This is a genomic window from Nissabacter archeti (assembly GCF_018257325.1).
GTDB lineage: Bacteria > Pseudomonadota > Gammaproteobacteria > Enterobacterales > Enterobacteriaceae > Chimaeribacter > Chimaeribacter arupi.
The window spans coordinates 56,707-113,314 of the sequence record NZ_JAERKB010000005.1 but is presented as its reverse complement, the minus strand read 5'-3'; the positions used below and the strand labels follow the sequence as shown (position 1 = coordinate 113,314).

The following is a 56,608-nucleotide window of genomic DNA, read 5'->3' as shown; positions in this document are numbered from 1 at the left end:
TGCCGCTGATTTGCGACTGGCCGAACCGGCCGAAGCAGAAAGTCTGCTTTGAAACCGGCAAAACCGCGCAGACGCTCTATCAGGTCTTGTCACGGGATGAGGACGGCACCAGCCGCGTGCGGCTGACCCCGGTCACCGGCCGTTCGCACCAGTTACGGGTGCATATGCTGGCGCTCGGCCACCCGATTCTCGGCGATAATTTTTACGCGCCGCCGGAAGCCCGGGCGATGGCCAACCGCCTGCAACTGCACGCTGAAACCCTGACGCTGGCCCACCCGCACTACCACACTTCCATGACCTTCCGCGCCCCGGCGGATTTCTGACTGCCCTGCCTCCCTCTGGGGCAGGCGTGCCGCGTGTGAGCTGACGCACCTTTTTTCCACCGCGCATGACATAGCGTTAAGCGCGGCTGCCCTTTGCCTGTTTTCCGGCGGCCGCTCTCTTTTACTGTTTATCACCGCCATGCGGGTAACGGTCACGGAGAGGCATTATGCTTAAAAAACATGCTGTCAGCATGGGCACTTCCCCCTTTTCCGCCCGCCCGGTTGGGTGCGGCTCTCAGGAGAATGTTGGATGAAAAGATATGCATTGGTCGGCACCGGCGGCCGCGCCGGGCTTTACCTTGAGGCAATTGCCGCCACCTACCGCGAAAGCGCGCAGTGGGTGGCGTTCTGCGACACCAACCAGACGCGGATGGACTACGCCAACCATCTGCTGGCCAAGGCCGGGGCAGCACCGGTGTCCACCTGGCGGGCCGGGCAGTTTGAGGCGATGATCGCCGAAACCCGGCCGGATACCGTGATTGTTACCAGCATCGACCGTACCCACGACGACTATATTGTGCGGGCGCTGCACGCCGGGTGTGATGTGATCACCGAAAAGCCGATGACCATCGACGCGGCGCGCGCCCTGCGTATTGCAGAGGCGATTGAGGAGACCGGCCGCCAGGTGCGCGTGGCGTTCAACTACCGTTATGCGCCGCACCACAGCAAAGTGCGTGAACTGCTGATGAACGACACCATTGGTGAGGTGTTTTCAGTGCATTTTGAGTGGCTGCTGAATACCGAGCACGGCGCGGACTACTTCCGCCGCTGGCACCGCGACAAGCGCAACAGCGGCGGGTTGCTGGTGCACAAATCGACCCACCATTTAGACCTGATGAACTTCTGGCTCAACAGCTCGCCGGAACAGGTGTTTGCACTGGGCGACCTGCGCTTTTACGGCCGGGAGAATGCGGAAAAACGCGGCGAAACCCGGTTCTACAGCCGGGCGCACGGCGCGCCGCAGGCCGCGGATGACCCGTTCGCCCTGCATATGGACGAGAACCCGCAACTGCGCGCGCTCTACCTGGAGGCGGAGCATGAAGACAGCTACTACCGTGACCAGAGCGTCTTCAGCGACGGCATCACCATTGAGGATACGCTGTCAGTGCTGGTGAAGTACCGCAACCGCACGCAGCTCACCTATTCCCTCAACGCGTACCTGCCGAAAGAGGGGCTGAATGTGGTGTTCAACGGCAGCAAGGGGCGGCTGGAGATGAACGTGGAGGAGAACTCCTACGTCAACGGCGGCGGCCTGCGTGAGGAGGAAGGCAACCTCGACGCCTGCCGCATCACCGTGTACCCGATGTTCGGCACCCCGTGGGAAGCGGACTTTACCGCCGGTGAAGGCGGGCACGGCGGCGGCGATCAGGCGATGCTGGCGGACCTGTTCGGCAACCCGCCCGCTGACCCGCTGCACCGCGCCGCCGACCACCGCGCCGGCACCCTGTCTATCCTGACCGGTGTCGCCGGTAACCTCTCCATGCAGCGCGGCACCCCGGTGTTCTTCGACGAGTTCGAGGTGGTACGTAAGCTGCGCGGGCGCTGAGAACCGGTACACACGACCTTACCTCCACTGACTTGTCAGGGAGGCCACCAGTGTGTATCGTGTGTATAATCACTTCATCAGTGAACGACAGGGAGGATGTTTGAAAAGTTCGGAGCTGATGAAGTTGTTAGAGGAAAACGGATGGACGCTGATAAGGGTAAAAGGAAGCCACCATCATTTCAGCCACCCAGATTTCCCTATCATTGTAACGGTTCCACACCCACGGAAAGATCTGAAGACAGGGACGCTTCAACAAATCCTGAAGGATGCGAAACTAAAATAATCAAGGCGCGCCTGAACAGGCGCTCCTTTTTAACGCCGGAGTGTTAAGCATGTTATATCCCGCCTATATCCATCAGGACGAAGACGGCTCTGCCAGCGGCACCTTCCCCGATGTGCCGGGCTGCCTGTTTGCAGGCGATACGCTGGAAGAGACGGTGGCTGATGCGAAAAGCGCGCTGGAAGCACACTTTGAGATGCTCGCCGAACTGGGAAGAGAGATTCCCCAGGCATCAGGCATGATGAGCCGGACAGGGATACCGGATAAAAATTATTCGCAGGGGTTCTGGTACGGCGTGATGGTCGATTTAACCAAGTTTATGGGGAAAGCGGAACGCATCAATATCACGTTGCCCCAGAGGTTAATTGAGAAAATCGACACCACCGTAAACAAGAACCCCCGTTACAGCAGCCGCAGCCATTTTCTGGCGGAAGCCGCAAGAAAAGAGCTGGCACAGTACTGACCCTCTTTTCCCCGGCGCTGAAACCATAAAAAAGCCGCCCCAGGGGCGGCTTTCGCGGTGACACGGCACGCAACGGGCTTAGCGGAAACCTTTCTCGCGTTTGATCAGGTCATAGGCGGCCTGAATCGACTGCGCTTTCTGCTTCGCCATCTCCATCATTTCCGGCGGCAACCCTTTGGCCACCAGCTTATCAGGGTGGTGCTCACTCATCAGCTTGCGGTACGCACGCTTGATGGTGGTGGCATCGTCCTCTTCTTTCACGCCCAGCACTTTGCAGGCATCGGCCAGCGTCGGCCCCTGCGGCTGTTGGAAACCGCCGTGGGAGTAACCGCCCTGCTGCTGCCCGCCGAACTGCTGGCCGCCTTCCATCATGCGCAGGAACTGCTCAAACTGGCCGCGCGAAATGCCCAGCTCCTCGGCAATCACATACAGCACCTGGCGCTCGTTCGGGTGCAGCTCGCCGTCATTGAACGCCACCTGCAACTGGATCTCCAGAAACATGCGGATCAGGTCAAAGCGGCCGAAGCAGACGCTGCGCAGTTCACGCAGTTTCTCACGCAGCGGGAAGTTGCCCTCTTTACCCTCACGGAAAGCCTGCTGCGCCATAGTGCGCTGCTCGCCATGCAGGTTCAGGCGTTGCATAAACAGGTTGGCGGTCTGGATATCCGTTTCCGTCACGCGTCCCTTCGATTTCGACAGGTGCCCCATGACCTGGAAGGTGGTGCGGAAAAATATGGTCTGTCTTGTCTGCTGGTCGGCAAAATAGCCGCGGCTGCGGGCGGCCCGCGCCTTGTCAACCATATGGCCGATCAACAACCCTAGTACTACGCCCCAAAAGCCTGCGCCGGACATCAAGCCCAGTACAACGCCGAGCACCTTTCCCCAATACTGCATATACTCCTCAATTCACATGCCGTTGCGTCAGATTTGCTTTATCATACCCGGCATTTATCCGGATGCCTAACGACGACAGACCCACGGCTGGATTTAACACTAGCGCAACGCTGATGAGTGATATAGTCTCTGACCGTTTGCCGGCATGACGCCTCTGATGACGGAACACCGAATACCGCGTATGAAAAAATGTCTCCCAACACTGCTGGCCACCATGATTGGCTCGGCACTCTACAGCCAGGGTGCGCTGGCCGACCTCGCTGAACAATGCATGATCGGCGTTCCCACCTATAATAAGCCGCTGGTTAATGGCGACCCCAACACGCTGCCGGTGCATATCCAGGCCGACAAAAGTGAGGCCAATTACCCGGACAATGCGGTCTTCTCCGGGAACGTCAATATCCAGCAGGGCAACAGTACGCTGACGGCTGACCAGGTCGAGCTGAACCAGACGCAGGTGGAAAACCAGCCGGAGCCGACGCGCACCGTGACGGCCACCGGTAACGTCCATTACGACGATAACCAGATCAAGCTGAAAGGCCCGCGCGCCTTCTCCAACCTGAACACCAAAGATACCGATATGGATCAGGGCGACTACCAGATGGTAGGACGCCAGGGCCGGGGTAACGCCGACAAGATGAAGATGCGTGACAGCAACCGCTACACCATCCTCGACAACGGCACCTTTACCTCCTGCCTGCCCGGTGACAACAGCTGGAGCGTGGTCGGTTCCGAGGTTATCCACGATCGCCAGGAAGAAGTCGCCGAGATCTGGAATGCGCGCTTTAAAATCGGCCCGGTGCCGGTATTCTACAGCCCGTACCTGCAACTGCCGGTGGGCGACCGCCGCCGTTCCGGGTTCCTGATCCCGAATGCCAAATTCGGCAGCAACAACGGCTTCGAGTTCATGTTGCCGTACTACTGGAACATCGCGCCCAACTTTGACGCCACGCTGACGCCGCACTACATCAGCAAGCGTGGGATGCAGTTCCAGAATGAGTTCCGCTACCTGACCGCCCCAGGCGCCGGTGTGGTGGAATTTGACTGGTTGCCGAGCGACAAAGAGTACGAAAAAGATTACCCGGAAGATGACAACAACACCCGTTGGCTCTTCTACTGGCGCCACGGCGGGGTAATGGATCAGGTGTGGCGTTTTGACATCGACTACCTGAAAGTCAGTGACTCCAAATACTTCACTGACCTCGACTCCACGTACGGGTCCACCACCGATGGCTACGCCACGCAGAAATTCAGCATCGGCTATGCGGACACCCACTGGGATGTGAAACTGGCGTCGAAACAGTTCCAGGTCTTTGCCGATTCGGGCAACGCCAACGCCTACCGTGCGCAGCCGCAGCTCGACATCAACTACTACCAGAATGATGTCGGCCCGTTTGATTTCAACATCTATGGGCAGGCGGTGAAATTCACCAGCGTCAACCCGGACAACCCGGAAGCGACGCGCCTGCACATTGAGCCGACCCTGAGCCTGCCGCTGGCCAACAGCTGGGGCAGCCTGGACACCGAAGCCAAATTGCTGGCCACGCACTACCAGCAGGATGTGCCGGACGAATTCAATACCAATAACAACCTGGCGCTGCAGGACAACGTCAACCGCACCATGCCGGAGTTCAAGACCGACGGCAAAATGGTGTTTGACCGCAGCATGACCTGGGCCGAGGGCTACACCCAGACGCTCGAGCCGCGCGCGCAGTACCTTTACATCCCGTACCGCAACCAGAGCGACATCTACACCTACGACTCCACCCTGCTGCAATCGGACTATACCGGCCTGTTCCGTGACCGCAGTTACAGCGGCCTGGATCGCATCGCGTCAGCCAACCAGCTGGCCGCCGGGGTGACCTCGCGGATTTATGATGATGCGTTGGTTGAACGTTTTAATGTTTCTGCGGGTCAAATCTACTACTTCACCCAGCCGCGCACCGGTGACCCGAACTCCTCGCTGGATGAAAGCGACGATACCGGCAGCCTGGTGTGGGCCGGGGATACCTACTGGCGGATCGACAACAACTGGGGCCTGCGTGGTGGGTTGCAGTATGACACCCGTCTCGACGCCGTGGCCCTGGGCGATGCGGTGGTGGAGTACCGGAAAGACGCAGAGCGGATGGTTCAGCTGAATTACCGTTACGCCAGCCCGGAATACATCCAGGCCACGCTGCCGAGTGTGCAGAACCCCGGTTACCAGCAGGGTATTTCCCAGGTAGGGATGACAGCGAGCTGGCCTCTGGCCGACCGCTGGGCTGTGGTGGCCGCTTACTACTACGATATTGAGGCGAAACAGCCGGCCGATCAGCTGATCGGGGTGCAGTACAGCACCTGCTGCTGGGCCATCAACCTCGGGTATGAGCGCAAAATCACTGACTGGGACAACACGACCCAATCAAGCCAGTACGATAACAGGGTGTCATTTAATATTGAGTTGCGCGGCCTGAGCAGTAACCATTCGCTCGGGACGGATGAGATGCTGAAGCAGGGTATCCTGCCGTATCAGCGTGCATTCTGATTATGTGCAACTGCAAGATGTGTAAACTTTAACCCGCTATGCGGATGACAAAAATGGAAAAGGTATGAAGAACTGGAGAACGCTGATTCTCGGCTTGGCTATCTGTGCCAATACCGCGTTCGCAGCACCGCAGGAAGTTGACCGGGTCGCCGCCGTGGTGGATAACGGCGTCGTGCTGGAGAGTGATGTGGATGGCCTGATGCAGTCAGTGAAGATGAATGCAAAAGACGCCCGCCAGCAACTGCCGGATGACAACACGCTGCGCCACCAGATTCTGGAGCGTCTGATCATGGACAACATCCAGTTGCAGATGGCGCAGAAAATGGGCATTACCCTGACCGACGCGGACGTCGATAAAGCGATTGCCAACATTGCCGCCCAGAACCGCATGAGCGTGGATCAGCTGCGCAGCCGCCTGGCCTATGACGGCCTGAACTACGGCACCTACCGCGCGCAGATCCGTAAAGAGATGCTGATCTCTGAAGTGCGTAACAACGAAGTGCGCCGCCGCGTGACCATCCTGCCGCAGGAAGTGGAATCACTGTCGAAGCAGATCGCCGCCCAGAACGGCAGCGGTGCGGAATTCAACCTGAGCCACATCCTGATCCCGCTGCCGGAAAACCCGACCCAGGATCAGGTCGATCAGGCAGAAGATCTGGCGAAAAAACTGGTGGGTGAGATCAACAGCGGGGCCGATTTCGGCAAACTGGCGATCACCTACTCCGCTGACCCGCAGGCGCTGAAAGGCGGCCAGATGGGCTGGGGCAAGCTGGAAGAGCTGCCGACGCTGTTTGCTGAACGCCTGCAAACCGCGCAGAAAGGCCAGGTGGTCGGGCCGATCCGCTCCGGCGTGGGCTTCCACATCCTGCGCGTGAACGACATCCGCGGCAACAACCAGACAGTGTCGGTTACCGAAGTGCACGCCCGCCACATCCTGCTGAAGCCGTCCGTGGTGCTGACTGACGACCAGGCGCGCGCCAAATTGCAGGACGCGATCGCGCAGATCAAGAGCGGCAAAGCGGACTTCGCCACCCTGGCGAAACAGCTTTCCCAGGATCCGGGCTCTGCCATGCAGGGCGGCGATCTGGGCTGGGCATCCCCGGATATGTATGATCCGGCCTTCCGTGACGCCTTGCTGAAATTGCAGAAAGGGGAACTCAGCCAGCCGGTTCACTCCGCCTTTGGCTGGCACCTGATCCAGCTGATGGACACCCGCCAGGTGGATAAAACCGATGCGGCCCAGAAAGACCGGGCATACCGGCTGCTGTTCAACCGCAAATTTGCTGAAGAGGCACAGACCTGGATGCAGGAACAACGCGCCAGTGCCTACGTAAAAATCCTGGATGGCAATGCTCAACAACCCTAAACCTGTGGTCATTACGCCCGGCGAACCCGCCGGGATTGGGCCGGATTTGGTGATTGCCCTGGCTCAGCAGGCGTGGCCTGTTGAGCTGGTGGTGTGCGCCGATCCGGCTTTGTTGTCTCAGCGCGCCGCCCAGCTTGGGCTGCCGCTTTGCCTGCGTCCCTACCAGCCGGGGCAGGCGTTTACCCCGCAGGCCGGGCAACTCACCGTGCTGCCGGTGGCGCTGGCGGAACCGGCCGTGGCCGGTACGCTGAACGTCGCCAACAGCGCCTACGTGGTGGAAACCCTGGCGCGCGCCTGTGACGGTTGCCTGAACGGCGAGTTTTCCGCGCTTATCACCGGCCCGGTACACAAAGGGGTGATCAACGACGCGGGCGTGGTGTTCAGCGGCCATACCGAGTTCTTTGCTGACCGCAGCGGCTGCGAACGTGTGGTGATGATGCTGGCGACCGAAGAGCTGCGCGTGGCACTGGCCACCACGCACCTGCCGCTGAAAGCGGTAGCGGATGCCATTACCCCGCAGAGCCTGCATGAAGTGATCACCATTCTGGATAGCGACCTGCGCACCAAATTTGGTCTTGCCCGCCCGCATATCTATGTGTGCGGCCTGAACCCCCATGCCGGTGAAGGCGGCCACATGGGGCGTGAAGAGATTGATACCATTATCCCGGCGCTGAACGCACTGCGTGAGTCCGGGATCCAACTGACCGGCCCGTTGCCGGCGGACACCCTGTTCCAGCCCAAATATCTGCAACATGCGGATGCGGTGCTGGCAATGTACCACGATCAGGGGCTGCCGGTGCTAAAATATCAGGGGTTCGGCCGCGCGGTGAACATCACCCTCGGCCTGCCCTTTATCAGGACCTCAGTTGACCACGGTACCGCTTTAGAGCTGGCCGGCAGCGGCACCGCCGACGCAGGCAGCTTCAAAACGGCCTTAAACCTTGCCATTAAAATGATAACCAACAGTAATGAATAATCGAGTCCACCAAGGGCATTTTGCCCGCAAACGTTTTGGACAAAACTTCTTAAACGATCAGTTTGTCATCGACAGCATTGTGTCTGCCATTCACCCGCAACCCGGCGAAGCCGTGGTAGAGATTGGCCCCGGCCTCGGCGCGCTGACTGAACCCGTCGGCGCACGCATGGACAAAATGACCGTTATCGAGCTGGACCGCGACCTGGCGGCCCGCCTTGAAGTGCACCCCACGCTGAAAGACAAGCTGACCATCCACCAGCAGGACGCCATGACGGTGAACTTCGCTGAGCTGGCGGAAGAAGCCGGGCAGCCGCTGCGCGTATTCGGCAACCTGCCGTACAACATCTCCACCCCGTTGATGTTCCATCTTTTCAGCTATACTCAGGCGATCCGCGACATGCACTTTATGTTGCAGAAAGAGGTGGTCAACCGCCTGGTTGCCGGGCCGAACAGCAAAGCCTATGGCCGCCTGACGGTGATGGCGCAGTATTACTGCAACGTGATCCCGGTGCTGGAAGTGCCGCCGACGGCCTTTACCCCGCCGCCGAAAGTGGATTCCGCCGTGGTGCGCCTGGTACCACACCGTGAGCTGCCGTACCCGGTCGGCGATGTGCGCATGTTGAGCCGCATCACCACCCAGGCGTTTAACCAGCGCCGTAAAACGATCCGCAACAGCCTCGGCCACCTCTTTACGCCGGAGCAGTTGACCGAACTGGGGGTTGACCCCAGCCTGCGTGCGGAGAACATCTCAGTGGCGCAGTATTGCGCACTGGCGAACTGGCTCTCCGCCAACCCGCCTTTGCAGCAGGAACCACAGGAGTCGCTGTAATGATTGAGTCGCCCCGCGTCTGCGTTCAGGTACAGAGTGTTTACATTGAGTCCCACTCCTTCCCGGAAGAGGATCGCTATGTGTTTGCCTATACCATCACGATCCGCAACCTGGGGCGCCATCCGGTGCAGTTACTGCGCCGGTACTGGCTCATCACCAACAGCAACGGCGGCAAAATGGAAGTTCAGGGCGAAGGAGTGGTCGGCGAGCAACCGCTGATCGCGCCGGGCAGTGAATTCCAGTACACCAGCGGCGCCGTGCTGGAGACCCCGCTCGGCACCATGCAAGGGCACTACGAGATGGTTGACCAGAACGGCGACGCCTTCCGTGTCGCTATACCGGCGTTCCGTCTCGCCATTCCAACCATGATTAACTGATCTATGTCGACATACCTGATAGGCGATATCCACGGCTGTTACAACGAGCTGCGCGCGCTGCTGGCGCAGGTGGCGTTTGACCCGGCCCATGACACCCTGTGGCTCACCGGTGACCTGGTCGCCCGTGGCCCCGCGTCGCTGGAGGTGCTGCGTTATGTGCGCTCACTCGGCTCCGCGGTGCGGATGGTGCTGGGCAACCATGACCTGCACCTGCTGGCGGTGTACGCCGGGATCAGCCGTAACAAGCCGAAAGATCGCATCACGCCGCTGCTGGATGCCCCGGACGCGGATGACCTGATCAACTGGCTGCGCCGCCAGCCGGTGCTGCAGGTGGATGAGGAAAAACGCCTGGTGATGGCGCACGCCGGCATCACACCGCAGTGGGATTTAGAGACGGCGAAAATGTGTGCGCGTGAGGTGGAAGCGGTGCTGGGCAGTGACAGCTACCCGCTGTTCCTGGATGCCATGTACGGTGATATGCCGAACAACTGGCTGCCGGAACTCACCGGCCTGGCGCGCCTGCGTTTCGGCACCAACGCGCTGACGCGGATGCGTTACTGCTTCCCGAACGGCCAGCTCGACATGATCTGCAAAGACACGCCGGATCGCGCGCCGCCCCCGCTGAAGCCGTGGTTTGCGCTGCCGAACCAGGTTGCCGAACAAGGTTACGCAATTATCTTTGGTCACTGGGCCTCGCTGGAAGGGCGCGGCACGCCGGAGGGGATCTACGCCCTCGACACCGGCTGCTGCTGGGGCGGTGATTTAACGCTGCTGCGCTGGGAAGATAAAACCTATTTCCACCAGCCCTCGCTGCGCCAGCCGGACCTCGACGACGCCACGCCGAAAGCGTCCTGATTTTCTGCCGGGTGTTCTGAGGCCTGATGAGATGTAAAAAGCCGCCGGGTGAGTGCCCGGCGGCTTTTTTATGCGCGCGGTTCAGGCGTTACGTTACGCGCCGATGATGCCGCCATCCTCACGGGTGATCATCAGTACCGACGAACGCGGGCGCGGGCTGTTATTCGGGAAGTGGGAATCGCCCTCTTCACCGGGGTGCTGGATGTTGACGAACAGCGTGCGGTAGTCCGGGGTGAAGGCCACGCCGGTCAGCTCACAGGATTTTGGCCCCACCAGGAAACGGCGGATCTCACCGCTTTTCGGGTCACCGACCAGCATCTGGTTATTGCCCTGCCCCTGGTAGTCATCCTTATTGGTGTACTTGCCGTCAGTCAGGATCCATAAGCGGCCGTCACGGTCAAAGCCCAGGCCATCCGGGCTGTTGAAGGTGTTTTCCGCCGTGATGTTCGGGGTGCCGCGGTTCACGCCCTGCGGGTGGGCAATCGGGTTGCCGCACAGCGCGTACATGTCCCAGCGGAAGTTTTCTGCGGTGGCGTCGCCGCCCTCATCCCAGCGGATGATCTGGCCGTAGATATTGTCCGGGCGCGGGTTCGCCGCGTTCAGGGGCATTCCCTCGCCGCCACGCTTGCTGTTGTTGGTCAGGGTGCAGTAAGCGCGTCCGTCATGCGGGTTCACCGCGATCCATTCCGGGCGGTCCATGCGGGTCGCGCCCACTTTGGCCGCCGCTTTACGGGCGAAGATCACCACCTGCGCCGCATCCTGGAAGCCGTTCTCCGGCGTCAGGCCGTTCTCACCGAAACGCAATGCCAGCCATTTGCCGGTGCCTTTCAGCGGGGTGCCGTTCTCATCGCCGTTGAACTGTGCGACGTAGAGCGTGCCTTCATCCAGCAGGGTGCGGTTGTTGGCCGGGTTGGCGGTGTCCACTTTGCCGTTGGAGACATATTTGTAGATGAACTCGCCGCGCTCGTCGTCGCCCATATACACCACCACACGCCCATCTTTCGCCACGGTCACGGCGGCATTTTCATGCTTGAAACGGCCGAGGGCCGTGCGTTTGATCGGCGTGGAGGTTGGGTCCATCGGATCGATTTCCACGATCCAACCGAAGCGGTTAAATTCATTCGGGTTTTTCGCCACGTCGAAACGCGGGTCGAAATCGGGCCAGTTGCGCTCCGGCTCATCCGGCTTCAGGGTGTAGCGTTTCTGATCGGCCGTGGTGACAAACCCTGCTTGTTTGGTGCCGAAATAGGTGTCGAAGTTCTCTTCGCAGGTGAGGTAGGTGCCCCACGGGGTTTTGCCGTTGGCGCAGTTGCCGAAGGTGCCGAGCACCTTGGTGCCGCTTGGGTCTGCCTCGGTTTTCAGCAGCGCATTGCCGGCTGCCGGGCCGCTGAAGGTCATCGGCGTGGCGGCGGTGATGCGGCGGTTGTAGCGCGAATCGATCACTTTTTCCCAGCGCGGGGAGTTGGCGATGCGGCGCACTTCCACCACCGAGACGCCATGCGCCGCCTGGGATTTACGCACATCTTCCAGGCTGGTGGCTTTGCTGCCGCCGTGGGCGAACAGGTACTGTTCGTTGACGTATTCGTTGTTGATCGCCATGACGCCGCGGTTTTCATCCAGCGGGAAGAAGCTCATGCCGTCATTGTTGTCGCCGAACTGCTTCTCCTGATCGGCTGCGCTGTTGCCGCCGTTCGGGTCAAAAGCCGGGGCATCCGGGTGCAGCGGGTCACCCCAGGAGATCAGCACATCCGCACGGTAGCCTTCTGCCAGTACCACCTTGTCTTCCGTGGAGGCGGCGATGCCTTTGAAGCCCAGCAGCGGGCTGCCGGTGACACCTGCGGCCGTACCGGCGGCCCAGCTTTTGCCGGGGAACGCGCTGATGCCGCCCAGGAAACCCGCCAGCCCCACCGCCCCGGCGCTGCCGAGCAGCAACTTACGGCGGGTGGGGTTGATCAGGCGATCGTCGTTCAGTTCAATTTTGTCACTCATGCGGAATTCCCTATGCTTTATTTGACGCAGCAAGGCTGCCGGCTGCAATGATGCGGGCCAGTGTAAACAGGGAAAGTGACAGGATTGTTACAAAAAACAAGAATTGTTACAGCGGGAAAACAGGGGAAACAGGCGCGTGAAGCTCACGCGCCGGGGTCAGTCAGGCGTTAACGGCGGTCGAGGATTTCGAAGCAGTAGCTGTGGGAGTTATTGTCATCTGCATCGTGGAACTCGCTGAAGGTGCTCTCCCATTCGTCCGGCTCGTAGTCCGGGAAATGGGTGTCGCCCTCGACTTCCGCATCGATGTGCGTCAGGTAGAGGCGGTCAGCGCGCGGCAGGAACTGGGTGTACACCCGCCCGCCGCCAATCACCATCACTTCAGCGGCCTCACCGGCGGCGCCGATCGCGTCGTCAACCGAGGTCACCCAGGTGACGCCGTCGTGGTCGCCCGGATGGCTGCTGATAACAATATTGTGGCGTCCCGGTAACGGGCGTCCAATAGACTCAAACGTCTTGCGTCCCATAATTACCGGTTTGTTGAGCGTGTTACGTTTAAACCACGCCAAGTCAGCCGGTAAATGCCATGGCATGGCGTTTTCCATACCAATAACGCGATCCACCGCCAGTGCAGCGATCAGGCTGATAATCATTGTTGAACCTTGTGTGTCGGAAAGTGTTGTCGTCGGAAAAAAATGTGTCACCGAAAAGTGCTGCCACTATACGGAAAGGGAGTAAAGCCGTCGATAGCGTTCGCCCCTCCGCAAGAATTTATAAGACAGCTCTTAGCGAAGCCGTCATTTTACCGTTTATTTCGCCACAAATAGTGACTTATTCACGTGTTTCATCGTATCTAAAGGCACACCCGGCAGAATAAGATCGCCCGGACTGCCCAAAAAGGGTCAGACGCCCGGCCGCGTGCGGTAGAGCCACAGCCCCGGCAGCGACAGGCCAACCGACAGCGCGCCGACGATAAACCCGGCCCGCAGGAAATGGGTCACCATGCGTGCCATCAGCACCTCGCTGTAACCCACACGGGCAATCTCCACCACCGCGATCATCGCCGTATAGGCTGAGATGCCGGGGAACATTGGGATCACCGCCGCCACGGTAAACACTTTCGGGTGCGCCAGCAGCCAGCGTGACCAGTTAATGCCGATCACCCCAATCAGCACCGCCGCCAGCAGTGACGCCCACTCAACCGGCAGCCCGGCGTGCATCATCAGCAGCCGGGCGCCATGCCCGGCGGCCCCCAGCGCGGCGCAGTAGGGCAGCGCCCGCTGCGGCACATTAAACACCAGGGCAAACCCCAGCGCCGGAATGGCCGCCAGCGCCATATCTTCCAGCAACAGCAGCAACAGGTTCATGACCACCCCGGCAGATCAAACAGCGCCATCGCCATCACCATGCCGATGCAGGTCGCCAGCGTCAGCAGGCTGGCCATCGCCCAACGCGCCAGCCCGGTATTCACATGCCCTTTGAACATGTCCGCCACCGCGTTAATCAGCGGGAAGCCCGGCACCAGCAGCAGCACGCTGGCGGCCATCGCCACGCCTGACGCCGTATGCAGCACCTCCAGCCGCAACAGCAAACCGGCAATCGCCGTCGCCACAAACGCCGTCAGGCAGAAGTTGATCAGCGGGTTCATCTGCCGCGCGGTCAGCCACTGGCGCACCGCCATCGCGGCACCGCTCGCCACAAAGGTCACCGCCGCCGCGCTCCAGCCGCCGCCGTTCAGCCGGCAGAAACAGGCACAAGAGCAGGCGACCATCAGCACTACCAGCCAGCGCGGGTAACGCAGCGGCCGGATGTTCGCCAGCCGTTTTGCCACGTCGTCACTCTGTAACAGCTTGTGCTCCGCCAGGATCACGCAGTGCTGCACCTCAGTGACCACATGCATATTGATGTCGCGGTCGCTGTTGCGGCGGGTGGTGGTCAGGCAGTGGCCGTTGCTCAGGGTGGTCAGCACCACCGCATTGGCGGAGATGGCGCTCTCGACGGCGTCCATGCCGAGCGCGATGCCGAGCCGCGCGGCGAGCTGCTCCACCAGCATACTTTCCGCGCCGTGCTGGAGCAGCATCAGCGCGCATTGAATGCAGAGCCGGGTAATCTCCCGCTGTTGCGGGTGGGCGGTCGCCGGAGGCGGCGACAAGGAAACTGCCTGCATAACGGCCCCTTTATCCTTACAAAGAAAAGGGAATTGTTAACATAACGGCAGCGGATAACCAATAAGCGTGATGCGAAATTTTGCCGGGGAGGCTATCATTCCCGTTTTCCGCTCCCGGTTTTGTCAATAATGTTAGAAACGTCTCTGTTTGTCGCGACCATCGCCGCCCTGGGTATGCTCTCCCCCGGCCCCGATTTCTTCCTGGTGATTAAAAACGCCGCCCGCTACCCGCGCTCCGCCGCCATGATCACCGCGCTCGGTGTGACCTGCGGTGTCGCCACCCATATGACCTACTGTGTCGCCGGGCTGGCGGTGGTGATCACCACCACGCCGTGGCTGTTCAACGTGCTGAAATATGCCGGTGCCGCGTACCTGATCTGGGTCGGCATCCAGGCGCTGCGTGCCAAAGGCGACAGCAAAATGAACCTCAGCCAGTTCAGCGCCCAATCCGTGAGCCTGAAAACCGCCTTTGTCCAGGGCTACCTCTGTAACCTGCTGAACCCAAAGGCCACGTTGTTCTTCCTGGCGGTGTTTACCCAGGTGTTGCAGGTTAACTCCAGCGTCGGGGAAAAACTCTGGTACGCCGGGATTATCCTCGGCCTCTCCGCCGTCTGGTGGCCGCTGCTGGTGGTGTTGATCCAGAGCGAACCGGTGCGCCGCGGGCTGGCCAAAGCGCAGAAGATTATCGATCGCCTGCTGGGCGGGGTGCTGATCGCGCTCGGCATCAAAGTGGCGCTGAGCTGATCGCCCCTTTGGGGTGACAGGCGGGCTGCGGCCCGCCTTTTTATTGCCCGCCGGTTACATTCTGTTATTCCCACGGAAACCTCTTTCCCCCCGAACCGTCAATACGGCTTAACATTCACCGCCGTAAAAGTTGCCCTCCGCCCCACTTTTCTTTGTCGCCTGCTGAAACGCCGCTTTTGTTGATCTCGCCCGGCCTTTTTCGCCAGTTCGCTGTTTTATGGTGCTTTTCCGGCCATTCTGCCGCATCGCACCATTCACTTCACCGCAATTGAGAGGGATATTCATGGAACCTGAGCAGCGTGACGCACGCCTGGGCTGGGCGGCCTACCCGGCGTTTTTTATTACGATCATTTTCTTTTCCGGCCTGTTTTCCACCAGCACCGGCTGGTGGCGGGTGTTTGATTTCACCGTGCTGAACGGCGCGTTCGGCACCGTGAACGAGGCGGGGCAAACGGCGGTCTCCTTTCGCGGCACCGGCGGCACCGGGGCCAAAGAGGGCTTCCTGTTTGCGCTGGAGCTGGCGCCGTCGGTGATCCTTTCGCTCGGCATCATTGCCGTGACCGAAGGGCTGGGCGGCCTGCGCGCCGCGCAACAGCTGATGACGCCGATCCTGCGCCCACTGCTGGGCGTCCCCGGCATCTGTTCCCTGGCACTGATCGCCAACCTGCAAAACACCGACGCCGCCGCCGGCATGACCAAAGACCTGGCCGAAGCGGGGCTGATTACGCAGGAAGAGAAAGCGGTTTTCGCTGCCTTCCAGACCAGCGGCAGTGCGCTTATCACCAATTACTTCTCCTCCGGCGCGGCGCTGTTCACGGTGATTACCGTGCCGGTGATCACCCCGCTGGCGGTGATCCTGATGTTCAAATTTATCGGCGCCAACCTGCTGCGGGCCTGGATCCACGGCCTGGAGCGCCGTCGGGCGCAGGAGCAATAAGATGACGACGCAGGCACGTAAAAACGTCATGGAGATGTTTATTGACGGCGCACGGCGCGGCTTCACCATCGCCACCACCAACCTGCTGCCGAATGTGGTGATGGCGTTTGTGATCATCCAGGCGCTGAAAGTCACCGGGCTGCTGGAGATGGTCGGCAACCTCTGCCGCCCGGTGATGGCGATCTGGGGCTTGCCGGGGGAAGCGGCGGCCGTGTTGCTGACCTCGCTGATGAGCATGGGCGGCGCGGTCGGCGTCTGTGCCAGCCTGGTGGTGGCCGGGGCGCTGACCGGGCATGATGCCACGGTGCTGCTGCCCGCCATCTACCTGATGGGCAACCCGGTGCAAAACGTCGGGCGTTGCCTCGGCACTGCCGCCGTGGAACCCAGATATTACCCGCACATTATCGCGGTCTGTGTGATTAACGCGCTGCTCTCCCTGTGGGTGATGCAGGCGCTGGTATAGGAGCGACCGATGGATCTTTCTTTGGCAGGTATCACGTTATTACGCGGCGCGGAGGTCTACAGCCCGGACGCGCTGGGGCAACAGGATCTGCTGCTCAGCGGCGGGCAGATTATCGCTGTCGCGCCGCATATCGCAGACGACGCCCTACCCGGTTGTGCGGTGGTGGATCTGCACGGTTACGCCCTCTGCCCCGGCCTGATTGACCAGCATGTGCACCTGATTGGCGGCGGCGGTGAGGCCGGCCCGCACAGCCGCACGCCGGAAATTGCCCTGTCGCGGCTGGTGGAGGCGGGCATCACCACCGTGGTCGGGCTGCTGGGCACGGACGGCATCACCCGCCACCCGGAATCGCTGCTGGCAAAAACCCGCGCACTGGAGCATGAGGGGATCACCGCCTTTATGCTGACCGGTGCCTATGCGCTGCCCTCCCCCACGCTTACCGGCAGCATCGCCCGCGATCTGACGCTGATTGATAAGGTGATTGGGGTGAAATGCGCCATTGCCGATCACCGCTCTTCAGCGCCGTCGGCGGCGTTGCTGGCGGAGATGGCGGCACAGGCGCGGGTCGGTGGCTTGCTCGGCGGCAAGGCGGGCGTCAGCGTATTCCATATGGGCAACAGCCCACGCCTGCTGGCCCCCCTTTATGACATCCTGCGTGACAGCGATGTGCCGATAGGCAAACTGCTGCCGACCCACCTCAACCGCAGCGAGCCGCTGTTTACCGCCGCGCTGGCGTTTGCGCGCGACGGCGGCTTTATCGATTTCACCAGCGGCATTGAGCAGCCGATCGACGCTGCCGCTGCGGTGGCGCGGGCAGTGGCGGCCGCGGTGCCGCTGGCGCAGATCACCGTGAGTTCAGACGGCAACGGCAGCCAGCCGGTGTTTGACGCCCAGGGCAACCTTACCGGCATCGGCGTCGGCGGCGTGGACAGCCTGCCGCGCGCCCTGCGCACGCTGGTGCAGCAACATCAGTTCCCGCTGGCAGAGGCGCTCCGGCCGTTCACCTGCAATGTGGCGGCGTTTCTCGGGCTGTCAGGCAAAGGCGCACTGCGGCCGGGGAGTGATGCAGATTTGCTGGTGCTGACGCCGGAACTCGCGATTCATCAGGTCTGGGCGAAGGGGAAACGGGTGGTGGATCAGGGCAAGGCCACGGTCAGAGGGACGTTTGAATAGCGCGTCGCTGAAAACAGGCAGTAAAAAGGCGGGCATCATGCCCGCCTTTTTTTCGTGCGCCCTTATGCCGGGCGCGGGGTGTCGTCCTCGACCGGGAGCTCCGCGTCTTCCGGGCGGCCCTGCCAGCCGGTGCGCTGCTCCTGCGCCAGACGGGTGTGGTCCATCGCCATCGCGTCCGTCAGCATCGCTTTCGCACGCTGCATACTGGCGATGCGGAACTCGGTGTCCTCGTAGTTCGGCAGCGTCTCTTCCAGCACCTTCAGGTTGTACTCACGGAAGATGTCCGCTTTCTCCCGCGCCTCATACGCGCCGAAGCCAATCGCCTCCAGCGTGTGCCGGGCAGTACGCAACGACCCTTCAAACAGCTCACGCTCCGGGGCCTCCACGCCGCGCAGCCGCAACTGGTAGTAGTGATCGACATCGCGCGCACGGGCGATGATCTTCAGGTGCGGGAAGTGTTCACGCGCCAGATCGGTGAGTTGCAGGTTGGCGTCCACGTCATCAATGGCGTTGATCAGCACTTTCGCCTGCGCCGCCCCGGCGGATTCCAGCAGCTCCACCCGCGTGGCATCGCCGTAGAACACCTTGGTGCCGAACTTGCGCAGCGTCTCGACGTGATCCGGATCGTGATCCAGAACCACCGCGTTAATGCCGTTGGAGAGCAGCATACGGCCGGTGATCTGCCCGAAGCGGCCAAACCCGGCGATGATGACACTCGCATGTTCATCAATGGTGTCGGCCGGGCGGGTGTTCACCGGCGTGCTTTTTTGCAGGCGTTTTGCCAGCACCAGCAGCACCGGCGTCACCGCCATTGAGAGCGCCACTGCCAGCGTCAGCGCTTTTGCCCAGTCTACCGGTAACACCCCGGCGGTCTGGGCGGTGCTGAACACCACGAAGGCGAACTCACTGCCCTGCCCGATCAGGATGGCAAACAGCGCCCGTTGCGCGCGCGGCACATTCAGTACCGGGGCGATAAGCCACAGCAGCGCGCCTTTCAGCAGCATAAAGCCGCCGAGCAGCGTAAGGATCAGCAGCGGATGGTGGATAAGCGTGCCGAAGTCGATCGACATCCCGACGCCGATAAAGAACAGCCCCAGCAGCAGCCCTTTGAACGGCTGGATATCGCTCTCCAGCGCATGACGGTATTCCGAACTGGCCAGCAGCACCCCGGCGAGGAATGCGCCCATCGCCATCGACAGCCCGGCCATCTCCAGCAGCACGCCAAAGCCGAATACCAGGAACAGTGCCACGGCGCTGAAGACTTCACGCATCCCTGATTTCGCCACAAAGTGCAGCAGCGGGCGGGTCACGTAACGCCCCAGCAGCACCACCAGCGTCAGCGCCATCACCACTTTCCCGGCGGAAAGCGCAAACGCGGCAAGCGTGGTGCTGCCGCCGCTGGTCGCCAGCAAGGGGATCATCGCCACCAGCGGGATGGCGGCAATATCCTGGAACAGCAGCACCGCAAAGGCGCTGTTGCCGATCGGGGTGCCGGTCAGGTTGCGTTCGCTCATCGCCTGCATGGCGATCGCCGTGGAGGAGAGCGCCAGCGTCAGGCCAATCAGCGCCGCCACCTGCCAGGTCAGCCCCAGGAAGTAGCAGAACGCGCTGAGCAGCAGGCCGCAACCGACCATCTGTAGCCCGCCGCCGCCAAACACCGCGACCCGCAGGTTCCACAGCCGTTTCGGGTCCAGCTCCAGGCCGATGATAAACAGCATCAGCACTACGCCTATTTCCGCAAAGGTCAGGATCGATTCGGCATCCGACACCAGGCGCAGCCCCCACGGGCCGATCAGGCAGCCGGCGATCAGGTAACCCAACACCGAGCCGAGGCCGAAACGCACCGCCACCGGTACAATCAGTGTGGCGGAGCCGAGGTAAATCAGCCCCTCCAGCATCATTTCATGGTTATCCATGCGCACCTCCGGTCAGCACATCGGCCGATTCATTGGCTGCCTGCGGCAGCAGATAGGTGGAAAGCTGCTGGTGGTAGCGGATGGCGGCCGCCTCCAGCGTCGCCGGATCACAGTTAAAGGTGCCGTGCAGCACAAACGGCGGCTGCCACTGCATCCCGCAATAGAGCGCGGTGGCTTCCAGCGGCTGCGCCAGCGCGGCGAAGTCCGGGAAACTGCCGAGTTCAAAGTGGTGGTTGTCACCGCCGGTAGTCACTGCCCAGAGCGCTTTTTTGCCGCGCAGCGCATTGCCGCCGTGGCCATAGGCCCAGCCGTGGGTCAGCACTTTGTCAAACCAGAGCTTCAGTAACGGCGGCACGCTGTACCACTGCATCGGATGTTGCCAGACCACCAGCGAGGCGCGGCTCAGCGCCTGCTGTTCAGCCTCAACATTCAGCGTGAAATCGGGGTAGAGATCGTAAAGCGATCGCACTTCAACCTGATCCAGCTCACCGGCCGCCTGGATCAGGCGTTTGTTGGCGTGTGAGTGTTGTGGATAGGGATGGGCATAAATAATCAGGATCATAGGGATCTCACTGCAAAGCGTGTGCTTCAGGTCGTGGTCACGGGAACAGGCCCCGTTACCGCCGCCTTTCGGAAACAGGCATTCTACGGGGTTAACCCGGTGTGAGAAATGGGAAAAAAGAGAAACACGGGCACCAGGCGGCGTGCGCCACCGCCTGGTGCGGTGGGTTCATAAAGAAACACCACGCTGGGCGCTTAACGGACGTCAGGCTACCCGGCGCGCGATGCTGCCAAAAAACGCGTCAGCCGCTGACCATACAACCCGACAACCAGCCCCGAAATAATCAGCAGCAGGGCGAGGATTTTCACCGGTGTGATAGTTTCCCCAAATATCGCCATTGAACCCAGCATCCCAAACACCGGCACCAGCAACGACAGGGGGGCCACGGTAGACACCGGGTATTGCTTCAGCAGGGAATTCCATACCCAGTAGCCAAACAGGGTATTGGGATAGACCTGAAACAGCACTGACAACATGGCGCGCGCGTCCATGTGGCTGACCAGCGATAGATAGCCGCGGGTGCCGTTAACCAGCCAGCCCAGCAGAAAAAGGGGCACCGGCGCAAAGGCGCTCGACCAGACCAGAAAGGCGAATACCTGCTTTGTGCCCATCTTCTTGTTGATGATGTTGGCGATACTCCAGGCGATGGCGCCCGCCAGCACCAACAGCATCCCGGAGAACGTCACGGAACCATCAGTGATGAAAACAATGCTCAGTAATCCCCCGCAGGCCATGATGAACCCGGCGAGTTGATAACGGCTGAGGCTCTCTTTAAACACCAGACACCCCAGCAAAAGGGTAAAAAAGGCGCTGAATTGCAGCAAAAGTGACGCAATGCCGGCTGAAAGCCCGGTTCTGATCCCCAGATTGACCAGCCCCCACAGGCCAATGCCAAACACCAGACCATAGCTGATGAGGTAACGCCACGGGACATCTGGTTTTTTAATAAAAAACAGGGCCGGTAACGCGCATAGCATGAAGCGTATGCCTGCCAGCGTGAAGGGCTCCACCGAACTCAGCCCCAGCTTAATCACGGAAAAGTTAATGCCCCAGATGGCCGTGATCAGCATGGCGAGCAGCAAATGATATAATTTCATGATTGACGTGATCCTGCCCAGAAGAGCAAAGCACAGGCACTCACAGAGGCACCCGCGAAGCAGACGGGCTGCCACCCCCAGCGCGCATAAAGCGCTGTGGCGGCAATGGCACCCAGTGCGCTGCCCACGGAGTAAAAGCACATGTAGGCACCGACCAGACGGCTTGCCGCGTCCGGCCTGGCAGCCAGAAGGATGCTCTGGTTAGTCACATGGATGGTCTGCACCGCGAAGTCCAGCGTGATAACGCCGATGACGAGCCACAGCAAAGACGTTTCAGCATAGGCGATGGGCAGCCATGAGAGAGTCAGCACAACCAGTGCTGTGCCGGTAGCCCGCTGCCCCCTGCCCCCATCTGCCCATGCCCCCGCTTTTGACGCCGCCAGCGCACCGGCCATGCCCGCCAGGCCAAACAGGCCTATCTGCGTATGTGACAATGACATGGCGGTGAGCGGCATGACCATTGACGTCCACAGCATGCTGAAAGCCGCAAAGATAAGCAGTGCCAAAAGCCCCCGCTTCCTCAACTGCGGCTCCGTGAAAAACAGCCGGAAAACCGACAGCAGCAGGGAAATATAACCGGGCACTGGCCTCCGGGGCGGGGTGGACGGCATTGCTTTGCCCAGTAAACAGGCGACGAGCAACATCAGGCCGGCTGCCGTCAGGTAAACAGCCCGCCAGCCGGCGAGATCGGCAATCGTTCCGGAGATAACGCGTGCCAGCAGAATGCCCAGCACAATGCCGCTGGTCACCGTGCCGACAACCTGCCCGCGCCTCCTGGGAGCCGCCAGTACCGCCGCCCAGGCCACCATGAGTTGCACCACCACCGCCATCAGGCCGGTAAACAACATCGCACATAACAGGGTTGCCAGATTTTGTGATAACCCCGCCGCTGCCAGCGCCAGCACGGAAAGTAACAGATGCGTGATAACCAGGGCTTTTCGGTTTACCCGATCGCCAAGCGGCACCAGAAAGAGCAACCCGGCGGCATACCCCGCCTGGGTGGCAGTGATGACGCTGCCTATCGTGCCGGGCACCACCTTCAGGCTGGCTGACATTGATTCCAGTAAAGGCTGAGCCGAATAGACATTGGCCACCGCCAGGGCACTGGTGAGTGAGAACAAAAAGGTTATCTGCGGGGTCAGCACCGGGGCCTCTGCCGACGCCATCTGTTCCACAACCTCCGCGTTCGTACCTGTTTTCCCGTCCATCATCACGCCCTTATCTGGTTTTTTTTTGAAACTACATATCCCATAGAATTACCCGTAGTGGTTTTTTTTTGCAACTTCTTTTGCTGAGGATTATGCTGGCGTCAATAAGCAGGCAAACGGAGAGAAAACCCAGATGGCAAAACAGGAATCGCTCAGAACCAGCGAGTGTCCCGTCGCCAGGACGTTGGAATCTATTGGTGAACGCTGGTGCCTGATGATCATCCGTGAGGCGTTTGACGATGTGCGCAGATTCAGTGAGTTTCAAAAGAATCTGGGCCTGGCGAGAAATATTCTGGCTTCCCGCCTGAAACTCTTGGTGGATATCGGCGTATTTGAGATCTGCCCCGCGTCAGATGGCAGCGCGTACAGCGAATATGTCCTGACCGAGAAGGGCCGTTCCGTCTTCCCGATTGTGGTGGCCATACGGCAATGGGGGGAGCGCTATCTGTTTGACCAGGGCGAGACACACTCAGTGCTGCTGGATAACGCCTACGGGCAGCCCGTCCAGCCGCTGGAAGTGCGTTCACTCCACGGGCATAAACTGGAGCCGGGTGACTGCCACCGCCGGCGGGTGATATCAAAACCTTACCCGGATAAATAAAGGCCGATGCGCCCACAGCATATAAACACATAGCGGAAAAACCGGCGTATTAAAAAACGCAGGCGCGTTAAAAGCCGTTCATATCCGCTGAAAGAGGGAATAACCAGGCGGGTACAGCAGGATAAAAAAACCCCGGCGATTGCCAGGGTTAATGATAAACGCCTGTTAAACCCAACGTTACTTCCGCAGGCCACCCTGGTAAGGCGGTTTTACCGGCTTCGGACCGCAGTAAGAAGACGGGAACGTCCCCGGCAGATATTCCACCTCGGAAAGTTTACCGTGTTTATTTCTGCAGTATTTATAACCTTCGCAATACCAGGTATTCCCTGAGTTACTCCAGTCATAATTGACGCCGCAATCTTTGCCGCCGACGATAACGTCAACATTATCCAACGCTAATTTTTCCATGAAAAAAGTCCTTTTGTTAAAAATAGTCTTTATGCCAAAACATTATTCAGCAGAGTGCTGAGTTAAATTATCGGCCGGAAGCGTAGCATTGAGAAAAGTGCACTGTAAATTCAAACGAATTAAATCATTATTTCACCCTGAATAAATTAAAGGTTTTTAACGTTAGTGCGGTTAATGTGAAGTGAGTTATTGATAAAAGCGTTTAATAAGCAAAAAAAATAGGAGGGAACATGACAACTCAGTGTTCATCAATAAAAACCCCGGCTTGTATACCGGGGTGGGGGGAGCAATACCGGCCAGGTTTTTGACGGCCCGCCCGGTAGCGTAATCAGCCACGCCTTGTAATGTTAATTAACTACCCGCGTGGCTTAACGCACTCATTGATAAGGGGGTTTTACCGGCTTAGGCCCGCAGTAGTTAGAGGGATACGTGCCGTTGTGATATTTTACATCTTTCCGGTTGCCGTGCTTATCGGTGCAGTAGTTATAGCCCAGGCACGTCCAGGTACCGTTGGATGAATTCAGGCTCCAGGTATAGTCTGTGCTGCAGTTTTTGCCGCCGGTTACCGCAGCAACATTATTTACTGATAACTTTTCCATAAAAACTCCTTTTAATTAACATCTGTTTTTACTGCCCGGCAACGTGTCCCTCACGTCGCCGAAATAATAGTGCGACCGGCAGGGTAACACCCAAAAAATAGCGCTGTAAATTCAAACAGATTAAATGATTACTTTATTATTTATTAAATCTTTTTCACGTAAGTGTGATAAATCGATAACCGCCTATCCGGCTTTGGTTGTTTATCAGGTGCAGGGAGAAACAGGGAGGACGATCGCTATAACGGCACTGCGGCCGTTATAGTCATACGCGAAAATTACAGGTTCCCCAGCAGGCGGCAGAGTTGCCGGCAGGTCTGCGCGATGGCCTGGCTGTTACGCGGGGCGACCCACACCATGCTGCTGCCGGCCACCACACCGAGTACCTCAGGTAAGGCACAATGATCAATCACCCTGCCTACCGCCCGGCCATACCCGGCCACCGTCTGCACCAGAATGAATTCGTGGTTGGCCTCAATGCTCAGCACCATCTCCGCCAGGCGGCAGGCAGCGTGCGGCAGCGCCTGGGGTTTTGGGGTCAGGATATAGATTTTATGCCCCCTGGCGTTGCGGGTTTTGATCACCCCTAACAGGCTGAGCAACCGCGACACCGTAGACTGGCTGACCTGCCGGTAGCCGTGCCGCTTCAGGTCACGGCGCAGCGCTTCCTGCGAGCGGTAGGCGTGGCCGGCGATAAGCGTCCGGCAGAGCGCCAGTTGTTTCTGTTCCTTGTCGAGCGTGGTTTGTGACTTATTCACCATGATAGTTGTCCATCCGGAAAAAGAAGGCACCTTGTTACCTGTTTTTGCACATCAGAACAGTGCCCCGAGGCTGAGGATCAGGGTAAGCATCACAAACAGTATGCCCAGCAGCGGTGCGACCCACTTCAGCCAGCGCGCATAGGGCACCCTGGCGATCGCCAGCCCGCCCATCACTACCGCCGAGGTGGGGGTGATCAGGTTAACCAGACCGGATGCCGACTGGTACGCGGTGACCACCAGATCACGCGGCACCTGGGCGAAATCCGCCAGCGGCGCCATAATCGGCATCGTCAGCACGGCCAGCCCAGAGGAAGACGGCACCAGAAACGACAGCACCGCCTCCAGCCAGAAAGTCACGTTGATAAACACCGCCGTGGAGAGGCCACTGACCAGCCCTTCGGCATAATTCAGGATGGTGTGGGTGATCATGCCGTTATCCATCACCACCACAATGCCGCGTGCGATGCCGATGATCAGCGCCACGCCCAGCAGGTCACGCGCGCCGTTGACGAAGGTACTGGTCAGCACCTCTTCCCCCATGCGCGCCACCAGCCCGGTAAGGATCGCCGCCGCCAGAAACAGCGCTGAGATCTCCGCCATCCACCAGCCGCGCACCGCCACCCCGTAGATCATTACCGCGAAAGCGAGCGCGAAAATCACCAGCACGATTTTCCGCACCGGAGTAAATGCCAGCGCCTCTTCGCGCCGCTGGCCGAGAAAATGGGCACGGTTCTCCTCCCATTTGTCCGCCAGCAGCGAACAGGCAGGATCGCGCCGCACCCGGCAGGCGTAACGCATCACATACGCCACACACACCAGCCAGCCCGCCACCAGCACCAGCAGGCGTAAGCCGATGCCGGTGGTGAAGGGCACACCCGCCGCGTTGGCGGCGATCACAGTGGCAAAGGGGTTGATGGTCGATCCCAGCGTGCCGATCCCGGCACCGATCAGCACGGTTGCGGCGGCCACCACCGGATCAAAGCGGGCGGCCACCATCACCGGCACCAGCAGGGTGTAGAACGGCAGCGACTCCTCGGCCATGCCGTAAATGGTGCCGCCGGCGGCGAACAGCGCCATCAGGATCGGGATCATCCAGACTTCTTTGCCGCTAAGCCGCACCATCACGCGCTCAATACCGGCATCTATCGCGCCGGTTTTACCCACCACGCCAAGAAAGCCACCGATGATCAACACGAACAGCGAGACATCAATCGCCCCGGCTTCATTGGTTTTGTGGTTGTAGAGGCCGTCGATTGGCGCCAGCAGCACATCAACTGCCCCTTGCGGCTGCGGCGCGGCGGGCTGGTAGGTGCCGGCGACCGGCACCTCTTTGCCCAGATCGGCATTCATCACCATGTTGTAGTGGCCCGCCGGGATGACCCAGGTCATCACGGCGATAAGCGCAATCAGGAAAAACAGAATGGTGTAGGCAGAAGGAAAGGTGAATTTTTTCATAGGTTTTCTGCTCGTATCGGGTACAGCGCACCGGCGCACCGGCGCGCTGAGAGGTTGCTCAGTCCGCCAGCGTGGCGACCATAACGGCTTTGATGGTGTGCATCCGGTTTTCCGCCTCATCAAACACAATGGACTGCGCGGACTCGAACACCTCTTCCGTGACTTCCAGCCCCTGTAGCCCGTAGGCTTGCTCAATCTCCCGCCCGACGTGGGTGTCCGCATTGTGGAAAGCGGGCAGGCAGTGCATGAATTTCACTGCCGGGTTGCCGGTGGCCGCCAGCACCGCCCGGTTCACCTGGTAGGGCCGCATTACGCTGACCCGGTCTGCCCAGGCGGATTGCGGTTCGCCCATCGACACCCAGACATCGGTATAGAGGAAATCGACCCCGGCCACCCCCGCCGCCACGTCGTCGGTGAGGGTGATGCGTGCGCCGGTGGCGGCAGCGATGTCACGGCACCGGGCCACCAGCGCGGCCTCCGGCCAGAACGCTTGAGGTGCCACCAGCCGGATATCCATGCCCATTTTGGCCGCGCCCACCATCAGCGAGTTGCCCATGTTGTTACGCGCATCGCCGAGGTAAGCGAACGCCATCTGGTTGAGGGTTTTATGCGGGCAGTGCTCCTGCATGGTCATCAGGTCAGCGAGGATCTGCGTCGGGTGGAAGTCGTCCGTCAGCCCGTTCCAGACCGGCACCCCGGCGAACGCGGCCAGCTCCTCGACCGTCGCCTGGGCAAACCCCCGGTATTCGATGCCGTGATACAGCCGCCCCAGCACGCGGGCGGTATCTTTCATCGACTCTTTATGGCCGATCTGCGAGCCGCCGGGGCCGAGGTAGGTGACCTGCGCACCCTGGTCAAAGGCTGCCACCTCAAACGCACAGCGGGTGCGGGTTGAGGTTTTCTCAAAGATCAGGGCAATATTTTTCCCCTTCAGTTTCGGCTGTTCAGTGCGCTGTTGCTTGTCATGTTTGAGCTGCACCGCCAGCGCCAGCAGGTAGGCGATCTCCTCCGGGGTGAAATCCAGTAACGTCAGAAAATGGCGTTGTTGAAACGAAGTTTTCATCATCTCTCCTTAATAAGCCGTATTGTCCGGGCCGTTGTGATCAGCGTGGTTCCCGTTGCGGCCAGCCTGAATCAGCGTGCCGTGTTGGCCGGTCAGAATGGTGGTGCCGTGCTGTAACGCGCCGATGCCCGCCACCCTGCCCCCGGCCGACACAAACCGGCAGGCCGCCTCAACTTTCGGCCCCATCGATCCGGCGTCAAATGCCATACCGGCCAGCTCAGCCGGGGTGAGGCGCGCCAGCGGTTGCTGATGGGGCGTGCCCCAGCCGAGGCATACCGCGTCGGCATCGGTGAGGATCAGCAGGGCATCGGCGTGGATCTGCTCTGCCAGCAGCGCGGCACAGAGATCTTTATCAATCACCGCCTCGACCCCGTGGCGCAGTTCGCCGTCACACACCACCGGCACCCCGCCGCCGCCGCCGCAAATCACCAGATGCTGTTGCGCCAGCAGCGCGGTGATGGCGTGTTGCTCGACAATCCGCCGCGGATGCGGCGACGGCACCACCCGGCGGAAATGCACACCATCGGCGCGCATCGCCCAGCCTTTTTCGCGGCTGAGCGCCGCCGCCTGCAACGCGCTGTAAACCGGCCCGATATATTTGGTCGGCGACCGGAAGGCCGGATCGTCCGCCGCGACCTCGACCTGCGTCAGCAGCACGCTCACCTCCTGTGACGGCAGGCGGTTTTTCAGCGCCTGTTGCAGCAGGTAGCCGATCATCCCCTGGCTTTCCGCCCCAAGGATGTCCAGCGGATAGGGCGCGACGGCGGTATAGGCGCTGTTCTGCAACGCCAGCAAGCCGACCTGCGGCCCGTTGCCGTGTACCAGCACCACCCGCCATGTCTGGGCCAGCGCCGCCACGATCGCCGCCGCCTGTTCCACATTCTGTTTCTGGACTGCCGCCTCCAGCGGCTCGCCGCGCTTGAGCAAGGCGTTCCCGCCCAGCGCGATCACCAGCGTTGGTTTTGTCATGCCTGTGTTCCTTGTGTAGGGGTCAGAGCGCGTCGCGTTCCAGCGGGCAGCTCATGCAGCGTGCGCCGCCGCGCCCGCGGCCCAGTTCGTCGCCGGGGATCGGCAGTACGGTGATGCCCGCTTTGTCATATTTTTCGTTGGTCCAGCTGTTGCGCGCGTAGCCCACCACCACGCCGGGGCGTAAGGTCAGCACGTTGTTGGCATCGTTCCACTGCTCGCGCTCCGCCTCGAAGCTGTCGCCGCCGGTCGTGATCAGGCGGATTTGATCGAGCCGCAGCGCCTGTTCAATGGCGTGGATAAAATGCGGCGCCTCACCGTATTTCAGGCCACCGTGGCCGTCATCCGTCAGCGTCCAACAGGGCATCTCCCGGCGGATCACCTCCGGGTAGATGGAAAACGCGTCGATGTCGATGTGGGTCATCACCGTGTCCAGATGCATACAGGCGCGGTGTTTCGGCAGCTCCAGCACGATCACCCGGCTGGCCTGCCGGTGTTTGAACAGCGCCCGCGCCAAAAACTCCACCCCTTGCGGCGTGGTACGTTCCGACAGGCCGATCAGCACCGTGCCCTGCCCGAGCACCAGCACATCGCCGCCCTCCAGCGTCGCGTGGTCATAATTCAGGTCATCGTCACCGAAATATTTGATGAACTCCCCGTCGGCAAAGCGCGGGTGCCAGCGATAGATGGCGCGTAAGTTATGGGTTTCCCGCTGGCGGGCGACTTTCGCCATCGGGTTAATCGACACACCGTGGTATATCCAGCAGGAGGTATCGCGGGTAAACAGGTGATTGGGCAGCGGTGCCATAATAAAATCATCAGGCTGGGGGTGGCCCAGGATCTCCTGGCTGAATACGCCGGGGAGTTCGCCATAAGTCAGCCCGCCGCTCATCAAGCGCGCCAGTTGCCGGTGTGGCTGGTCGCCCAGCCAGCCGCGTACCTCCGCCGCCAGCGCCGGGCCGAGCCGGAAATCAGAAACCTGCGCCGCCAGCAGCCAGGCTTTGGCCTCCGGCACCTGGAGGGTTTCACTGAGCAAATCGGTCAGCAACAGCACGTCCACCCCCTGCTCTTTCAGGGTGGCCGCAAACCGGTCGTGTTCCTCCCCGGCCCGCTCTACCGACAGCACATCATCAAACAGCAGTGACTGACAATTAGAGGGCGTCAGGCGTTTCAGGCTTAAATTGGGCCGGTGCAACAAGACGGTTCGCAACCGGCCGATTTCAGATCCCACATAATGTTTTTCCATATTCCATCCTGTTTCTCAAAATACATCCTGCCGGTGAATCACCGGCACCGGTGCTATTTCCTCAGGGGATTTGGCAGGAGGGATAATATCGGCGAACGTGATTATTTATGTGATAAACCTCACGGGAGGCAGCCCAACGCCTATTTATTGAAATAAGTTTGATTAAACGCATTGTAACGCACGGATTTTCCAGGCGGCTTTTGCGTAATTATCGGCAGGCGTGAATAGTTATTTCCGGCTGAATTATTTACCCGGCACCCAATAATATAATGTGTTTTTATTCAACTGGTTATTACAGATGGCTTATCAACAAGCATAATTACTCACATCACACTGAAGATTATCGCCGTTTATGAAATAAGTATGCGAAGACCCGCGCACCCGGTAAAAACCGTCACTGTGACGTGGCCGCTTCTTTTTTTATGACGCGTTTATTTTAAACGAAAATAAAAGCAGGCATATTCACCGCAGATACCACAACAGGCAGGAGAAAAAGAATAATGTGCACGGTGTGCCGAAATAATTATGCACCGGCCATTCGGGCATAAAAAAACCCCACGTTGCCGTGGGGTTTTTCACTGCGGCCGGGAAAATCAGCCGTTAATCAGCGCATGCATCTCTTGTACGGAGATAACCTGCTCTGTCGGGTCAGTGCTCAGCGCCATCGCGGTGGCGAAGCCGCCGTTCAGCGTGGTGTCGTAGTGCACCTTATATTGCAGGGCGCTGCGGCGAATCAGCTTGGAGTCCTCAATCGCCTGACGCCCGGCCGTGGTGTTCACGATATAGGTGTACTCGCCATTCTTGATGCGATCCTGAATATGCGGGCGGCCTTCATGCACCTTGTTGACCAGGCGCGGGTTGATGCCCGATTCGCCCAGCACCACCGCGGTGCCGTGGGTGGCGTCCAGCTCGAAGCCGCGTTTCAGCAGCTTGGCGGCCAGGTCCACCACGCGGGATTTGTCGCCCTCGCGCACTGACAGCAGCGCACGGCCGCTTTTCTTGATGTTCATGCCGGACTGGCTGCCGAGCATCGCTTTGCCGAACGCTTCTGCGAAGGTACGGCCGACGCCCATCACTTCACCGGTCGAACGCATTTCCGGCCCGAGGATTGGGTCAACGCCGGGGAACTTGTTGAACGGCAGCACCACTTCCTTCACGGAGTAGTACGGCGGGATGACTTCTTCCGTCACGCCCTGCTCCGCCAGGGATTTCCCGGCCATCACCCGCGCCGCCACTTTCGCCAGCGGCACACCGGTGGCTTTGGAGACGAACGGCACCGTACGCGCCGCACGCGGGTTCACCTCAATCAGGTAGACTTCGTTGTCTTTCACCGCGAACTGCACGTTCATCAGGCCGCGCACGCAGAGTTCAAACGCCAGCTTCTCGACCTGCTGGCGCATCACATCCTGAATCTCTTTGCTCAGGGTGTAAGCCGGCAGGGAACACGCGGAGTCACCGGAGTGCACGCCGGCCTGTTCGATATGCTCCATGATGCCGCCAATCAGCACTCGCTCGCCGTCGCAAATCGCGTCGACGTCCACTTCCACCGCGTCATCCAGGAAGCGGTCAAGCAGCACCGGCGCGTCGTTGGAGACCGACACCGCATTCTGGAAGTAGCGTTTGAGGTCGGTTTCGTCGTAGACGATTTCCATCGCCCGGCCGCCCAGCACGTAGGAGGGGCGCACCACCAGCGGGTAGCCCAGCCCGGCGGCTTTTTCGACCGCCTGTTCAATGGTGGTCACGGTGGCGTTGGCCGGTTGCTTCAGGCCGAGGCGGTTGACCGCCTGCTGGAAGCGCTCGCGGTCTTCTGCACGGTCAATCGCGTCCGGGCTGGTGCCGATAACCGGCACACCGGCGGCTTCCAGCTCACGCGCCAGTTTCAGCGGGGTCTGGCCGCCGTACTGCACGATCACGCCTTTCGGCTGCTCGATGCGCACAATTTCCAGCACATCTTCCAGCGTTACCGGCTCGAAGTAGAGGCGGTCAGAGGTGTCGTAGTCGGTGGAGACGGTTTCCGGGTTGCAGTTGACCATGATGGTTTCATAGCCATCTTCCCGCAGCGCCAGTGAAGCATGCACGCAGCAGTAGTCGAACTCGATGCCCTGGCCGATACGGTTCGGCCCGCCGCCCAGCACCATCACTTTCGGGCGGTCATTGGTCGGGTTGGATTCGCACTCTTCCTCATAGGTAGAGTACATGTAGGCGGTGTCGGTGGAGAACTCCGCCGCACAGGTATCCACGCGTTTGTAGACCGGGTGCAGGTTATATTTGTGGCGCAGTTTACGGATTTCGCCCTCAGAGACACCGGCCAGTTTCGCCAGGCGCGCATCGGCAAAGCCCTTGCGTTTCAGGTCACGCAGGAAGTCTGCGGTCAGCACGCTGGCGCCGCCCTCTTCCACTTTCTCTTCCAGACGTACCAGCTCCTCAATCTGCACCAGGAACCAGCGGTCAATGTTGGTGAGGTTGAAGACGCCGTCAACGGACATCCCGGCGCGGAAGGCGTCCGCGATGTACCAGATGCGATCCGCACCGGCATCTTTCAGCTCGCGGCGGATCTTGGTCAGGGCTTCCGGATCGTCCAGGCTGACCATCGGATCAAAGCCGGTTTTGCCGACTTCCAGCCCGCGCAGCGCTTTTTGCAGCGACTCCTGCTGGGTGCGGCCGATAGCCATCACTTCACCCACCGATTTCATCTGGGTGGTCAGGCGGTCGTTGGCCCCGGCGAACTTCTCAAAGTTGAAGCGCGGGATTTTGGTGACAACGTAGTCAATCGACGGCTCGAACGAGGCCGGGGTGCGCCCGCCGGTGATGTCGTTCATCAGCTCGTCCAGCGTGTAGCCCACGGCCAGTTTGGCCGCGACCTTGGCGATCGGGAAGCCGGTGGCTTTGGAGGCCAGCGCCGAGGAGCGCGACACACGCGGGTTCATCTCGATGACAATCAGGCGGCCGTTTTTCGGGTTCACCGAGAACTGGACGTTGGAGCCGCCGGTTTCCACGCCGATTTCACGCAGTACCGCCATCGAGGCGTTACGCATGATTTGGTACTCTTTGTCGGTCAGTGTTTGCGCCGGGGCCACGGTGATGGAGTCACCGGTGTGGATGCCCATCGCATCGAAGTTTTCGATTGAGCAGACGATGATGCAGTTGTCATTTTTGTCGCGCACCACCTCCATCTCATACTCTTTCCAGCCAATCAGCGACTCATCAATCAGCAGCTCTTTGGTAGGGGAGAGGTCGAGGCCGCGTTCGCAGATCTCTTCAAACTCTTCGCGGTTATAAGCGATGCCGCCGCCGGTGCCGCCCATCGTGAATGACGGGCGGATGATGCACGGGAACCCGACGTCAGCCGCCACGGCCAGCGCCTCTTCCATGTTATGCGCGATGCCGGAACGGGCGGTATCCAGGCCGATTTTCTTCATCGCCTGGTCAAAGCGGCGGCGGTCTTCCGCCTTGTCGATGGCGTCCGCGGTGGCACCAATCATGGTGACGCCGAACTCTTCCAGCACGCCCTGGCGCTCCAGCTCCAGTGCACAGTTCAGCGCCGTCTGGCCGCCCATGGTCGGCAGTACGGCATCCGGGCGCTCTTTTTCGATGATTTTGCGCACCACTTCCCAGTGGATCGGCTCGATATAGGTGGCATCGGCCATGTCCGGGTCGGTCATGATGGTGGCCGGGTTAGAGTTCACCAGGATAACGCGGTAACCCTCTTCACGCAGCGCCTTACACGCCTGCGCGCCGGAGTAGTCAAACTCACATGCCTGGCCGATAACAATCGGGCCGGCGCCGAGGATCAGGATGCTTTTTATGTCAGTACGTTTTGGCATGGCTGTTATGGCTCCTGATTATTTGGCGGTGGAACGGTAAGTCTTGATCAAGTCGATAAAGTGGTCGAACAGCGGTGCAGCATCGTGCGGGCCGGGGCTGGCTTCCGGGTGGCCCTGGAAGCTGAAGGCCGGTTTGCTGGTGTGGTGGATGCCCTGCACCGTGTGGTCAAACAGCGAGGAGTGCGTGACGCGCAGCGTCGGCGGCAAGTCCTCTTCATCCACCGCAAAACCGTGGTTCTGCGCGGTGATCATCACCGTGTTGTTGTCCCAGTCTTTTACCGGGTGGTTGCCGCCGTGGTGGCCGAGTTTCATCTTGCGGGTTTTCGCGCCGCAGGCCAGCGCCAGCAACTGGTGGCCGAGGCAGATGCCGAACACCGGCACGTCGGTCTCAAGGAAACGCTGGATTGCCGCGATGGCGTAATCGCACGGTTCCGGGTCGCCGGGGCCGTTGGAGAGGAACACGCCGTCCGGGTTCATCGCCAGCACGTCATCGGCCGGGGTCTGTGCCGGCACCACCGTCAGGCGGCAGCCGCGATCCACCAGCATCCGCAGGATGTTGCGCTTCACGCCGTAGTCATAAGCCACCACATGGAACGGCAGGTCTGCCGCGTCGGCCGCTTCCGGCAGGCCGCCTTCCAGCGCCCAGCTCCCCTGCTGCCAGCTGTAGCTCTCGCGGGTGCAGACCTCTTTCGCCAGATCCATGCCTTTCAGGCCGGGGAACGCTTTGGCTTTTTCCAGCGCCAGCGCGGCGTCAACGTTGTCACCGGCGATGATGCAACCGTTCTGCGCGCCCTTCTCACGCAGCAAGCGCGTCAGTTTACGGGTATCGATGTCCGCGATGCCGACGATGTTGAGGCGCTTGAGGTAATCGGAGAGGGTTTCTTCATTACGGTAGTTGCTGGCAATCAGCGGGAGGTCACGGATAACCAGGGCTTGCGCATGAACAGTGGAGGATTCTTCATCGGCGGCGTTGGTGCCGACATTGCCGATATGGGGATAAGTAAGGGTGACGATCTGGCGGGAATAGGAGGGATCAGTGAGGATTTCTTGATAACCGGTCATCGACGTATTGAAGACCACTTCCCCCACTGCCGTACCTTCGGCCCCGATGGCCCGACCGTGGAATTGGGTTCCGTCTTCCAGAACCAACAGCGCTGACTTAATCAAAGCATCCTCCAGGAATAATCAATCACAATATTTGCATATTAATTCAGAACAGACGCACTAAATCAATGCAAAAATCGCTGCAAGAGCTAATTTTCGGCAAATTGCGCGCATTCTAATGAGGGCGATCCCCTTTGTCTACCCAAACGCCCCTTTTTTGTTATGTTTTCTCTCGATTCAGAGGAATTACCCCTGATTCCGGGCAAAAGCACCGGATAAGTCGAGTCAGTAAACGGTTGCGACTCTTCAAGCAGAAAGAAACAGTAAGGAAACACCAGATATGGTTATTTTTTATACCAACCCTGTATAAACAAGAGAAGTAAACCGGGGAAAAATGTAATTAATGCAGCTTATAGGATGGAAATATGATGAACATCATGTTTTTAACAATAAAAAAAGGGCAATCAAGGAATTGCCCGTCAATCAAAGAGTTATGATTAAAAAACCACATCACGATGGTTTGGGTAAACTATAATTCATGCAATCCAAGCACGTCGCGCATGTCATAAAGCCCGGTTTTATGGCCTGACACCCAGGCAGCGGCACGAACCGCGCCATTTGCAAAGGTCATGCGGCTGGAGGCCTTGTGGGTAATCTCCACCCGCTCGCCGATATCTGCAAACATCGCGGTATGCTCACCGACGATATCCCCGGCGCGCACGGTGGCAAAACCGATGCTTTTTGGGTCACGTTCGCCGGTATGGCCTTCGCGTGCGTAGACCGCACACTGTTTCAGATCACGGCCCAGCGCGTCGGCAATCGCCTCGCCCATTGCCAGCGCAGTGCCGGAAGGGGCATCCACTTTGTGGCGGTGGTGCGCTTCCAGAATTTCGATGTCAGTATAGTCGCCCATGATTTTGGCGGTCTTTTCCAGCAGCTTCAGCACCACATTGACGCCGACGCTGAAGTTGGCGGCAAACACGATGCCGATGTCATCAGCCGCTTGTTTAATCGCGCTTTTTCCGGCGTCATCAAAGCCGGTGGTGCCGATCACCATGCCTTTGCCGTGGTGGCGGCAGGTTTCCAGGTAAGCCAGCGTGGCCTCCGGGCGGGTAAAATCGATCAGGATGTCAAAGGTGTCCATGACGGCGTCCAGGCTGTCACTGACCTTCACGCCCAGCGCGCCGACCCCGGCCAGTTCGCCCGCATCCACGCCCACCAGTGATGAACCGGGGCGTGCCAGCGCGGCACCCAGTACCACCCCGTCGGCCTGCTGCACGGCCTGAATCAGTTGTCGGCCCATCCGGCCGCCCGATCCCGCAATCGCGATGCGGATATCAGCATTCTGCATAAGTTCTCTCTTCTGTTTTCATGATTCGCGTGAATCCTTTTCAGGGTAGCCACGCCCGATCATCACGGCCAGATAAATTCTCGGATAATAAGAAATTTATGATATAGGCTTGTTAACATCAGTAAAATCTATCCCTATGATGTTAAAAGATTAGGCAAAAACCGGTACATTTGTGTGATTTTTAATCACCTCCGCTGCCGGTTTTGTCCATGCATGATCTTCGCATAGTCATGCATTTTCAGCCAGCGTGCCGCACGGGCGATTCCGGCCGGAATGATCCGATTCCGCCAGCGCGGCGGGGCGCACCGGGCTACGCTAAGAGAGTGCGCCGCCTGTTCGCGGCGCAAGCCATCTGTGAAAGGGAGGACAACCACCGTTATGGCCGATTTTCTACGTTCTGAGATAACCCCGGTTAATGATTACCGGGCCGAGCTGGGTGAAACGCCCGTGTGGTGTGACCGCAGCCAGTCACTGCTGTGGGTGGACATCAACCGCCAGCGGCTGCTGCGCTACTGGCCGTCACGCCGGGAAACGGAGATCCGCAATTTACCGAGTGTCACCAGCGCGGTACTGCTCACGGATAAAGAAGAGGTGTTCCTGCTGGCCGCCCATCAGGGCATTGCCGCCTATGACTATGCCAGCGGTGAGATTACCGTGCTGTGCGACTACCCGGAAGAGACCAGCAAAACCCGCCCGAATGAGGCAGCCATCGCCCCGGACGGTTCCCTGTGGTTCGGCACCATGGATCTGACCGAAGGCGAACCGATCGGCGCCTGGTATCGCTTTGCCGCCGGGGACGCCGCACCGGAAAAGATGATGGATAACCTCACCATCCCGAATACGCTGGTATGGCATGAGAACCGTGTCTGGTTCGCCGACAGCCACGCCAAACGCTTCTATTCCGGCAACGGTAAGCGCATCAACCCGCGCACCCTGAGCTGCTACTCCAGCGGTGACCTGACGCCGGACGGCTCCACGCTGACCACCGGCGGCCGCCTGATTAACGCCTGTTTCGGCCACCACTGCCTGTTCACTTACCAACTGAATGAGGGTGAGTTGCTGGCGGAAGAGGCGATCCCGCTGCCGGTGACCCAGCCAAGTTGCTGCACCTTCGGCGGCCCGGAGCGAAAAACGCTGTTTATCACCTCCGCCCGCAAAGGCCTGGAGAACCCCGGCCCGCTGGAAGGCGCGCTGTTGCAGGTGGAAACCCGCGAAACCGGTATGCCGCAGCACCGCTTTATTCTGCCGGGCTGATCGCCCCCTACTCCTGACCAGGCGGCCTTACCAGGCCGCCCATTCTGCCTCACCGGCCGGGAACGCGGCCAGAAACAGCGTCACCGCCAGCAGATCGGCACTGCCGCCGGGGCTGAGGTGCCGGTCAATCAGCGCATCATCCAGCGCATATAACCGCGCCGCGCCGTCCGGGGCCTGTACCCCGCCCTGCCACAACAACCCCTGCGCCTGCTGCTGCACATAGTGCAGCCCCGCCATTCCGCCGCGCGCCGCCAGATTGGTGTCGGCGTTCCAGGCCATCAGGTGCAGCAACACCTGCAATTGCGCCTGCTCTTTCTGGCCGGTTTTCGCCATCATCCGCCGCCAGGCCGGCAGCGCCACACTGCGCACGGTATGAAAGCCGCTCTCTGCCTCGCCGCGTGCGCCGGTCAGGCCGTGCTGCTGATAGAGCCGCTCCCCGGCGGTGCGCGGTGCGGTAATGCCGCCCAGCTCCCGTTGCACCAGCCCGCGGCAGAAGTGGCTGACGGTTTCACACAGCGGCTGCTGCGCCAGCGGCCGCTGTAGGGCAGTGAGCCGCCCGGCCGCCGCCAGCAACAGGCCGAAGGCGAAAATCGCGCCTTTGTGGGTATTCACCCCGCCGGTGGTGCGCAACATCTGCGCCTCACCGGCCAGCCCCAGCGGCCGCAACATCGGCAACACCTGCACTGGGGCGAGCGCGGCGGTGCTGAACCCCAGATCGTAAAAGCGCGGCATCTGGCTCAGCAGTGCCTCAATGCTGCGCACAAACAGCCCGAGGTTCATGTCCCGGTGTGCGCCGTTGTTGCGCTTATCCACCAGCCCCGGTTTCGGCGTCAGCATTACCTCCTGCAACAACGCCTCCCCCATCTGCTGCACCAGTTGTTCCCGTAACGGCGTCCGGGGCGGCAAGGTTATTTCGCTCATAATGTTCCATCCTGTGATGAATCTCTTCCTTTATCAGCCACAGCGCATGGCGGCGCGCACGGGCGCAGAGGTGGGCCGGTTCCGGGCAGATCAGGCAGCGCCGCGGCGGAATGCCGAGCTGCGTGCGGGACATCACCTCCCCGGCAGCGTTCAGCACGTCCAGATCCCACAGCCGCCCGAGCGGGTGGCGCTCTTCCAGCGCGATCAGCGCCGCCTTCACCTCTGTTGCGGCCGCCTCCACCACCAGCATAAATTCCGGCCCGGTGGCGTGCAGCCAGCGCTGGTGCCAGCAGACCGGCCACTGTTTTTCGCGGCAGAGCGCGGCGACCGCCTCGCGTGCGTAGTGGCTGAGGCGACGGTACGCCGCGCTGTCTTTGATGCCGCCCGGCGCAATCAGCGTGCCGCAAATCAGGGTATTGCCGAAGCACTGCAACGCCTGCTGCTGCCGCCTGGCGCGCCGTTCGCGGGCAGCGAGCATCTGCGTGAGCGTGACGACGCGGGGCGGCGGCATCCGGTGTTGACGGTTCATGGTTTGACCTGACGGATCACATCAATCACTGAACCGTCGCGGTAGCGCACCACCGCCACGACCCGGTCAGTGAACTCAATCGCTTTCGGCTCGCCGGTCAACAGCCGCGCCCGCGCATGTAATTGCTCAATGGTCATCAACGGCAGGCCCGCCGCGTGCAGCCGTTCGCGGATCTCCGGGCGGCGCGGATTGACGGCGATGCCGTGGTCCGTGACCAGCACGTCGATGCTTTCGCCCGGCGTCACGGTGGTCAGCACCTTGTCCACCACCGTCGGCAGGCGGCCGCGCACCAGCGGCGCAGTGATAATGGTGAGATCCGCCCCGGCCGCGGTGTCGCTGTGGCCACCCGAGGCACCGCGCAGCACGCCGTCGGAGCCGGTCATCACGTTGACGTTGAAATTAAGATCGATCTCCAGCGCGCTCAGCATCACCACATTCAGCCGTTCACAGGCTGCGCCCTTGGAACGCGGGCTGGCGTACTGGTTGGCGCTGATCTCAATATGGTGCGGGTTGCGGCTCAGGGATTGCGCTGCGTCGGCGTCAAAGGATTGGGTGTCGAGCAGTTTTTCCACCAGCCCTTTTTCATGCAGATCCACCATCGTGCCGGTAATGCCGCCCAGCGCGAACCCGGCGGTAATCTGGCGGCGGCGCATCTTCTCTTCCAGAAAGCGGCTGACGGCCAGTGCCGCGCCGCCGGTGCCGGTCTGTAATGAAAAGCCGTGGTTGAAATAGCCGGAATGCTCGATCACGTTGGCGGCCTGCCGGGCGATCAACAGTTCACGCGGGTTACTGGTGAGGCGGATCGCCCCGGCGCTGATCTTCGCCGGATCGCCCACTTCCTCCACCTGCACGATCAGATCCACCTGATCCTGCGCGATGCTGGCCGGGTGGTTGGGGTAGCTGACAAACGCTTCGGTGAGCAGCACCACCGTGCGGGCGCGTTCGGCATCCACCTGCGCATAGCCCAGCGAGCCGCAGCGCGATTTGCCGCTGAAGCCGTTGGCGTTGCCGAATTCGTCACAACAGGGCACACCGAGGAACGCCACATCAATGGCCAGTTCGCCGCTGTCGATCAGCTGCACGCGGCCGCCGTGGGAGTGGATCTGCACCGGGTTGTCCATCAGCCCGCGGGAGATCGCCTCGCCCAGTTTGCCGCGCAGGCCGGAGGTGTAGATCTGGCGGATCACCCCCTGTTGGATGTGTTCGATCAGCGGCCAGTGGGCGTCGATCAATGAGCTGGAGGCGAGCGTCAGATTGCGGAACCCCATGCGCGCCAGCGTGCCAACCACCAGGTTGACCACCTTGTCGCCGCCGCGGAACGCATGGTGGAAAGAGATCGTCATGCCGTTTTTCAGGCCGGATCGCACAATCGCCTGCTCCAGCGAGGCGCACAGCTTGCGCTGGCGTTTTTCATCTTCCTGCGACAGCCACGGGCTGTGGGCGGCGGCATGGGTAAACGCCGGGAGGTCAGTATGTGCCGGTATGCGGGGTGCCGGTAGGGTGTGGGTTGTCATGTTTGTTGCTCCTTATTCGCGAATGCCGCCCGCGGCCCGTGACAGAACGCGCTGCGCGTGCAGCACAATCGGGCCGTCGATCATTTTGCCGTTGAGGGAAATCACCCCCAGCCCCTGCCGGGCGGCGTCGTCTGCCGCGGCAACCACGTCGCGGGCGTCGTCCACCTCCTGCTGCGTCGGCGCGTAGGCCTGGTGCAACAGCGCAATCTGGCGCGGGTTGACCAGCGATTTGCCGTCAAACCCCAGCCGCCGCACCTGCTCCACCTCACGCAGGAACCCGGCGTCATCATTAACGTCTGCCCACACCACGTCATACGCGGCGATGCCCGCCACCCGCGCCGCGTGCAGCACCGCACAGCGGGCGTAAAACAGCTCCGAACCGTCGCCGCGCGAGGTTTGCATGTCCATCACGTAGTCAAACGCCGCCAGCGCAATCGCCACCATGCGCGGGCTGCTGCGGGCAATCGCCACCGCGTTCACCACGCCCTGTGCCGACTCAATTGCCGCCATCAGCCGGGTGCTGCCCACCTCGCGGCCGCAGGCGGCCTCAATGCGCGCCACTTCCGCTTCCAGTTGCTGTACATCCTCCACGTTGTTGGTTTTCGGCAGGCGGATGATGTCCACCCCGGCGCGCACCACCGCCTCCAGATCGGCCAGGCCGAACGGCGTGTCCAGCGGGTTGATACGCACCACTTTTTCCACCTCCCGGTAAAACGGGTGCTGGAGGGCATGAAACACCAGCAGGCGGGTGCTGTCTTTCTCGCGCAGCGCCACGGCATCTTCCAGGTCAAACATCACGGCATCGGCACCGTAGACAAATGAGGTGCTGAGCATCGCGGCGTTGGCACCGGGGATAAACAGCATACTGCGACGTAATTTCATCCGGGCAGGCTCCATTCTGAAGGTTCTTTTCCGGCGGCACGCAGCGCGGCCGCCTGCACGCGGGCGCGCAATACGCACTCCAGCGCCCCTTTGTCATCAATGGCGATCTGCGCCTGGGTGATGCCAAGCTCCGCCAGTGTCACCCGCGCGAGGTGTGCGATCGCCTCACCAAATTGCGCCTGCACCACGCTTTCCAGCGTCAGGTGCAGCCCCGGTTCCGGCGACGGGCCGATGCGCACCAGCGCATCACTGGATTCCAGCGTGCCCGCGACAGCGTCTTTTACGATCTCCATGTCGTGTATTGCCTCATTGGTTGGTTAAGTCAGGCAGGGGTCGTTTCCCTGCGGTGTGCATGTCGCAAAAACGCCAGCGTGGCCGGCGGCACCAGCGCGGCCACGGCGTCCCAGTCACCGGTGGCCAGCAGCGCCCGCACCCTGGAGGCCGACACCGGCGCGTCGTTGATTTCCAGCCGCGGCAGCTCCACCACCTCCACCGGCGGCCAGAGGCCGTCCGGCTCCGTCAGCAGCGTCTGCATACGGCGGTTATAGGCGGCGGTAAGCGGGCAGAAAGGTTCGGTGCCGACAAAACGGTGGGTGATGCCCAGCGCCGGGGCGAGGTAACGGCGGAACAGCTGTAAATCGATCTGGCTGTGGCAGATGTCCACCACGCCCTGATCTTTCAGGAAGTAACCGGGAAAGGTGGCGCGTGAGATCACGTATGCCGAGCCGGGGTGCAGCGTCAGGTTGCGGATGCCGTGCGTGCCCTGCGCAATCAGCGGGTAGCGGTCGGCGTAGCGGAACTGCGAGGCGTCCTCCTGCACCACCAGCAGGTGCAGCCAGTCACAGCGGGCAGCGGCCTGCTCCACCAGCCAGCGGTGGCCGAGGGTGAACGGGTTGGCATTCATCACAATCGCGCCGATGCGCTGTCCCGGCTGACGCTGACGGCGGAGCTGGGCGCAATGGCGGCGCAAGCGGTCGGGGCTGTTTTCCATCAGCACCAGGTAGCCCGGCACTTCAGCCAGCGGGAAAAACCCGGCGGCGGCAAACAGCGTGTGGTTCTCCGGTTTGGTGAACAGGAAGAGTTCAGGGCGGCCGCGCTCAAACGCCAGCGTAATCAGCTCCGTCATCAGGGTCAGGCTCAGCCCCTCCCCGCGCCGCGCCGGGTCAATGGCGATGCACTTCAGCACCCGGCCCGCCAGCCCGCCGCAGGCCACTACCCGGCCCTGCCGGTACGCGGCGACCATCACCTCCACATCCTTTTCCAGCCGCAGCCCGGCCTGGTGCAGCAACGGCAACAGGTGGGTGAGGCGTTCATCGCCGGGAAAAAGGCGGCGAAACAGAACCGGCATAATGCGCTCCGCATCATCAGCAAAAGAAAGGGAGCGCTATTTCGCCACGCCGCGCCGGGGATTAATTCCGGCAGGATCACATTTCACCGGCAATTTTAATGCCGCCTATGGCGTTTATTTATTTAATTACCCCAGGTGTATAAACCACATTAAATTAATAAAAACCCTGGTGATTCATTGAACGCCATCACATCACGCACGCCCTGCGATTCATTAGCATCTCCCCCGCTGCTGTCTGGTCTCTCTTAATAAAAGGATAACGTCATTATGACGACAATTACCCCGCTTCCGGTTAAGGAAGCCAAGGGCTTATCTGCCCTTTGGTCATTCAAGCTGTTTGGTATGCCGCTGCCGCTCTACGCCTTCACGCTGGTGACGGTGTTGCTGGCGCATGTCACCGATACCCTGCCCAATGATTTGGTTGGCGGGTTTGCGCTGATGTTTGTGATTGGCGCGCTGTTTGGCGAAATAGGCAAGCGCCTGCCGATCTTTAATAAATATATCGGCGGCGCACCGGTGATGATATTTCTGGTCGCCGCCTGGTTTGTGTATGCCGGCATCTTCACCGAAAAAGAGATAAAAACCATCACCAATGTGATGGACGAGAGTAATTTCCTGAACCTGTTTATTGCGGTGTTAATTACCGGCTCGATTTTGTCGGTAAACCGTAAATTACTGCTGCGCTCACTGGTGGGTTATATCCCGACCATTCTGGCCGGGGTGGCCGGGGCGGCACTGTTTGGGGTGCTGATTGGCGCGCTGTTCGGCATTCCGGTGGATCGGGTGCTGATGCTCTATGTGCTGCCGATCATGGGCGGCGGCAACGGTGCCGGGGCGGTGCCGCTTTCTGAAATCTACCATTCAGTGACCGGCAATTCGCGCGAGGAGTACTACTCGGTGGCAATCGCCATCCTGACCATCGCCAATATTTTCGCCATCGTCGCGGCGGCGATCCTCGACATTATCGGCAAGAAATTCCCGTCGCTGACCGGCGAGGGTGAGCTGGTGCGCAAAGCCTCTTTCCGGGTGGAAGAGGAGGAGAAAGCCGGGAAAATTACCCACCGCGAGGTGGCGGTCGGCATGGTGCTGGCGACCTGCTGCTTCCTGCTGGCCTATGTGCTCTCCAAATCATTGCTGCCGGGCATCGGTTCGGTACAAATCCATACCTTTGCCTACATGGTGCTGATTGTGGCCGCGCTGAACGCCGCCAACCTCTGCTCGCTGGAGATCAAAGAGGGGGCGAAACGCCTCTCCGATTTCTTCTCCAAACAGATGCTGTGGGTGCTGATGGTGGGCGTCGGCGTCTGCTACACCGACCTCGGCGAAATCATCGCGGCGCTGACCTTCGCCAACGTGGTGATTGCCGGGTTTATCGTGCTCGGCGCGATTGCCGGGGCAGCGCTCGGCGGCTGGCTGATCGGCTTCTTCCCGGTGGAATCGGCGATTACCGCCGGGCTGTGCATGGCGAACCGCGGCGGCTCCGGCGACCTGGAAGTGCTCTCGGCCTGTAACCGCATGTCACTGATCTCCTACGCGCAGATCTCCTCGCGCCTCGGCGGCGGCATTGTGCTGGTGATCGCCAGCGTGGTGTTCGGCATGTTCACCGGCTGATCCCCTGCGGCACGGCCAGCCGCCGTGCCGCGCTTTGATGGAGAACCCAACAATGTCTGAACCTGGTTTGATGCGCGAGGGCCTGGCCCTGATGGTCTGCGGCATGGGCTTTGTGATGATTTTCCTGCTGGTGCTGGTGTTCGCGCTGCGCCTGATGTCCGGGATTATCGCCCGTTTCTCGCCGGCGGAGGCCCCGGCACCGGCGCCCACGGCCCCGGCTGCCGATGCCCTGGCGCCCCTGCGGCCGGTTATCGCCGCCGCCCTTCACCACCACCGCCGTCTGCACGGCATTCACTGATTTCTGGAGAACCTGATGTCCCCTTTATTGCGCCCTGTGGCGATAACTGATGTGGTGCTGCGCGATGCGCACCAATCCCTGTTTGCAACCCGCCTGCGGCTGGACGATATGCTGCCCGCTGCCGCGCTGCTGGACAAGATCGGCTTCTGGTCGCTGGAGTGCTGGGGCGGCGCAACCTTTGACGCCTGCATCCGCTTTTTGGGCGAAGACCCGTGGGTGCGCCTGCGCGAGCTGAAAAAAGCGATGCCCACCACCCCATTGCAGATGCTGCTGCGCGGCCAGAACCTGCTGGGTTACCGCCACTACGCCGACGATGTGGTGGAGCGCTTTGTGGAGCGGGCGGTCGCCAACGGCATGGAGGTGTTCCGCGTGTTTGACGCAATGAACGATGTGCGCAACATGCGCTGCGCGTTGCAGGCGGTGCGCAAACAGGGCGCGCACGCCCAGGGCACGCTGAGCTACACCACCAGCCCGGTGCATAACGACGACACCTGGCTGACCCTCACCGAAAAGTTGCTGGAAACCGGCGTCGATTCAGTGGTGATCAAGGATATGTCCGGCATCCTGACGCCGGACACCGCCTTCCGGCTGGTGGGGTTGATTAAGCAGCGCTTCAATGTGCCGCTGCACCTGCATTGCCACGCCACCACCGGCATGGCGGAGATGACGCTGCTGAAAGCGATCGAGGCCGGGGTGGACGGCGTGGACACCGCCATTTCGTCGATGAGCGGCACTTACGGCCACCCGGCCACCGAGGCGCTGGTCGCGGCGCTGCGCGGCACCGCCTGGGACAGCGGGCTGGACCTGGTGCAACTGGAGGCGATCGCCGCCTGTTTGCGTGAGGTGCGCAAAAAATACCACGCATTCGAAGGCCAGTTGCGCGGCGCGGACAGCCGGATCCTGGTGGCGCAGGTGCCGGGCGGGATGCTCACCAATCTGGAGAGCCAGCTCAGGCAGCAGAATGCCGCCGACAAGCTGGACGCGGTGCTGGCGGAGATCCCGCGCGTGCGGGAAGATCTCGGTTTCCTGCCGCTGGTGACGCCGACCTCCCAGATTGTCGGCACCCAGGCGGTGATGAATGTGCTGCTGGGGGAACGCTACAAAAGCATCGCCAAAGAGACGGCCGGTATCCTGAAAGGGGAATACGGCGCGACGCCTGCGCCGGTCAACGCTGCGCTGCAACAGCGGGTGCTGGCGGGCGGCCAGCCGGTGACCTGCCGCCCGGCCGATCGCCTGCCGCCGGAGATGGCGACGCTTGAGGCGGAGGTGCAGCGCGAGGCGGCGGCGAAAAACATCACGCTGGCGGACAGCCCGATTGATGATGTGCTGACGGTGGCGCTGTTCCCGCAGATTGCCTGGAAATTCCTGGAAAACCGCCATAACCCGGCCGCGTTTGAGCCGTTGCCTGGCGGCGTTTCCGTGGCTGCCGCGCCGCAACCCACACCGCATTCCGGACCGGCGCGCTACACCGTGGAGATGGAGGGGCGGCGTTACGTGGTGCAGGTCACTGAAGGGGGCGATCTTGACACCATTACGCCGGTGGCCGCCCCTGCCCCGGTGTCAGCCGGGGGCGTGGCGGTGAATGCGCCGCTGGCCGGGGCGATCTGGAAAGTGGTGGTCAGTGAGGGGCAAGCGGTGCAGCAAGGCGACGTGCTGGTGATTCTGGAAGCGATGAAGATGGAAACCGAGATCCGTGCTGCACAGCCCGGCACCGTCAGCGCCATCCAGGTGAAACCGGGTGATGCCGTCAACGTGGGCGATTGCCTGCTTACTCTGGCCTGAGGCAAAACCGCATGGAAAGGTTAACGGCCCTGTTTCAGGGATTGGGCATCCTGCATCTGAGCGGCGGGCAGGCGCTGATGCTGCTGGTGAGCCTGCTGCTGCTGTGGCTGGCGATTGCCCGGAAGTTCGAACCGTTGCTCCTGATGCCGATTGGCTTCGGCGGACTGCTGGCCAATATCCCGGATGCCGGTCTGGCGATGTCGGCGCTGGAGATGGCGCTCTACAAGGCGCAGCCGGATCAGCTGGCGGCGCTGGCCGCGCGCCTGCACTGCCTGCCGGACGCGGCCGCGATCAAGGCGCAACTGGTGACCGCTGCCCCGGCAGTGCTGCATGGGCTGGCGACCCTGGCGGAAGAGATGGGCCACAGCGACGGCGTGCTCTACGTGTTCTATAAGGTCGCGATCGCTTCCGGCATTGCGCCATTGGTGATCTTTATGGGCGTCGGCGCGATGACCGACTTCGGCCCGCTGCTGGCTAACCCACGCACCCTGCTGCTGGGCGCGGCCGCGCAGTTCGGCATCTTCGCCACGGTGCTCGGCGCGCTGGCGCTGAATGTGCTGGGGGTGATCAGCTTCACGCTGCCGCAGGCAGCGGCGATTGGCATTATTGGCGGCGCGGACGGGCCAACGGCAATCTACCTCTCCAGCATCCTGGCCCCGGAGCTGCTGGGGGCGATTGCGGTGGCGGCCTACTCCTATATGGCGCTGGTGCCGCTGATCCAGCCGCCCATCATGCGGGCGCTGACCACCCCGGCGGAGCGGCAGATTGTGATGACGCAACTGCGGGTGGTGCATAAACGGGAAAAGATCATTTTCCCGGTGATGTTGCTGTTGCTGGTGGCGCTGCTGCTGCCGGACGCCGCCCCGCTGTTGGGGATGTTCTGCTTCGGCAACCTGATGCGCGAATGCGGGGTGGTGGAGCGGTTGAGCGAGACGGTACAGAACGCGCTGATCAATATCGTCACGATTTTCCTTGGCCTGTCCGTCGGTGCGAAACTGGTGGCAGATAAGTTTCTGCAACCGCAGACGCTCGGCATCCTGCTGCTGGGGGTGATTGCGTTCGGCATCGGCACCGCCAGCGGGGTGCTGATGGCGAAGCTGCTTAACCGGTTTGGCCACACGCCGATTAACCCGCTGATTGGCGCGGCCGGGGTGTCGGCAGTGCCGATGGCCGCCAGGGTCGCCAATAAAGTGGGGCTGGAGGCCAACCCGCAAAACTTTTTGCTGATGCACGCGATGGGGCCGAACGTGGCCGGGGTGATTGGCTCAGCGATTGCGGCCGGGGTGATGATTAATTATATCCTGGCGCGGTGACCCGCTGCTTTCTCACCCTGTAACAAAAAAGCGGCCGTCTATCGCGGCCGCTTTACAATATTCTCGATTGTTTGATACAACCTGGCGAAATAGCGCCGCCCTTTCCGCGTGATAAACGAATATTATTCATAACGTGCATAAAGTGCATAAAATTTTCAGCACTCCACGCATTCCTTCACGGTTTTCACCTTTCCAGCGATTATATTAGCAAGGCATTTCACCCCGGCCTTTCGCGCTATTTCATCCATTCCACCCCTTTATAAGGAGAATATTTATCCAAGCGGTTAATTCATCAACGCGGAAAGCCGCAGGCTGGCGAAAATATGCCGGCCCGAAAACCTTTCAGACGCGCGTTTTTCTGCTGTTGCTGTTTACTTCAACCATCAGCCTTTTGGTGATGACCGGTTATTTCAGCCGTATGGAAAAAGAGCGGCTGCATTATCAGGTCGGCCAGCGTGCGCTGGTGCAGGCCCGGCAAATCGCCGCGATGCCCTCGCTGGCGGCAGCGGTGGCGCAGCAGGACACCGACGCCGTAAAAACACTGGCGACCCGGCTGCGCGCGCTGTCAGATGCTACCTACATCACCATCGGTGACAGCCGCGGCGTGCGGCTGTTCCACGTCGATGAGGAGAAAATCGGCGCGCAGATGGAGGGCGGTGACAGCGGCCCGGCGCTGAAAGACGGCCGCAGTTACCTCTCTGAACGGCGCGGCTCACTGGGCACGTCGCTGCGCGGCAAAGCCCCGGTACGCGCGGCGGATGGCCGGATCATCGGGATTGTGTCGGTGGGCTATACCCTGAGCCAGCTGGAGAGCTGGATCTGCCTGCAACGCCAGACGCTGCTGTTGCCGATGCTGTTGCTGCTGCTGTTCCTGCTGGTGTGCGCCTGGTGTTTTTCGCTGCATATCAAGCGGCAGATGCGCAGCCTGGAGCCGGATGCGCTGGCGCGGCTGCTGATCCAGCAGGAAGTGCTGTTCGAGTCGGTGTTCGAGGGGCTGATTGCCATCGACGCGGAGAACCGCATCACTGCCATCAATCAGGCGGCGCGGCGGATGCTGGGGCTGGTGCAGCCGGTGCATCTGCTGATTGGCGAGCCGGTCCAGGAGATTGTGCACCCCGGCAGCTTTTTCCTGGATGCACCGGGGCAGGATAAAAAAGATGATATTGCCTCATTTAATAATGTGAAGGTGATTGCCAGCCGGATGAGCATTTGCATTAACGGCATCCCGCAGGGGTCGGTTATCAGCTTCCGTAATAAAGATGATATTAATACCCTGAGTCTGCAATTGAGCCAAATCCAGCAATATGCAGATAATTTACGCGCCATGCGCCATGAGCAAATTAATACGTTATCGACCCTGGCCGGGCTGCTGCATATAAAAGCCTATGATGATGCGGTGAACATGATTCAGGCGCAATCTGCGCGCCACCAGAAAATAGTGGATTACGTGACGATGAATTTCCGGAATAACCCGCTGGCCGGGCTGTTAATCGGGAAATATTACCGCGCGCAGGAACTGGGTATTGAACTCATTTTCGACCCCGGCTGTGAGGTGGCGGAGTTGCCGGAGAGCCTGACGCACAACGAGTGGATCTCGATTGTCGGCAACCTGCTGGATAACGCCTTTATCGCCACGTTAAAGCAGCCCGGCAGCCCGCGGGTGGTGGAGTGTTACCTCAATGCGCAGGGGGAGGACGTGGTGCTGGAAGTGGCGGATCACGGCTGCGGCATCCCGGAGGCGATCCGCACGCGGATTTTCGAACGCGGCATCACCACCAGCACCTCCGGCGATCACGGCATCGGCCTGTGGCTGGTGGACAGTTATGTACGGCAGGCCGGGGGCACCATTTTCATTGATGACAATACGCCGACCGGCACCATTTTTACCCTGACAATCCCGTGGTGAGAAGAGGATGAATTATGACGGTATTATCGCTGCTGATTGTTGAAGATGAGCCGCAACTGGCAGAGCTGCTGGCGGACTACATCAAACAACATTTTAATTTTCATATTGTGAGCATCGCCGGCACGCTGAATGAGGCGCGGATGATTACCCGGCGCTATAAACCCCACCTGATCCTGCTGGATAATTTCCTGCCTGACGGGCGCGGCATTGAGCTTATCAAACATCTGGTCAATGAGAACAGCACCAGCCGCGTGGTGTTCATCACGGCTGACAATGATATGGACACCATCAGTGAGGCAATCCGCCTCGGGGTGTTCGATTACCTGATAAAGCCGGTGCATTACCAGCGGCTGCACCATACCCTGAGCCGCTTCAGCCGTTATGTCAGTTCATTGCGCTCCAGCGAGCAGGCCAGCCAGCAGCATGTGGACGCGCTGTTTAATATGCAGTCACGCGAATGGGCGGAGGAAGCGCCCGCACCGTTGCGCGGCATTGAGGGCAATACGCTGCAAAAAATCCGCGATTTGTTCACCGGGGAGAGCAGCTACACCGCCGACAGCCTGGCGCGCCTGCTCGGCAGCAGCAAAACCACCGCCAGGCGCTATCTGGAGCATGGCGTGAAAGAGCGCTTCCTGGAGGCCGAAGTGGTGTATGGCCGGGTCGGCCGCCCGGAGCGGGTCTATCGCGCGCGCCGCGCCTGACGCCGCCATAAAAAAAGGGTCTGCCGAGGCAGACCCTGTAGAACGCAGCAGGAGCCGGATCAGTCGATCTGTTTTACATCCACCCGCAGCTCTTTCGGCACTTCAAACACGATGTTCTCTTCGCGGCCGCTCATCTCAATCGCCGCACCGCCGCCCAGCGCCTGCAGGCGTGTGATCACATCCTGCACCAGCACGTCCGGTGCGGACGCCCCGGCGGTAACGCCGATGCTCGCCGCGCCTTTCAGCCAGGCTTCCTGGATGTCGGCGGCGGAATCGATCAGATAGGCCTGTTTGCCCATGCGCTGCGCCAGCTCCGCCAGACGGTTGGAGTTGGAGGAGTTGCGCGACCCAACCACCAGCACCACGTCCGCGCCATCGGCCAGGTTGCGTACCGCTTCCTGACGGTTGGTGGTGGCGTAGCAGATGTCGTCCTTGCGCGGCCCGACAATCTTCGGGAAACGCGCACGCAGGGCGTCAATCACGTCAGACGTGTCATCCACCGACAGGGTGGTCTGCGTCATGAAGCAGAGGTTATCCTCATTTTTCACTTGCAGGGCGAACACGTCCGCCGGGGATTCCACCAGGTACATGCCCCCTTCCGGGTTGCTGTACTGGCCCATGGTGCCTTCCACTTCCGGGTGGCCGGCATGGCCGATCAGGATAGCCTCGGTGCCTTTGCGGCTGGCGCGGGCCACTTCCATATGCACTTTGGTCACCAGCGGACAGGTGGCGTCAAACACCGTGAGGTCACGGCTGCGCGCTTCCGCCCGTACCGCCTGGGAGACGCCGTGCGCGGAGAAGATCAGGATCGAGCCGTCCGGCACTTCGCTGATCTGCTCGATAAACACCGCACCGCGGGCGCGCAGGCTGTCTACCACGTAGCGGTTGTGCACCACTTCGTGGCGCACGTAGATCGGCGCACCGTAGATCTCCAGCGCACGCTCCACAATGCTGATGGCGCGGTCAACGCCCGCGCAGAAGCCGCGTGGGTTAGCCAGCAGGATTTGCATCATTGGCCTCCAGATCCGGGTCAATCTCCAGCACGTCCAGATCAAAACTGATGTGCTGGCCGGCCAGCGGATGGTTGAAATCGACGGTGATCGACTCCTCCGCCACCTCACGCACCACGCCCGGCATTTCACTGCCGTCCATCGCGGTGAACATCATAATGGTGCCCACTTCCGGGATGCCGGTTTCAATGAAGTCACGGCGGGAAAAGAACTGGATCAGATCCGGGCTTTTCTGGCCGAACGCCGACTCCGGCGACAGGGTAAAGGCGCGCTTGTCGCCGACCTGAAGGCCCAGCAGGTGCGCCTCCAGATCGTCAGAGAGGCTGCCGTCGCCCAGGCGGAACAGCGCCGGTTTGCCGTTGCCGCGGGTGGATTCCGCCACTGAGCCATCTTCCAGCGTCAGGGTAAAATGCACCAGCACGGCGCTGTCAGGTTGAACATGGTCTGCCATCAATTACCCCTTATTTCCGGCCGCAGCCTTGTCATCGGTGTTGGGGGCGATGAAGCCCTCCAGCACCACCAGTGCCGCGCCGACACAGATGGCGGTGTCAGCGATGTTGAAGGTCGCGAAGTGCCAGTTGCCGATGTAGAAGTCCACGAAGTCCACCACAAAGCCATGCCACATGCGATCAAACAGGTTGCCGAGCGCCCCGCCGATAATCAGCGCATACGCGCAGTTGGCGATTTTCTTCTGCGCACGGGTGCGGTACATCATCACCAGCAGGGCCAGCGCGATGGCAATCGCAATACCTGCGAAGAACCAGCGCTGCCAGCCGCCTTTGTCCGCCAGGAAGCTGAACGCCGCGCCGTAGTTGCGCGCGTAGTGCAGGTTCAGGAACGGAAACAGCGGCTGCGTTTCGCCCAACATAAAGTGGTTCATAATCCACTGCTTGCTGCCGAGGTCAACGATCAAAACCACAATCGTCAGCCACAGCCAGCGCAGTCCGGTTGAAAGTAACGGTTTACGCATCAGGCAAATTTACGCTCTTCGCCGTGACCGGCTACGTTGGTATAGCAGCGACCGCAGATTTCTGCGTGCTCCGGGTTCTGGCCGACATCGGTGGTGAAGTGCCAGCAGCGCGGGCATTTTTCACCGTCCGCTTTCGCCAGGCCAATTTTCAGCCCTTTGAGTTGCTCGCTGGCCTGTGCATCGGCCGGGGCCTCCGCCAGCGGTGCCACGGTGGCCGCCGACGTCAGCAGCACGAAGCGCAGTTCCGCGCCCAGGCTGTGCAGTTTCGGTGCCAGGTCGTTGTCCGCATACAGCGTGATGGCCGCTTCCAGCGAGCCGCCGAGGCGTTTGTCCGCACGGGCCTGCTCAATCACTTTGTTCACTTCGCCGCGCACTTTCAGCAGCTCAGCCCAGAAGGCGTCGCCCATCGGCTCGGCAGCGTCCAGCCCGAACAGGCCGTCGAACCACTCTTCGGTGAACACGTATTGCGCGCGTTTGCCCGGCAGGTAGCCCCAGATCTCATCCGCGGTGAAGGACATGATCGGTGCCATCCAGCGTACCAGCGCTTCCACGATGTAGTAGAGCGCAGTCTGGCAGCTGCGGCGCGCCACGCTGTCGCTTTTCGCGGTGTACTGGCGGTCTTTGATGATGTCGAGGTAGAACGACCCCATCTCCACCGAGCAGAACTGCATCAGGCGCTGCACCACTTCGTGGAAATCGTAACGGGCATACGCCTGTTCGATGTCCTGCTGGGCAGCCAGCGCACGGCCCACCGCCCAGCGGTCCAGCACCACCATCTCTTCCGGGCTGACCATGTCAGTGTCCGGGTTGAAGCCGTTCAGGTTCGCCAGCAGGAAGCGGGCGGTGTTACGGATACGGCGGTAGGAGTCCGCGGCGCGCTTCAGGATCTCATCAGACACCGCGATCTCGCCGGTGTAGTCGGTTGATGCCACCCACAGGCGCAGGATGTCGCCGCCCAGTTTGTTCATCACGTCCTGCGGGGAGACGGTGTTGCCGATGGATTTGGACATCTTGCGGCCCTGACCATCCACGGTGAAGCCGTGGGTCAGCACCTCTTTGTACGGCGCTTTGCCCTTCATCGCGGTGGAAATCATCAGCGATGACATAAACCAGCCGCGGTGCTGGTCGGAGCCTTCCAGGTACATGTCCGGCGTGTGGCCGTCAAATTCCGGGCGCGCATCCACGACAGAGAAACTGGTGGAGCCGGAGTCAAACCAGACGTCCAGCGTGTCCGGCACTTTCACGTAGTCTGCGGCGTCGTCACCCAGCAGCTCAGCCGGATCGAGATCCCACCAGGCCTGAATACCGTTCTCTTCAACGCGTTTCGCCACCTCTTCCATCAGCTCGATGGTGCGCGGGTGCAGCACTTCCGTCTCTTTATGGACGAACAGCGACATCGGCACGCCCCAGGTACGCTGGCGGGAGATACACCAGTCCGGGCGGTTGGCGACCATGTTTTCGATACGCGCCTGGCCCCAGTCCGGGATCCACTGCACGCCTTTGATTTCGCCCAGCGACTGCTTACGCAGGCCGTGCTGATCCATGCTGATGAACCATTGCGGCGTGGCGCGGAAGATGATCGGCGTTTTGTGACGCCAGCAGCACGGGTAGCTGTGGGTCAGTTTCTCAACGTGCAGCAGGGCGCCCTGCTCACGCAGCAGGTTAACGATCACATCGTTGGCTTTGAAGACGAACAGGCCGTCCAGCGCCGGGTAGGTGCCCGGCAGGTAGCAGCCGTTCGGGCCAACCGGGTTGGCGACTTCCAGGCCATATTTCTGGCCGATGACGTAGTCATCCGGGCCGTGGCCGGGTGCGGTGTGTACTGCACCGGTACCGGCGTCCAGCGTGACGTGGTCGCCCAGGATGGCCGGGACGTCAAAGCCCAGGAACGGATGCCGGAAGCGCAGCAGCTCCAGATCCGCCCCTTTGCACTCGCCCAGCACCGTCCAGTCGGTGATGCCGGCGCGCTTCATCACGCTCGCAACCAGATCGGTCGCCAGGATCAGGCAGCGCCCTTCCACCTGCACCAGTTGGTAGGCGAATTCCGGGTTCAGGGAGATGGCGCGGTTGGCCGGCATGGTCCACGGGGTGGTCGTCCAGATAACCAGCGCCACCGGGCCGTTGAACTGCGTCACGCCAAATTTCGCGGCAACGCCTGCGGCGTCGGTGGCGTTGAACATCACGTCAATCGACGGCGAGGTTTTGTCGTAATACTCCACTTCCGCTTCCGCCAGCGAAGAGCCGCAATCGGTACACCAGTGCACCGGCTTCGCGCCTTTGTGCAGGTGGCCGTTGGCGATGATTTTACCCAGCGCACGGATGATGTTGGCTTCGGTGCCGAAATCCATCGTCAGGTAAGGACGATCCCAGTCGCCCAGCACGCCGAGGCGGATGAAATCCGCTTTCTGGCCGGCAACCTGTTCAGCGGCATATTTCCGGCACGCTTCACGGAATTCTGCCGCGGTGACTTTCTCACCCGGCTTGCCGATCAGCTGCTCGACTTTCAGTTCGATCGGCAGGCCGTGGCAGTCCCAGCCCGGGACATACGGCGAGTCATAACCGGCCATCCCTTTCGACTTGATAATAATGTCTTTGAGAATTTTGTTAACCGAGTGACCAATATGAATGCTGCCGTTCGCATACGGAGGGCCGTCATGCAGGATAAAGGTTTTTTTGCCCTTTTTGGCAGCACGAATCATCCCGTACAGATCCTGCTCATACCAGCGTTGCAGCATGCCAGGCTCGCGCTTGGCGAGATCGCCGCGCATCGGGAACCCTGTTTCCGGCAAATTCAGGGTATTTTTGTAGTCACTCATCAGATTCTCGGTTCCGTTTTCGGCAAGAGAGGTTAAACCGGTGCCTTCAGCCCGAAATATTTCCGGGTAGTCACCACATCGTTGGCGATCTGCTGTTTCAATGCATCGAGTGAAGCAAACCGCTGTTCATTACGCACTTTGGCGCTCAATACTACTTCTATATGGCGCCCGTATAAGTCCATTGCAACATCCAGCAAGTGAACTTCCAGTTGCTGACGCACGCCCGACACGGTGGGGCGGGTGCCGATGTTGGCGACGCCGGGCAGCGGGGACGGCCCCAGGCCGTGCACCTGCACCGCATAGACGCCGCTGACCGGTGCCACCCGCCGTTTCAGCGGCAGGTTGGCAGTGGGGAAGCCAATGGTGCGGCCCAGGGCGTCGCCGTGTACCACCCGGCCGGAAATGCTGTAAGGATGGCCGAGCAGGCGCTCTGCCAGCCCCAGGTCATCATTTTTCAACGCGGTGCGGATGGCGGTGCTGCTGATGCGCAGGCCGCCCTCATGGAAGGTCGGCGTATTCTGTACGGTAAAGCCGTACTCCACCCCCGCCTTCTGCAACAGGGTGAAATCCCCCTGGCGGCCCGCCCCAAAGCGGAAGTCATCGCCTACGGTCAGGAACTTCACGCCCAGCTTTTCAATCAGCAACTGGGCGACAAACGCCTGGGCGCTCATGGCGGCGAAGCGCGGGTCGAACCGCACACAGAGCAGGTAATCGACCCCGGCCTCCGCCAGATAGCGGGCTTTGTCACGCAGGCGGGTCAGGCGCGCCGGTGCTTTGTCCGCCGCAAACAGCTCCAGCGGCTGCGGTTCAAACACCATCACCATCACCGGCAGCCCCAGCCGCCTGCCTTCATATTTCAACTGCTCCAGCAACGCCCGGTGGCCACGGTGCACGCCGTCAAAATTACCAATAGTGAGCACGCAACCGTGATGGCGCGCCCGAAGATTGTAAATGCCGCGAATAAGCTCCATAGCAGGCTCAAGAGAGTGGAAATCGGCGGATTATACCTTGTACAGCCGTCAAGGTTAACCCGCGATTGGGGGTTTAGTATGATGTCCTACCATACCGGAGATATGCAGGCGGTAAAATCCTTTTGCTGCCGCCTGCCGTCAGGTTGCCGGTGAGCGGCTGAATGTAAACAACCGGTTAGCCCTGTTTCTCAATCCTTTCTGCGTGCCGCGGCGAATTTTCGTGGGAAAGGCTGTATTCCCTGGGGCGAAGCTGTTAAAATCCTGCGCCATCACAACGTAACAAGTGCCGGCCGTACAAACGGCGCTTATTTGCACAAATCCATTGACAAAAGAAGGCTAAAAGGGCATATTCCTCGGCCTTTGAATTGTCCTCAATAGAATATTTTGGGAGTTGGACCTTGGCTAATATCAAATCAGCTAAGAAACGCGCCGTACAGTCAGAGAAGCGTCGCAAGCATAACGCAAGCCGTCGCTCTATGATGCGTACCTTCATCAAGAAGGTATACGCGGCTATCGCTACTGGCGATAAAGAAACTGCACTGAAAGCATTTAACGAAATGCAACCGCTTGTGGACCGTCAGGCTTCTAAAGGCCTGATCCACAAAAACAAAGCTGCGCGTCATAAGTCAAACCTGATCGCGCAAATCAACGCAATGCAATAATCGCATTACGCTGTTTGCTTTGTTAAAGAAACCGGCCTTGGCCGGTTTTTTTACGTCTG

Annotated in this window: 53 protein-coding genes (1 of these 53 cut by a window edge); 23 read left to right on the top strand and 30 right to left on the bottom strand. The window is 60.5% G+C overall.

Annotated elements, in window-relative coordinates; all coding sequences use genetic code 11:
• The 4 genes from rluA to JK232_RS08105 form a co-directional block, all read left to right on the top strand.
• Window positions 1–323: the 3' end of a bifunctional tRNA pseudouridine(32) synthase/23S rRNA pseudouridine(746) synthase RluA gene (gene rluA / locus JK232_RS08120; RefSeq protein ID WP_101827983.1), read on the top strand. 364 nt of this gene lie to the left of the window's left edge; the window shows 323 of its 687 coding nt (coding positions 365–687); its start codon lies off the left edge, out of view; its stop codon occupies window positions 321–323.
• Window positions 324–573: 250 nt separating this feature from the next.
• The gene (locus JK232_RS08115; RefSeq protein ID WP_212589047.1) at window positions 574–1,869 is read left to right on the top strand and encodes a Gfo/Idh/MocA family protein; all 1,296 of its coding nucleotides are present in this window, start codon (window positions 574–576) and stop codon (window positions 1,867–1,869) included.
• A gap of 100 nt (window positions 1,870–1,969) precedes the next feature.
• Window positions 1,970–2,152, top strand: a complete 183-nt coding sequence (locus tag JK232_RS08110; RefSeq protein WP_101857891.1) for a type II toxin-antitoxin system HicA family toxin — start codon at window positions 1,970–1,972, stop codon at window positions 2,150–2,152.
• Window positions 2,153–2,201: 49 nt separating this feature from the next.
• The gene (locus tag JK232_RS08105; RefSeq protein WP_212589046.1) at window positions 2,202–2,612 is read left to right on the top strand and encodes a type II toxin-antitoxin system HicB family antitoxin; all 411 of its coding nucleotides are present in this window, start codon (window positions 2,202–2,204) and stop codon (window positions 2,610–2,612) included.
• Between the two features lie 78 nt (window positions 2,613–2,690).
• Here JK232_RS08105 and djlA read toward each other — a convergent pair whose 3' ends face one another.
• The gene (djlA, locus tag JK232_RS08100) at window positions 2,691–3,506 is read right to left on the bottom strand and encodes a co-chaperone DjlA (protein WP_072928780.1); all 816 of its coding nucleotides are present in this window, start codon (window positions 3,504–3,506) and stop codon (window positions 2,691–2,693) included.
• Window positions 3,507–3,687: 181 nt separating this feature from the next.
• Between djlA and lptD the strand changes: the two genes are divergently transcribed.
• From lptD to apaH, 6 genes are all read left to right on the top strand, one after another.
• A complete protein-coding gene (gene lptD / locus JK232_RS08095; protein WP_072928779.1) occupies window positions 3,688–6,030 on the top strand; it encodes an LPS assembly protein LptD in 2,343 nt (780 codons plus the stop codon).
• A 64-nt stretch (window positions 6,031–6,094) separates the two neighbouring features.
• Window positions 6,095–7,396, top strand: coding sequence for a peptidylprolyl isomerase SurA (gene surA / locus JK232_RS08090; protein WP_072928777.1), 1,302 nt, complete (start codon window positions 6,095–6,097; stop codon window positions 7,394–7,396).
• Complete coding sequence (gene pdxA / locus JK232_RS08085) at window positions 7,374–8,372, top strand: 4-hydroxythreonine-4-phosphate dehydrogenase PdxA (RefSeq protein WP_212589045.1); 999 nt, start codon at window positions 7,374–7,376, stop codon at window positions 8,370–8,372. The genes surA and pdxA overlap by 23 nt, the downstream gene beginning before the upstream one ends.
• Window positions 8,365–9,201 carry a 16S rRNA (adenine(1518)-N(6)/adenine(1519)-N(6))-dimethyltransferase RsmA gene (rsmA, locus tag JK232_RS08080; RefSeq protein ID WP_072928773.1) on the top strand — a complete coding sequence of 279 codons (837 nt, stop codon included), beginning with the start codon at window positions 8,365–8,367 and terminating at the stop codon, window positions 9,199–9,201. Before pdxA ends, rsmA begins: the two co-directional genes overlap by 8 nt.
• On the top strand, window positions 9,201–9,578 hold the full coding sequence (apaG, locus tag JK232_RS08075) for a Co2+/Mg2+ efflux protein ApaG (protein WP_101827985.1): 378 nt from the start codon (window positions 9,201–9,203) through the stop codon (window positions 9,576–9,578). The genes rsmA and apaG overlap by 1 nt, the downstream gene beginning before the upstream one ends.
• 3 nt (window positions 9,579–9,581) lie before the next feature.
• A complete protein-coding gene (gene apaH / locus JK232_RS08070; RefSeq protein ID WP_072928768.1) occupies window positions 9,582–10,433 on the top strand; it encodes a bis(5'-nucleosyl)-tetraphosphatase (symmetrical) ApaH in 852 nt (283 codons plus the stop codon).
• Window positions 10,434–10,526: 93 nt separating this feature from the next.
• On the opposite strand, the gene JK232_RS08065 is transcribed toward apaH, so the two are convergent.
• From JK232_RS08065 to JK232_RS08050, 4 genes are all read right to left on the bottom strand, one after another.
• A complete protein-coding gene (locus JK232_RS08065; protein ID WP_101833927.1) occupies window positions 10,527–12,422 on the bottom strand; it encodes a PhoX family protein in 1,896 nt (631 codons plus the stop codon).
• Window positions 12,423–12,589: 167 nt separating this feature from the next.
• Window positions 12,590–13,072, bottom strand: a complete 483-nt coding sequence (gene folA, locus JK232_RS08060) for a type 3 dihydrofolate reductase (protein WP_101827987.1) — start codon at window positions 13,070–13,072, stop codon at window positions 12,590–12,592.
• A 249-nt stretch (window positions 13,073–13,321) separates the two neighbouring features.
• On the bottom strand, window positions 13,322–13,786 hold the full coding sequence (locus JK232_RS08055) for a threonine/serine exporter (protein WP_165698432.1): 465 nt from the start codon (window positions 13,784–13,786) through the stop codon (window positions 13,322–13,324).
• A complete protein-coding gene (locus JK232_RS08050) occupies window positions 13,783–14,586 on the bottom strand; it encodes a threonine/serine exporter family protein (RefSeq protein ID WP_212589044.1) in 804 nt (267 codons plus the stop codon). The genes JK232_RS08055 and JK232_RS08050 overlap by 4 nt, the downstream gene beginning before the upstream one ends.
• Window positions 14,587–14,715: 129 nt before the next feature.
• Here JK232_RS08050 and JK232_RS08045 point away from each other — a divergent pair, with 129 nt between their 5' ends.
• The 4 genes from JK232_RS08045 to iadA all read left to right on the top strand — a co-directional run bounded on the left by JK232_RS08045 (window position 14,716) and on the right by iadA (window position 17,903).
• On the top strand, window positions 14,716–15,330 hold the full coding sequence (locus JK232_RS08045; RefSeq protein WP_072928757.1) for a LysE family translocator: 615 nt from the start codon (window positions 14,716–14,718) through the stop codon (window positions 15,328–15,330).
• A 283-nt stretch (window positions 15,331–15,613) separates the two neighbouring features.
• Window positions 15,614–16,267 (top strand): nucleoside recognition domain-containing protein, encoded by a 654-nt coding sequence (locus JK232_RS08040; RefSeq protein ID WP_212589043.1) that lies wholly within the window; start codon window positions 15,614–15,616, stop codon window positions 16,265–16,267.
• Window position 16,268: 1 nt separating this feature from the next.
• Window positions 16,269–16,730: a YjiG family protein gene (locus JK232_RS08035; RefSeq protein ID WP_212589042.1), complete on the top strand. Its 462-nt coding sequence runs from the start codon at window positions 16,269–16,271 to the stop codon at window positions 16,728–16,730.
• 9 nt (window positions 16,731–16,739) lie between these two features.
• Window positions 16,740–17,903, top strand: coding sequence for a beta-aspartyl-peptidase (gene iadA, locus JK232_RS08030; protein WP_212589041.1), 1,164 nt, complete (start codon window positions 16,740–16,742; stop codon window positions 17,901–17,903).
• Between the two features lie 62 nt (window positions 17,904–17,965).
• Here iadA and kefC read toward each other — a convergent pair whose 3' ends face one another.
• The 4 genes from kefC to JK232_RS08010 all read right to left on the bottom strand — a co-directional run bounded on the left by kefC (window position 17,966) and on the right by JK232_RS08010 (window position 22,644).
• Window positions 17,966–19,819 carry a glutathione-regulated potassium-efflux system protein KefC gene (kefC, locus tag JK232_RS08025; protein WP_212589040.1) on the bottom strand — a complete coding sequence of 618 codons (1,854 nt, stop codon included), beginning with the start codon at window positions 19,817–19,819 and terminating at the stop codon, window positions 17,966–17,968.
• Entirely contained in the window at window positions 19,812–20,381 is a 570-nt protein-coding gene (gene kefF / locus JK232_RS08020; RefSeq protein WP_072928745.1) for a glutathione-regulated potassium-efflux system oxidoreductase KefF, read from the bottom strand. Before kefF ends, kefC begins: the two co-directional genes overlap by 8 nt.
• A gap of 209 nt (window positions 20,382–20,590) precedes the next feature.
• Entirely contained in the window at window positions 20,591–21,478 is an 888-nt protein-coding gene (locus tag JK232_RS08015; protein ID WP_072928743.1) for an EamA family transporter, read from the bottom strand.
• On the bottom strand, window positions 21,475–22,644 hold the full coding sequence (locus JK232_RS08010; protein WP_246538423.1) for an MFS transporter: 1,170 nt from the start codon (window positions 22,642–22,644) through the stop codon (window positions 21,475–21,477). Before JK232_RS08010 ends, JK232_RS08015 begins: the two co-directional genes overlap by 4 nt.
• Before the next feature lie 175 nt (window positions 22,645–22,819).
• On the opposite strand from JK232_RS08010, the gene JK232_RS08005 reads away from it, so the two are divergent.
• Window positions 22,820–23,287 (top strand): winged helix-turn-helix transcriptional regulator, encoded by a 468-nt coding sequence (locus JK232_RS08005; RefSeq protein ID WP_072928741.1) that lies wholly within the window; start codon window positions 22,820–22,822, stop codon window positions 23,285–23,287.
• 177 nt (window positions 23,288–23,464) lie between these two features.
• Here the strand turns inward: JK232_RS08005 and JK232_RS08000 are convergent, their stop codons facing one another.
• The 10 genes from JK232_RS08000 to dapB form a co-directional block, all read right to left on the bottom strand.
• Window positions 23,465–23,695: a hypothetical protein gene (locus JK232_RS08000; protein ID WP_072928739.1), complete on the bottom strand. Its 231-nt coding sequence runs from the start codon at window positions 23,693–23,695 to the stop codon at window positions 23,465–23,467.
• 377 nt (window positions 23,696–24,072) lie between these two features.
• The gene (locus JK232_RS07995) at window positions 24,073–24,294 is read right to left on the bottom strand and encodes a hypothetical protein (RefSeq protein ID WP_072928737.1); all 222 of its coding nucleotides are present in this window, start codon (window positions 24,292–24,294) and stop codon (window positions 24,073–24,075) included.
• A 275-nt stretch (window positions 24,295–24,569) separates the two neighbouring features.
• Window positions 24,570–25,052: an arginine repressor gene (locus JK232_RS07990; RefSeq protein WP_072928735.1), complete on the bottom strand. Its 483-nt coding sequence runs from the start codon at window positions 25,050–25,052 to the stop codon at window positions 24,570–24,572.
• A gap of 51 nt (window positions 25,053–25,103) precedes the next feature.
• The gene (locus JK232_RS07985) at window positions 25,104–26,507 is read right to left on the bottom strand and encodes a YfcC family protein (RefSeq protein ID WP_212589038.1); all 1,404 of its coding nucleotides are present in this window, start codon (window positions 26,505–26,507) and stop codon (window positions 25,104–25,106) included.
• Window positions 26,508–26,565: 58 nt separating this feature from the next.
• Window positions 26,566–27,570, bottom strand: coding sequence for an ornithine carbamoyltransferase (gene argF, locus JK232_RS07980; protein ID WP_072928731.1), 1,005 nt, complete (start codon window positions 27,568–27,570; stop codon window positions 26,566–26,568).
• A 9-nt stretch (window positions 27,571–27,579) separates the two neighbouring features.
• A complete protein-coding gene (arcC, locus tag JK232_RS07975) occupies window positions 27,580–28,539 on the bottom strand; it encodes a carbamate kinase (protein ID WP_212589037.1) in 960 nt (319 codons plus the stop codon).
• A gap of 22 nt (window positions 28,540–28,561) precedes the next feature.
• The gene (gene arcA / locus JK232_RS07970; protein WP_212589036.1) at window positions 28,562–29,782 is read right to left on the bottom strand and encodes an arginine deiminase; all 1,221 of its coding nucleotides are present in this window, start codon (window positions 29,780–29,782) and stop codon (window positions 28,562–28,564) included.
• 593 nt (window positions 29,783–30,375) lie between these two features.
• A complete protein-coding gene (gene carB / locus JK232_RS07965) occupies window positions 30,376–33,606 on the bottom strand; it encodes a carbamoyl-phosphate synthase large subunit (RefSeq protein WP_072928714.1) in 3,231 nt (1,076 codons plus the stop codon).
• 18 nt (window positions 33,607–33,624) lie between these two features.
• Window positions 33,625–34,773: a glutamine-hydrolyzing carbamoyl-phosphate synthase small subunit gene (carA, locus tag JK232_RS07960; RefSeq protein WP_212589035.1), complete on the bottom strand. Its 1,149-nt coding sequence runs from the start codon at window positions 34,771–34,773 to the stop codon at window positions 33,625–33,627.
• A gap of 466 nt (window positions 34,774–35,239) precedes the next feature.
• The gene (gene dapB, locus JK232_RS07955) at window positions 35,240–36,061 is read right to left on the bottom strand and encodes a 4-hydroxy-tetrahydrodipicolinate reductase (RefSeq protein WP_072928710.1); all 822 of its coding nucleotides are present in this window, start codon (window positions 36,059–36,061) and stop codon (window positions 35,240–35,242) included.
• Window positions 36,062–36,439: 378 nt separating this feature from the next.
• Here dapB and JK232_RS07950 point away from each other — a divergent pair, with 378 nt between their 5' ends.
• Window positions 36,440–37,315, top strand: a complete 876-nt coding sequence (locus JK232_RS07950) for an SMP-30/gluconolactonase/LRE family protein (RefSeq protein ID WP_072928708.1) — start codon at window positions 36,440–36,442, stop codon at window positions 37,313–37,315.
• 27 nt (window positions 37,316–37,342) lie between these two features.
• Here the strand turns inward: JK232_RS07950 and citG are convergent, their stop codons facing one another.
• From citG to citC, 6 genes are read right to left on the bottom strand one after another with little or no spacing between them, the layout of a single operon-like run.
• Window positions 37,343–38,236 carry a triphosphoribosyl-dephospho-CoA synthase CitG gene (citG, locus tag JK232_RS07945; RefSeq protein ID WP_146000852.1) on the bottom strand — a complete coding sequence of 298 codons (894 nt, stop codon included), beginning with the start codon at window positions 38,234–38,236 and terminating at the stop codon, window positions 37,343–37,345.
• Window positions 38,121–38,765, bottom strand: coding sequence for a citrate lyase holo-[acyl-carrier protein] synthase (gene citX, locus JK232_RS07940; RefSeq protein ID WP_101827996.1), 645 nt, complete (start codon window positions 38,763–38,765; stop codon window positions 38,121–38,123). Before citX ends, citG begins: the two co-directional genes overlap by 116 nt.
• Window positions 38,762–40,279: a citrate lyase subunit alpha gene (citF, locus tag JK232_RS07935; protein WP_212589034.1), complete on the bottom strand. Its 1,518-nt coding sequence runs from the start codon at window positions 40,277–40,279 to the stop codon at window positions 38,762–38,764. The genes citX and citF overlap by 4 nt, the downstream gene beginning before the upstream one ends.
• 12 nt (window positions 40,280–40,291) lie before the next feature.
• Complete coding sequence (gene citE / locus JK232_RS07930; protein ID WP_212589033.1) at window positions 40,292–41,161, bottom strand: citrate (pro-3S)-lyase subunit beta; 870 nt, start codon at window positions 41,159–41,161, stop codon at window positions 40,292–40,294.
• Window positions 41,158–41,454, bottom strand: coding sequence for a citrate lyase acyl carrier protein (gene citD, locus JK232_RS07925; protein ID WP_212589032.1), 297 nt, complete (start codon window positions 41,452–41,454; stop codon window positions 41,158–41,160). The genes citE and citD overlap by 4 nt, the downstream gene beginning before the upstream one ends.
• Window positions 41,455–41,483: 29 nt before the next feature.
• Complete coding sequence (gene citC / locus JK232_RS07920; protein ID WP_212589031.1) at window positions 41,484–42,509, bottom strand: [citrate (pro-3S)-lyase] ligase; 1,026 nt, start codon at window positions 42,507–42,509, stop codon at window positions 41,484–41,486.
• Between the two features lie 267 nt (window positions 42,510–42,776).
• On the opposite strand from citC, the gene citS reads away from it, so the two are divergent.
• From citS to JK232_RS07890, 6 genes are all read left to right on the top strand, one after another.
• Window positions 42,777–44,120, top strand: a complete 1,344-nt coding sequence (gene citS / locus JK232_RS07915; RefSeq protein ID WP_072928694.1) for a citrate/sodium symporter CitS — start codon at window positions 42,777–42,779, stop codon at window positions 44,118–44,120.
• 52 nt (window positions 44,121–44,172) lie between these two features.
• Window positions 44,173–44,418, top strand: a complete 246-nt coding sequence (locus JK232_RS07910; RefSeq protein WP_101854518.1) for an oxaloacetate decarboxylase subunit gamma — start codon at window positions 44,173–44,175, stop codon at window positions 44,416–44,418.
• Between the two features lie 15 nt (window positions 44,419–44,433).
• On the top strand, window positions 44,434–46,200 hold the full coding sequence (gene oadA / locus JK232_RS07905) for a sodium-extruding oxaloacetate decarboxylase subunit alpha (RefSeq protein ID WP_212589030.1): 1,767 nt from the start codon (window positions 44,434–44,436) through the stop codon (window positions 46,198–46,200).
• Between the two features lie 11 nt (window positions 46,201–46,211).
• Window positions 46,212–47,513, top strand: coding sequence for a sodium ion-translocating decarboxylase subunit beta (locus tag JK232_RS07900; RefSeq protein WP_072928688.1), 1,302 nt, complete (start codon window positions 46,212–46,214; stop codon window positions 47,511–47,513).
• 397 nt (window positions 47,514–47,910) lie between these two features.
• Complete coding sequence (locus tag JK232_RS07895; RefSeq protein ID WP_079205242.1) at window positions 47,911–49,419, top strand: ATP-binding protein; 1,509 nt, start codon at window positions 47,911–47,913, stop codon at window positions 49,417–49,419.
• 14 nt (window positions 49,420–49,433) lie between these two features.
• Window positions 49,434–50,120, top strand: a complete 687-nt coding sequence (locus JK232_RS07890; RefSeq protein ID WP_072928684.1) for a response regulator — start codon at window positions 49,434–49,436, stop codon at window positions 50,118–50,120.
• A 59-nt stretch (window positions 50,121–50,179) separates the two neighbouring features.
• Here JK232_RS07890 and ispH read toward each other — a convergent pair whose 3' ends face one another.
• From ispH to ribF, 5 genes are read right to left on the bottom strand one after another with little or no spacing between them, the layout of a single operon-like run.
• A complete protein-coding gene (ispH, locus tag JK232_RS07885) occupies window positions 50,180–51,130 on the bottom strand; it encodes a 4-hydroxy-3-methylbut-2-enyl diphosphate reductase (protein WP_072928682.1) in 951 nt (316 codons plus the stop codon).
• On the bottom strand, window positions 51,111–51,581 hold the full coding sequence (gene fkpB / locus JK232_RS07880) for an FKBP-type peptidyl-prolyl cis-trans isomerase (RefSeq protein ID WP_072928680.1): 471 nt from the start codon (window positions 51,579–51,581) through the stop codon (window positions 51,111–51,113). Before fkpB ends, ispH begins: the two co-directional genes overlap by 20 nt.
• A 3-nt stretch (window positions 51,582–51,584) precedes the next feature.
• Window positions 51,585–52,100 (bottom strand): signal peptidase II, encoded by a 516-nt coding sequence (lspA, locus tag JK232_RS07875; protein ID WP_212589029.1) that lies wholly within the window; start codon window positions 52,098–52,100, stop codon window positions 51,585–51,587.
• The gene (gene ileS, locus JK232_RS07870; protein WP_072928677.1) at window positions 52,100–54,916 is read right to left on the bottom strand and encodes an isoleucine--tRNA ligase; all 2,817 of its coding nucleotides are present in this window, start codon (window positions 54,914–54,916) and stop codon (window positions 52,100–52,102) included. The genes lspA and ileS overlap by 1 nt, the downstream gene beginning before the upstream one ends.
• 32 nt (window positions 54,917–54,948) lie before the next feature.
• The gene (gene ribF, locus JK232_RS07865; RefSeq protein ID WP_072928675.1) at window positions 54,949–55,887 is read right to left on the bottom strand and encodes a bifunctional riboflavin kinase/FAD synthetase; all 939 of its coding nucleotides are present in this window, start codon (window positions 55,885–55,887) and stop codon (window positions 54,949–54,951) included.
• A gap of 398 nt (window positions 55,888–56,285) precedes the next feature.
• Here ribF and rpsT point away from each other — a divergent pair, with 398 nt between their 5' ends.
• Window positions 56,286–56,549: a 30S ribosomal protein S20 gene (gene rpsT / locus JK232_RS07860; RefSeq protein ID WP_072929074.1), complete on the top strand. Its 264-nt coding sequence runs from the start codon at window positions 56,286–56,288 to the stop codon at window positions 56,547–56,549.
• The last annotated feature ends 59 nt before the right edge of the window (window positions 56,550–56,608 follow it).

Excerpts from the sequence above, each read along its gene's own strand:
- JK232_RS08115 (WP_212589047.1), top strand. The coding sequence starts at position 574 with ATGAAAAGATATGCATTGGTCGGCACCGGCGGCCGCGCCGGGCTTTAC.
- JK232_RS08105 (WP_212589046.1), top strand. The coding sequence starts at position 2,202 with ATGTTATATCCCGCCTATATCCATCAGGACGAAGACGGCTCTGCCAGC.
- djlA (WP_072928780.1), bottom strand. The coding sequence starts at position 3,506 with ATGCAGTATTGGGGAAAGGTGCTCGGCGTTGTACTGGGCTTGATGTCC.
- lptD (WP_072928779.1), top strand. The coding sequence starts at position 3,688 with ATGAAAAAATGTCTCCCAACACTGCTGGCCACCATGATTGGCTCGGCA.
- surA (WP_072928777.1), top strand. The coding sequence starts at position 6,095 with ATGAAGAACTGGAGAACGCTGATTCTCGGCTTGGCTATCTGTGCCAAT.
- pdxA (WP_212589045.1), top strand. The coding sequence starts at position 7,374 with ATGGCAATGCTCAACAACCCTAAACCTGTGGTCATTACGCCCGGCGAA.
- rsmA (WP_072928773.1), top strand. The coding sequence starts at position 8,365 with ATGAATAATCGAGTCCACCAAGGGCATTTTGCCCGCAAACGTTTTGGA.
- apaG (WP_101827985.1), top strand. The coding sequence starts at position 9,201 with ATGATTGAGTCGCCCCGCGTCTGCGTTCAGGTACAGAGTGTTTACATT.
- apaH (WP_072928768.1), top strand. The coding sequence starts at position 9,582 with ATGTCGACATACCTGATAGGCGATATCCACGGCTGTTACAACGAGCTG.
- JK232_RS08065 (WP_101833927.1), bottom strand. The coding sequence starts at position 12,422 with ATGAGTGACAAAATTGAACTGAACGACGATCGCCTGATCAACCCCACC.
- folA (WP_101827987.1), bottom strand. The coding sequence starts at position 13,072 with ATGATTATCAGCCTGATCGCTGCACTGGCGGTGGATCGCGTTATTGGT.
- JK232_RS08055 (WP_165698432.1), bottom strand. The coding sequence starts at position 13,786 with ATGAACCTGTTGCTGCTGTTGCTGGAAGATATGGCGCTGGCGGCCATT.
- JK232_RS08050 (WP_212589044.1), bottom strand. The coding sequence starts at position 14,586 with ATGCAGGCAGTTTCCTTGTCGCCGCCTCCGGCGACCGCCCACCCGCAA.
- JK232_RS08045 (WP_072928757.1), top strand. The coding sequence starts at position 14,716 with ATGTTAGAAACGTCTCTGTTTGTCGCGACCATCGCCGCCCTGGGTATG.
- JK232_RS08040 (WP_212589043.1), top strand. The coding sequence starts at position 15,614 with ATGGAACCTGAGCAGCGTGACGCACGCCTGGGCTGGGCGGCCTACCCG.
- JK232_RS08035 (WP_212589042.1), top strand. The coding sequence starts at position 16,269 with ATGACGACGCAGGCACGTAAAAACGTCATGGAGATGTTTATTGACGGC.
- iadA (WP_212589041.1), top strand. The coding sequence starts at position 16,740 with ATGGATCTTTCTTTGGCAGGTATCACGTTATTACGCGGCGCGGAGGTC.
- kefC (WP_212589040.1), bottom strand. The coding sequence starts at position 19,819 with ATGGATAACCATGAAATGATGCTGGAGGGGCTGATTTACCTCGGCTCC.
- kefF (WP_072928745.1), bottom strand. The coding sequence starts at position 20,381 with ATGATCCTGATTATTTATGCCCATCCCTATCCACAACACTCACACGCC.
- JK232_RS08015 (WP_072928743.1), bottom strand. The coding sequence starts at position 21,478 with ATGAAATTATATCATTTGCTGCTCGCCATGCTGATCACGGCCATCTGG.
- JK232_RS08010 (WP_246538423.1), bottom strand. The coding sequence starts at position 22,644 with ATGGCGTCGGCAGAGGCCCCGGTGCTGACCCCGCAGATAACCTTTTTG.
- JK232_RS08005 (WP_072928741.1), top strand. The coding sequence starts at position 22,820 with ATGGCAAAACAGGAATCGCTCAGAACCAGCGAGTGTCCCGTCGCCAGG.
- JK232_RS08000 (WP_072928739.1), bottom strand. The coding sequence starts at position 23,695 with ATGGAAAAATTAGCGTTGGATAATGTTGACGTTATCGTCGGCGGCAAA.
- JK232_RS07995 (WP_072928737.1), bottom strand. The coding sequence starts at position 24,294 with ATGGAAAAGTTATCAGTAAATAATGTTGCTGCGGTAACCGGCGGCAAA.
- JK232_RS07990 (WP_072928735.1), bottom strand. The coding sequence starts at position 25,052 with ATGGTGAATAAGTCACAAACCACGCTCGACAAGGAACAGAAACAACTG.
- JK232_RS07985 (WP_212589038.1), bottom strand. The coding sequence starts at position 26,507 with ATGAAAAAATTCACCTTTCCTTCTGCCTACACCATTCTGTTTTTCCTG.
- argF (WP_072928731.1), bottom strand. The coding sequence starts at position 27,570 with ATGAAAACTTCGTTTCAACAACGCCATTTTCTGACGTTACTGGATTTC.
- arcC (WP_212589037.1), bottom strand. The coding sequence starts at position 28,539 with ATGACAAAACCAACGCTGGTGATCGCGCTGGGCGGGAACGCCTTGCTC.
- arcA (WP_212589036.1), bottom strand. The coding sequence starts at position 29,782 with ATGGAAAAACATTATGTGGGATCTGAAATCGGCCGGTTGCGAACCGTC.
- carB (WP_072928714.1), bottom strand. The coding sequence starts at position 33,606 with ATGCCAAAACGTACTGACATAAAAAGCATCCTGATCCTCGGCGCCGGC.
- dapB (WP_072928710.1), bottom strand. The coding sequence starts at position 36,061 with ATGCAGAATGCTGATATCCGCATCGCGATTGCGGGATCGGGCGGCCGG.
- JK232_RS07950 (WP_072928708.1), top strand. The coding sequence starts at position 36,440 with ATGGCCGATTTTCTACGTTCTGAGATAACCCCGGTTAATGATTACCGG.
- citG (WP_146000852.1), bottom strand. The coding sequence starts at position 38,236 with ATGAGCGAAATAACCTTGCCGCCCCGGACGCCGTTACGGGAACAACTG.
- citX (WP_101827996.1), bottom strand. The coding sequence starts at position 38,765 with ATGAACCGTCAACACCGGATGCCGCCGCCCCGCGTCGTCACGCTCACG.
- citF (WP_212589034.1), bottom strand. The coding sequence starts at position 40,279 with ATGACAACCCACACCCTACCGGCACCCCGCATACCGGCACATACTGAC.
- citE (WP_212589033.1), bottom strand. The coding sequence starts at position 41,161 with ATGAAATTACGTCGCAGTATGCTGTTTATCCCCGGTGCCAACGCCGCG.
- citD (WP_212589032.1), bottom strand. The coding sequence starts at position 41,454 with ATGGAGATCGTAAAAGACGCTGTCGCGGGCACGCTGGAATCCAGTGAT.
- citC (WP_212589031.1), bottom strand. The coding sequence starts at position 42,509 with ATGCCGGTTCTGTTTCGCCGCCTTTTTCCCGGCGATGAACGCCTCACC.
- citS (WP_072928694.1), top strand. The coding sequence starts at position 42,777 with ATGACGACAATTACCCCGCTTCCGGTTAAGGAAGCCAAGGGCTTATCT.
- JK232_RS07910 (WP_101854518.1), top strand. The coding sequence starts at position 44,173 with ATGTCTGAACCTGGTTTGATGCGCGAGGGCCTGGCCCTGATGGTCTGC.
- oadA (WP_212589030.1), top strand. The coding sequence starts at position 44,434 with ATGTCCCCTTTATTGCGCCCTGTGGCGATAACTGATGTGGTGCTGCGC.
- JK232_RS07900 (WP_072928688.1), top strand. The coding sequence starts at position 46,212 with ATGGAAAGGTTAACGGCCCTGTTTCAGGGATTGGGCATCCTGCATCTG.
- JK232_RS07895 (WP_079205242.1), top strand. The coding sequence starts at position 47,911 with ATGACCGGTTATTTCAGCCGTATGGAAAAAGAGCGGCTGCATTATCAG.
- JK232_RS07890 (WP_072928684.1), top strand. The coding sequence starts at position 49,434 with ATGACGGTATTATCGCTGCTGATTGTTGAAGATGAGCCGCAACTGGCA.
- ispH (WP_072928682.1), bottom strand. The coding sequence starts at position 51,130 with ATGCAAATCCTGCTGGCTAACCCACGCGGCTTCTGCGCGGGCGTTGAC.
- fkpB (WP_072928680.1), bottom strand. The coding sequence starts at position 51,581 with ATGGCAGACCATGTTCAACCTGACAGCGCCGTGCTGGTGCATTTTACC.
- lspA (WP_212589029.1), bottom strand. The coding sequence starts at position 52,100 with ATGCGTAAACCGTTACTTTCAACCGGACTGCGCTGGCTGTGGCTGACG.
- ileS (WP_072928677.1), bottom strand. The coding sequence starts at position 54,916 with ATGAGTGACTACAAAAATACCCTGAATTTGCCGGAAACAGGGTTCCCG.
- ribF (WP_072928675.1), bottom strand. The coding sequence starts at position 55,887 with ATGGAGCTTATTCGCGGCATTTACAATCTTCGGGCGCGCCATCACGGT.